This is a genomic window from Bacteroidota bacterium, assembly GCA_018816945.1.
In the GTDB taxonomy this organism is placed as follows: Bacteria; Bacteroidota; Bacteroidia; order Bacteroidales.
Window position 1 is genome coordinate 57,672 of the sequence record JAHIVC010000027.1, and the last position, 57,671, is coordinate 115,342.

Genomic DNA, 57,671 nt, shown 5'->3' on the forward strand with positions numbered 1-57,671 from the left:
TAACTTTAAACGAAATCCGAAATTCGCAAGAATGTATGAAATTGGTCTTTTGTCAACTCTAATATCATTGGCTGTCCAAAATGTAAATTCAGCATTTGCATGATTATAGGATGAATGCACAATCAAGCTCCACCCCTCCCTTATTTCATATTCTAAATCGAGTGAGATTTGATATACGAATGTATAATCTATGGCTGAAGTAATTTCGAAATATTCCGGTCCAAATAAAAAATACTTTGGTTTATTCAACTGGTAAGGAGTTTGAATATTCATCATGCCGGCATTTACACCTCCTTGTAGTTTAATTTTTTGGAGAATGGCTTTTTCATAAAAAACTCCACCCATCGCAGTAAGCGGAAGATATGGATCGGAACGAATGCTAATATCTGAAAGAAAAGGATCTGAAGCTACTTTGACCCATCCCAAACTCGCGACATCAACAGGATGAATTGATCCTCCAACCGAAATTCTCAAACCAAAAGGTGGCCTTGCCAACCAATTAATATTTAAAAGTACATTCCCTCCGGGTTTTGTAAAACTTCCTTCATTCAATATTTGCCCACTATATTTATCGATTGGCAGTGATAAGCCACTACTCACATCAATGGAAAATTTATTATTCTGACTAAATGCAGAGAAGCTAAATAGTAAAAAGAAGTATAATAAATAGTTTTTCATAGTTATAATCTAAAAAGGAATGGTATAAGGATAAAGGTTAACGACCACAATAGCCAACAGGATACCCATGATACCTATGAATAAGAAAAGATATCCGAGTGCTTTTTTCTTTTTCACGAACATGATAATTCCGATGATAAAAAATAAAATTGAAAAGATAAAAAGCTGGAGTATCATCATTTGCTTTTTTTGACAAAACTAATAAAAATTGATCGTATAAAATAACAGAACAAGTGGTAAAACAAAAAGAGGAATCTTTCCTTATCGGGATAAATTCCTCTTTTGTTATAAGCTATAAAAGTTTATTTCACTCTTTCCAAAAATTCAACTTCAAATAATAATGGTGCAAATGGTTGAATCATAGGAGGTCTTCCTGCTGGTCCGTATGCCAATTTTGATGGAACCAACCAAATTGCTTTGCCGCCAACGCGCATTAATTTAATAGCCTCATGCCATCCTTGTATGATTCCCGGTTTATCAACAGTAAATTCCAGAGGTTCATTTCTTGTAACGGACGAATCAATCGTATCATTATTGAGTGTGGTCAGGGTATAGTTTACTTTAACTTTATCACCACTTATTGGGATTTCTCCCGATCCTGCTAAAGTTTCAATAAAATATAAACCACTCTCAGTAGGACTCACGATATATTTTTTATCACTTAAATATTTTTGAATTGCTGCTTGTTCATCATCTGACAACTTCTTATTTTGAGCTTCATCTTTAGCAGCTTTCTCTTTTTGGAACACAGCCTTGTCTTTAATGTCAACGACCTCAATATCATAAACAAGTGGTGTGTATGGGCCTAATTGATCACCGGCTCCTTCTGCACCAAAAGCTAAACTTGAAGGAACAATGAAGGTTGCTTTTTCACCTACTCTCATTTGTCCAATGCCTTTATTAAAGCCTTTTGTGTCAAATTGGGTTCCATATTCAAAATCAATTAATTCACCTTTGGTATAGGTTGTGAATAAGGTATCTCCACTTGTAAACTTTAGAGTATAATTAATAAGTATAATTAAACCATTTGCTACTTTTTTGCCGGTTCCTTTTTTGGTTTGAATGAAGTATAAACCTTCTTCATCAGGTTGGATAGTAATATAATTCGCTTTTATATACTCTTCAATTAATCCGGGCTCTTTATTACGAATTGCTTCCATTTCAGCTTCCTTTTCCATATCTGCTTCTTCTCTGGTCTGAAATTTTTTCATTTTTATATTGAAGTAGATATAACTTGAACTATCAACATATGAAGGTAAACTAGGGGCTCCAGCGGTAATATAGAAAAATGAATCTGCTTTTATCGCAAATTCAGCACTATCGCCGATCGCCATCATGGCTATACACTCATAAACATCTCCGGCATATTGTGGCTCCTGCAAAATGAGTTGAAATGCCTGTGGGTTTTCATTACTGTTAAAAAGCATACTATCGCCTACTTTGTATGACATTCCCAGTGTGACAACATCTCCGGCTTTAGGAGATAAGGAACCGATTTTTTCGAAAAACTTATAATATATGCCGGAACTTGTTTTTTTATAGCCTTTAAACTGTGAGTTACAGGATACAGCTAAAAAAGCTATCATAAGTGAAAGGACGAGTACTAATTTTTTTTGTATCATTTGTTTATAATTGATTGTAAGAATTAAATGTATTTTGAACTCATTCTGAACGTGCGAAGATAATAAAATTAATATTTGTTGCCTAAGACTGGATGAACTGTTTTAAACAAATAATTAAAGTATTTCATCTTTATGATTTTCAAATAGTTTGATCATCCTTTCTATGGTTTTATCCATTGATTCATACGAATTTCCTCCTGCGGCTTTCTGATGCCCGCCCCCTTCAAAGTATTTTCGTGCAAATTCATTAACCGAAAAATCATTTTTTGAACGAAATGAAATACGAATTAACTTATCGCGTTCAGTCAATAATATTGCCACATTAACTTTATCTATCGAAAGTGCATAATTAACAATCCCTTCAGTATCGCCTACCTGATGATTAAACTTATTTAAATCTTTCTTATACAAATAGATATAGGCGATACCTAAATCAGCACGTACAACAAGTCGTTCATTCAAACAAAAACCAAGCAAATTAAGCCTATCTTCTGAAAATGTGTCATAAACTAACCTATGAATGCGCTCACCATCGACTCCTGCTTCGATTAAAGCCCCCGTAATATGATATGTCTTAGGTCGGTTACAAGAATAGCTAAAACTTCCTGTATCAGTCATTATCCCAACATATATCGCTTCAGCAATATTCATATTAATTAATCCTGTATCACCGGCTTGCGCGATGAGATCATATATTAATTCGGAGGTTGATGATGTTTCTATCGTTGAGTAAATCAACTCAAAATTTGTATCAGGTTCTAAATGATGATCAATCAGGATTTTTGTTCCGTTGAATTGTTCCAGAACACTTTTCATATCGCCTGTTCGGTATAATGCATTATAATCCAATGAGAAGATAGTTTCAGCTTCATCGATTAATTTTTGTGCTTTTTTTGCATCATCCTGATAGATAATTATCTCATCACTATTTGTCAACCAGTTTAAAAATGCGGGAAAAGCATTGGGAATGATAACACTGACATTATGTTCTTTTAATTTCAGGTACTCATATAATGCTAATGAGGATCCAATGGCGTCTCCGTCAGGATTTTTATGGCTTGTAATTACAATTTTTCCTGTTGTGCCGGCTAAATGGCCGATTATTTTATCTAAATCGTTGTATGTCAAGATAAATTATTAAAAAAGGTAAAGGTTTACTTTAGAATTTGTGTAAAAATACTACAAAATATTATATTATTTTCTGAAATAAATTATTCCTATTTTTGCTCTTACATATTAATGTTTACAGTATCATGAGAGGAAATAGAACTTTTACGATGATTAAGCCCACAGCGGTAAAAAAAGGTCATATCGGCTCGATTTTGGCCATAATTAATGATGCAGGTTTCAAAATCATTTCAATGAAATTTTTAAAGCTTTCGAAGGATCAGGCTCAACAATTTTATGCCATTCATAAAGAGAAACCATTTTATGCCGATTTGTGTACTTTTATGTCATCCGGCCCCATTGTAGCTGCCATCATAGAAAAGGATGATGCTGTAAATGCGTACAGAGAATTAATTGGTGCCACCAATCCTGCAAATGCCAAAGAAGGAACCATCAGAAAGCTATTTGCTACCTCTCTACAGGAAAATGCCGTTCATGGCTCTGACAGTGATGAAAATGCTGTAATAGAAGGGAATTTCTTCTTTTCTGATATTGAAAAGTTTTAATTATTCCTCAGGCAGGAATTCTTTAAAAGTATTATCTGAATAGAATATCACGATCTTACTGGCTTGTTTATTTGAATTAGAAGGAATTCTATTAGTAATAGGCTGTTTTCCAATTGTTTTTGCTTTATTTTCTGTCGGCTCCAACAATATTTTTTCAGAATCATTCTTTTCTTCTTTAATTATCGGAACAACTTCTTTTTGCTTTTCATGACCACTAAATAGATTGGTGTCATTTTCTTCAATAAGCATTTTACCTTTACCCATTATTAACCAATCTGCGTTAATATCAGGATATACTTTTAATAATTTTTGGATAAAATCCAGGCTTGGTTTATTTCTGCCTGACAGCACATGTGAAATACTGGATTTCTGAACTCCGATTTCTTCAGCAAATTTTGATGAATTAATTTTATAAAATCTAAGTATTTTATTGATCCGATCAGTCATGAGACAGGTGAATTTATTATACAAATGTAACAATAATTACTATAACATATGTAATTTTTAAATATTACATATGTTATCATATTTATCAAGCGCTTATCACATTCATAATTTACACTTAACAAACTATTATACAATCAATTAATCCTTTGTTAAAAATTAAAACAAAATTTGATGTTATAATAAAGTGTTACTTTAGATTTAATGTTTAAATCGTTGTTATTTAGACTATATAAATTTATATTATTGATAATTAATTGTAATATTGTGAAAATTCACAAATATTGACTAACTGGTTAATTCAATTAAAAACTTTACAAATGTAATATGTGTATTAGCTAATTGATAATTAGCATTATAATACCGTTAATTGACATGTGTCACAAATGTAAACTAATTATTATGGTTTCTTTAGATACAGCCCGATTATTGAAAGGAAATCATTTATCCCGATACGCTGCGCTATCGGGATTCGTTCATCTTACAGATTTCAATGCAATTCGTTTTTGAAATCTGAGTTTCACGAATAAAAAAAGCGCCATTACATATGACGCTTAGCTTTACCTTTTTATATTCCGCCTAGCTGGGGCATTTCGATATACTTCAACAAGTTCAGTTCAAGCTTTTCACTTCATGAAAAACTCAATGCCCTACTTAAGATGCACCCTGAGTGTTCTGCGAAGCAGAATATAATGAAGGGTACAATTAATAATCTTATAAATCGAAGCATGGACAACCAGCCTGCATGGCTGTCTGACAGGCCTGCTAGCGCTAGCAGGGAAACTGATGACTCTCTCTGAAAATATTTTCTATTTATATACCTTCATATATAATCTTCAAAAACTGCCCCAATTTACTAGGTTCAAGCCAACGGGTCACAATTACAATATCGTTTTTCTCGTCAATAATAATATTATTTCCGCCAAAACCGGAGGCATAATAAATATTGGCCGGCACCCCTTCCATACTCCGTGGGCCCTGGTTTAACCACCACATGTAACCATAACTTCCATAAGCTTTTGAAGGCTGCTGAACGGCTTTTACCCATGCTTTGGAAATGAGTTGTTTGCCCTGCCAATTGCCTTCCCTCAAAAAGAGTAAGCCAAATTTGGCATGATCGAGGGTATTGATAAAAAGTCCGCCGCCGGTATGGCCTCCCCCACTTACCGATTGCACCTTGATCCCATCCACGTTTACCCATGAAGTTTCGTAACCGAACCATCGCCAGGTTGAGGAAGCACCTATCGGATCCATGATTCGCTCTTTTAATACTTGTGGTAAAGGTTTACGCCAAACTTGCAACAATGCATAAGCGGTTGCATTCACGCGGACATCGTTGTATTTATAAACCGTTCCGGGTTCGTTTAATTTTCTGTATCTCCAATCATCAATTCCTCCTTCACGTGGTGGGCGATCGGCCCAATCATGCTGGCCAAACAAAGTACCCGACCAATCGGAAGACTGTGTCAACAAATAATCCCAGGTGATCTTCGAGTTATGTTCACCCTGAAAAGTTTCATCCCATACATAATCAATCACTTTATCGTTTACATTTTGGATTAAACCATCGCCGATAGCCAAACCTGCAACGGTTGAAAGGTAGCTTTTGGTTACACTAAAAGTCATGTCAACCCTATCCACATCGCCCCATTGAGCAATGATGTAGCCATTTTTTATGATAATTCCGGCAGGACCTCCTCGGTGTTTAGTTGGGCCAACGATGTTGATAAAAGGCTCGTTTTTAAATGATTCGTAAATGGCAATTCGCAAATCCACATTTCCGGAATATTCGTTGGCCTTAGCGAATGAAACTGCCTCATCAAGTTTTGCAGGGTTGATTCCAACTTCCTTTGGGCTCTTGGTTTCCCAGGTTTTGTTCTTTTCAGGATAATAAAGTTTTTGTGCGTTGAGAGTTGAAAAGATGAATAAGAATACTCCTGTCAGGATGAAGGACTGGAACCTTAGTTTTTTGATTAACATTTGCATGATGAAGTTGAATTTGAGGTTTATGAATAAGTAAGTAAATATAAATTGAATTCAACTAATAAAAAAGCAGATTGACGGGTTATCGACAAGGATCAAAATTAATCCCACCAATAATTTAACTTCCCGATAAAGAGAAAAAATAATTGTTTTATTATTTATTAAATAATTGAAAAAAATATAATTTCGTAAAAAAAATACAATATGCCATTTATCAATTTCAACAATATAAAAAGAGTTAAGGTATGGGACGGTATCACAGGAACTGTAGCTCATTCGGACTCAATGACCTTTGCCCGCTTAAGAATTAAAAAAGGGACCGTTTTGCAACCCCATTCGCATCCGCATGAGCAATGGACCCATTTATTGGAAGGCAGATTGTCGTTCACAATTGGTGATGAAACTCAGATTTTGGAACATGGAATGGCTGCTCATATTCCTTCAAATGTTCCTCATAAAATTGAGGCACTGACCGAGTGTTTTGTCATTGATTGTTTTACACCGGTTCGGGAAGAGTTTAAAAAGTTGGAGGTGATAGGTTAAAATGATTTGAGGTGTAGAACGTCATTCATTTCAAAAAAACCTTTTTTGTTTTGCATAAATTCGGCTGCTAAAACGGCACCCAATACAAATCCTTCCCTGCTTTTCGCCGAATGTGATAACTCTAGCGTGTCAAATGAAGATTCATATTTTATTTCATGAATTCCGGGGACTTCTCCCCTTCTGATTGCATTAATTCCAAGAATATCATTTGTAGAATGATCGGCGAGATTCCAACTATTCAAGCGATCGATATTATTGATAATGCCTTGTGCGAGCGTAATGGCTGTCCCACTGGGGCTGTCCAGTTTTTTGGTATGATGGATCTCCTCAATAGCAACACTGTAAGCCGGAAAAGTGTTCATGATTTTTGCCAACATTTTATTCAAAGCAAATAATACATTTACACCCACACTAAAATTAGATGCATACAAAAATCCCTTATTCTCACTGATACTGATTTGTTTCAGTTTAGCCAATTTATCGGTCCAGCCGGTTGTTCCGCTTATTACAGGAATATTTGCATTAAAACAATGCAGAATATTTGCGTATGCAGAAGTCGGATTCGTGAATTCAATGGCAACATCAACCTGCTCAGTATTCAGGTCGTGAATTTCTTCAAAATTATCCTGATCGATGATAAATTTAATTTGATGCCCACGATCCACTAAAACCCGCTCAATTTCGTGACCCATGCGGCCATATCCAATAATTGCAATATTCATTTCAAGTTTTTATGGGTGCATATTAATTTCCATGGGAACGTCTTCCAGGTGTGTACTGCAGTAGTCTGCAATTCCTTGTTCCGTGAGATCGGAAGAATAATAGGATTTTACCTTGTTTCGTAAATTATAGTATGACGTCATCACCTCACCATAAGCACCTGCCGATCTCAAAACGATTAAATCGCCCCTTTTAGTTTCAGGCAAATCGATTCCGCTTCCAAAGCTATCTGTCGATTCGCAAAGCGGACCTACTATATCGTAGGTTGCAGGTTCCGAATTTGAAGAAATGTTTTGGATTTTGTGATAAGCCTGATACAATGCAGGACGAATAAGTTCAGTAAATCCGGCATCTACAACCGCAAACTTTTTAGTGCCGCCATTTTTAACATACAATACTTTCGTAATTAAATTACCACATTGGCCAACGATTGATCTGCCCGGCTCCAAATGAACTTCCTGACCTGAACGCACTATCAAATTTTGTTCAATGGTTTGGATGAGTTTTTCAAAATCTGGGATGGGATTTTTATCAGGATTTTGATAATCAATACCTAAACCGCCCCCTAAATTGATGTGGTCAAAAATAAATCCTTTTGAATTAAACCAGTCCTGAATTTCATTTACCCTCAAACATAATTTTTTGAAAACATTTATATCCGTAATTTGAGAACCAATATGAAAGTGTAATCCGGTTATTTCAATTGCTTTAAAATCAAAAATAGAAGCTATTAATTCATCAAGCTCTTCCTGACTGAATCCAAATTTATTGGTTTGCATTCCGGTAGTGATGTAATGATGTGTTTTCGCTTCAACATTAGGATTGATGCGAATTGCAATATTAGCCACCTTATCCCGCTCTAGTGCAATTTCGTTGATTATTCTGACTTCCTGTAAGGATTCACAATTAAAAACTCCGATATTGTGATCCAGTGCCAAACAAATTTCCTCATCTGATTTTCCAACTCCTGCAAATACAATTTTTTGAGGATCAAAACCCAAGCGGATTGCTTGCAGTATCTCATTTCCGCTTACACAGTCGGCTCCAAAACCATGTTTCCTAATCATTTGTAATATAGGCTCGTTTACATTTGCTTTTAAGGCGTAGTGTATTTGATAGTTATTATGAAAAACAAGGCTTTTTAAGCGTAAGATCGTTTGTTCCAACTGATCTAAATCGTAAAAATAAAACGGTGTGGGTGTATCCTGAAATTTTTTGATTAATTCGTTGTTAAACATAAACGGCTGTTTTAAAAAGTGATTCACTTAAATAATTTAAAGCTTCTGATTTGTTATTGGTATCTATTAATAAGGTGATATTACTGTTGCTTGCGCCAAATGAAATCATTCGAATGGGGATATTTTTCAGTCCGGTTCCAACCAAACCAATCATTCCCTTTGTGTCCGCATGAAAGTTCCCGACAACACAAATGATGCTCTGATTCATTGTTACGGTCACTTCTCCCAATTTTTTTAATTTACTAACTATCTCATTTAAATACTGATCGTTATCAATGGTCATCGAAACGGCTACTTCAGAAGTGGTGACCATATCGATGGGTGTTTTGTAATCTTCAAATATCTCAAAAACCCGTCGTAAAAAACCATAAGCCATCAACATGCGAGCTGATTTTATTTTTATGGCAATAATTCCATCTTTTGCAGCTACTGCCTTTGCACCCCCTTCAATTTGATCATTTCCTATTCTTGTTCCAATGGCATCAGGAGCCATCGTATTTTTTATGAAGATGGGAATTTGATGCTGACGAACAGGCAAAATACAAGTTGGATGAAGAATCTTAGCGCCAAAATAGGCCAATTCTTCTGCTTCGCTGTATGAAAGTTGTTCGATAGATTGCGTTGATTCAACATACCTTGGATCATTATTATGCATACCATCAATGTCGGTCCAGATTTGAACATCTTCTGCATCAATGGCTGCACCAATAATTGTTGCAGAATAATCGCTGCCTCCCCTGCCCAGGTTGTCAATTTTGCCCTGAACATTTTTACACACATAGCCCTGGGTTATAAAAAATCGGGTATCCGGATATTGATCCAGTATTTCGATCAAATTTTCAGCAATATAATATTGATCAGGCTCGGCATTTCTGTCGGTTCTCATAAATTGTAAGGCTGAAATATTTTCAACCTTCAAACCCATCATATCTAAATAGGTAGTAAAAATGTGAGTGGTAACAAACTCACCCTGAACCAATAATTCCTTTTCGATTTCTAAAGAATAGTCTTGTTTTGCCAATTGAATGATATGATTAAAAAAATCTTCGATCCATTCATCCAAAAAATTAGCACAATTAAAATCAGCAAGCAGTTCATTTGACTCAAAAAGATATTTTGATTTCAACACCTGAATTAATCCCGTTGCAATGTAAGTTTCTTCTCTTTTCATAAATTCAGCCACCTTAACAAGTGCATTGGTTGTTCCCGACATGGCTGATAAAACAATGATGGCTTTTTGGTTTTTCTGAATAATATCTGCAACTTCCCGCAAACGCTGTGCTGATCCAACCGAGGTGCCTCCAAATTTACATACTCTCATCTCAATACTTTTGCTAATTAGTTTGTGGAGTTAATACTTCAGCATTTATCAATGCAAGTCGTTGTAGTTCTGCAGTATATATTCTTAAGCTTTCTTCTGAAGATAAAGGAGCCAAAGGCAACCTAAACCTGTTTTGGATCATTCCCATCAAATACAGCGCAGTTTTGGCTGGTATTGGATTCGATTCAATAAAGTTCAGGTTCATTAAATTTAAATATCGGTATTGGAGTTCCCTTGCCCGTTCAATATCGTTATTTAAGCAAGCATGCATTAATTCGCTGAATTTTCTTGGAAATACATTTGCAGCAACCGAAATACATCCTTCTGCTCCTAATGCGATCATTGGCATGGCAAGGGCATCATCTCCTGAATAAGCCATAAAGCCCTTGGGTCGTTGATTGATAATATCCATAACCTGTCCGATATTTCCCGATGCTTCCTTAATTGCCACAATATTTGGAAAATCATTCGCCAACCTCAGTACCAAATTTGGTGAAAGATTACTTCCGGTTCTGCCCGGAACATTGTAAAGAATGATTGGGAGATCAACATTTTCAGCAATATACTTGTAATGTTCATACATCCCCCGTTGATTTGGCTTGTTGTAATAGGGTGTAACGATCAATAAAGCATCCACCCCTTTTAGGGTTGCGACTTTTGAATTATGCAAGGTATGAGCTGTTGAGTTAGAACCGGTTCCGGCAATTACGGGAATTTGATGATTAACCCTTCTGACCACGAAGTCAATAATTTCAGCATATTCAAGCTCACTCATTGTACTGGCTTCGCCTGTTGTGCCGCAAACAACTATGCCATCTGTATTATTTTCCAGATGAAAGGTAATTAAGGTGTCTAGTGCTAAATAATCAATATCATCTGTTTCTGTGAAAGGAGTTACTAATGCAACTATTGAGCCTCTAAGATTTGAAATTCTGTTCATTTTATTTGTTTTTAATGAAACGGCAAAAATACCGGATGACGCTTTCCTAAATAAATATTTAATAAATATGTTCAAATATTTTTATATTTGTTTAATATTTAACAATATGTTATAAATAAGTATTATGTTAACAATATCTCAATTGGTTGATCGGATACTGGCCCAAAGACCTTTTTTAGAAGAAGTTATGTCAGAAGGTTTGGTAAACTTATCAGCAATGGCACGACAAATACAACCAGAAATTGAAACCGCACTTGGACGAAAAGTAAAAGAAGGTGCCATTCTGATGGCTTTAAAAAGATATTCCTCTCATTTGGATATTTCCCTAAATGTGAAACTTAAGAACTCTTTACAGCAAATGGGTGAAATTACAGTCCGTTCCAAGCTTTCCGATTATACCTATAAAAACTCCGATCGAATTGTTGAAAAACAAAAATCCTTATTGCTGATCATCGAGGATAAACGCGAATGCTTTTATACCTTTTCGCAAGGAATTTATGAAACAACCATGGTTATCAGCAGTTCGATGAGCAGTGAACTTGAAAATCTTTTCAAAACAGAACGTCTGGTTTCAAAAATAACTGACTTGTCGTCAGTTACTTTACGACTTCCTGAAAACAACACCAAAATGACCGGCCTGTATTATTTCATCCTTAAGAGAATAGCCTGGGAAAAAATAAATATCATTGAGTTAATATCAACCACCAACGAATTTACCATTGTAGTTGACGAACATGATGCTGCTTTAACTTTCAATGTATTAAAACAACTTAGCCAATAAATTTCTTCTTCAAAAGATACTCCATGATTTGAACTGCGTTGGTGGCTGCTCCTTTTCTGAGATTATCAGAAACGATCCATAGATTCAAAGATTTTGGCTGCGAAAAATCCCTTCGAATTCGTCCCACAAAAACTTCATCCTTTTCATGCGCGTTTATTGGCATTGGATAAACACTGCTTTTAGTATCATCCAAAACAATGATTCCCTCCTCTTTTTCAAGTAATGGCCTGATGTCGGCTAATTCATATTCATGTTCAAACTCGACATTGACTGATTCGGAATGACCGCCAACTAATGGAACCCGAACGGCTGTTGCTGTAACCTGAATACTATTATCACCTAAAATTTTCTTAGTTTCATTTACCAGTTTAAGTTCTTCCTTGGTATAATCCCCTTCACTAAAATCATCGCATTGCGGGATGCAGTTTTTATCGATTATGTGAGGATATTTTTTCGGTCCGTCAATTCCATTACGTTCATTTTCGAGCTGGTTTACAGCCAAAATGCCCGACCCTGTGATGCTTTGATAGGTGGAAACAACAACTCTTTTGATTTTGTATTTTTTATGTAAAGGTGCTAAAGCCAAAACCATCTGTATGGTTGAGCAATTTGGATTTGCAATTATTTTATCATTGATGGTTAATTCAGCGGCATTAATCTCAGGAACCACCAGTTTTTTATCCGGATGCATTCTCCATGCAGAAGAATTATCAATTACAAAAGTTCCATTGGCTGCGAAAGCCTCTGCCCACTTAAGGGAAGTTTCACCACCGGCAGAAAACAAGGCAACATCCGGTTTCTGATCAACAGCGTTCTGCATGGAAACTATGGTCCAGTCTTTTCCTTTGAAATTTATTTTTTTACCAACTGATTTTTCTGAAGCAACCGGAATTAACTCGGTAAATTGAATATTACGTTCATTGATTACTTCCAAAATTTTTCTACCGACGAGCCCAGTGGCTCCAACTACAGCTATTTTCATTTATTTCTTATTTTTTTGATTTGCAAAACTAAATTATTTTGAAATTAATTTTTATGTTCATTGTTTAAATTTATTTCCTCTTATTTGATGCACATCATAAGGTGTTTCCTGATAAAGGTAATAGTTGAGCCAATTTGAGAATAAAAGGCTCCCATGGCTTCTCCAATTTACAATGGGCTTTTTTGTCGGGTCATCATCCGGAAAATAGTTTTCAGGGACAGTTATATTCATTCCTTTTTTGAGATCCCTCTCGTATTCTGTTTGCAATGTCAAAAGATCGTACTCAGAATGACCTGTAACAAAAATTCTGCTTTTATTTTTAGCAGCTACGATATAAATTCCAGCTTTTTCGGAATCTGAAACTATTTCCAACTCATTCACCTTATCAATATCGGCTCTTTTAATCTCTGTATTACGCGAATGAGGTACCGAAAAAACATCGTCAAATCCTCTGATGATGGGATATTCACGATTACAAACCTGATGCTTATAAACCCCAAATAATTTTTCATCGAGTCGGTGTTTCGGAATTCCATAATGATGATACAGGCCGGCTTGAGCGGCCCAGCAAATATAAAGTACAGAAGTCACATTTTCAGATGCCCAATCCATAATCCCCTTCATTTCGTCCCAATACAACACCTCTTTAAAATCCATTTGTTCAACAGGTGCTCCGCTCATGATCATGCCGTCGTATTTATCATTTTTGATCTCATCAAAAGTTTTATAAAACTGATTAAGATGATCGGCTGAAGTATTTTTCGAATTATAAGTACTGGTTTTGATCAAATCTATTTCTACTTGAAGAGGTGTATTTGAGAGCAAGCGAAGAATATGTAGTTCTGTCTCAATTTTGAGTGGCATCAAATTTAAAACTGCCACTCTCAGCGGTCGAATATCCTGCGCCAGTGCTCTTTCTTCCGGCATTACAAAGATATTTTCGCTGATCAAAATATCTTTAGCCGGTAATAAATCAGGAATTTTTATAGGCATGGCTTATTCTCTTTTCGAGGTTTTGAAAAAGGCTTGCTCAAAATCACGAATAATATCATCGATATGCTCGATGCCAACACTGACCCGTAAAAGGGTTGGCAAAACTCCAGCAGCCAATTGTTCCTTCCCGCTCAACTGTTGATGGGTAGTAGCAGCCGGTTGAATAATAAGTGTTTTGGCATCACCAACATTTGCCAGGTGGCTTACCAATTCTAATTTCTCAACAAATTTGCTCGCCTTTTCTTTGCTCCCTTTAATTGTAAAGGAGAGTACTCCTCCAAATCCATTCTTAAGATATTTTTTAGCCAAAGTATGTCCCGGGCTTTTTTCCAATCCCGGATATAAAACAGTATCGACCCAATCCTGATTATCCAGCCACTGTGCAAGTTTTAAGGTATTGCTGCAATGACGTTCCATTCTTAATGAAAGCGTTTCCAATCCTTGCAAGAGTAAAAATGAATTAAACGGGCTGATTGAACTACCCAAGTCCCTCAGACCTTCAATTCTGGCTCGAACAATAAAAGACAGTTCCTTTAATGCTTCCCAATAAACCAGGCCATGGTATCCTTCTGATGGTTCTGTAAATTGAGGAAATTTACCATTGCCCCAATCAAAATTTCCACCGTCAACAATTACACCTGCAATGCTGGTACCATGTCCTCCAATCCATTTTGTGGCTGATTCGACAACGATATTTGCTCCATATTTTATTGGACTGCAAATATATCCACCCGCTCCGAATGTATTATCAACTATTAAAGGAATGCCATGTTTTTTACCCAATGCTGCCAATTTTTCAAAATCGGGAATGGTAAAGCCCGGATTGCTGATGGTCTCAAAATAAAGGGCTTTAGTATTTTTATCTATTAGTTTTTCAAAATCTTCCGCATTTTCGGAAGCCGCAAAACGGCTTTCAATTCCATACTGCTTGAAAGTAACTTTAAACTGATTGAAGGACCCTCCATACAAATATGGTGAAGTCACAAAATTATCTCCAACTCTCAAGATATTTGAAAGCGCAATAAACTGAGCAGCATGACCTGAGCTAACTGCCAAAGCTCCAACCCCACCCTCAAGAGCTGCAATTCTTTTTTCAAAAACGTCAGTGGTTGGGTTCATAATCCGGGTATAAATATTTCCTTCTTCTTTTAACTCAAAAAGATTAGCAGCATGTTCCGAATCTTTAAATAGATATGAAGTTGTTTGGTACAAAGGTACCGCACGACTTAGTGTTGTAGCATCAACTACCTGCCCGGCGTGTACTTGTAATGTATCAAAATGTAGATTTATAGTTTTCATTCTTAATTTGTTTTAGTGAAAAATGTGTCATGAATTTTTGTGATGGCGGTTTTTTCGTGGTTTTTATCTATTACCAGATAGCAAACAACGTCTGACCCGCCCAACGTACTCATTAAAACGTTGATGTTTTCGTCAGCCAGCGATTTAAAAATTTTATAACCAATTCCAGGATGCTCCAAAATACCCTGACCAACAACTGCAACAACGGCAATGTCTTTGACCGGGATAACTTCATTTACTTCATCCAGGGCCAATGCATTAATTATTTTATCTGATTTTTTTAAGTCTTTAGCAGATAATAAAAAGTTGATGGCAATTTGGGATGTGATTACTGATTTAATATTAATATCGGCATCATTTAAGCTTGTTGTGATTGTTGCCAGAATACCAGGTTTATAGCCAAGTCCCGGGCCTTTCAGTTTAAGCACGGAAAATTCCCTGCTTGAAGTAATACTCTTTACAATTCCGCTTACTTCTGAATCAGAAGCATTTATATGAGTCAAGGGTTCCAGGCTTCCGTTTAGTGCACCAATATCGAACAAGCGAATTGGAATATTGGTATTTATGAGAGGTTCGATCGTTCTGGGATGCAATATATTAGCCCCAAAATAAGCCAATTCAGCCGCTTCCGAATAAGACAAATGACCAATGCGTACCGGATTATTTACCACCTTTGGATCTGCCGACATGAACCCATTCACATCTTTCCAAACGTCTAAAGATTTGGCATGAACCAATCGTGCAATTGAAGCTGCTGAATAGTCAGTTCCGCCGCGTCCCAATAAATTTACTTTTCCTTGCGATGAGATTCCATAAAACCCGGGCACTACATAAACTTGATCCTGACTAAAAACCTGCTCCAGATCAGTTGTACAATTTGCAAAATCGATGCTGGCATCTCCATATCTGTCATTCGTTCTTAATCCTATTTGTGCAGGAAGAACCTCATTACTGACAATTCCGTTATTATTGAAAATCGCATTGATTATTGATGAACTAAGGCGCTCGCCATAGCTTAAAATCTTGTCGGATAAAAAATCGGGAGTTTCACCAATATAAGCTACCCCGTAAAGATATTTTTCCAGTTCATCAATCAAGGTTTCGATTTCTGTTTTAGCTTCCTTTAACGAATTTTTATCAGAGATATAATGCTCCAGTATTTGAAATTTATAAGCCCTTATTTTAGCTATTTGCGATTTTACATTCTCTTGCTTGTTCAGAACATCTTCCAATATCCCGATAAGCGAATCAGTAATTCCAAAAAATGCCGAAACAACAATAATTACAGGCTTTTCGTATTGATCAATAATTTTGATGATCTTTGATAAACTGTTAATATCCGTCAAGTTTGATCCGCCAATTTTTATAACAATTTTTTGCGTCATTAAGATAAATTTTAAATATTTTTATATGGATTGTTGGGCACTTGCTGAGCAGGGCATGATGAAGATAATCTCAAATCTGGTACTAAACAGACTTGATCCGGGCCATGCACATAGACATTTCGGACCTGGTAAAATGATTACCTAAAAATGTTGAATGTAAAAGATTAAATGTTGTCATTACTTTCGTGTTTGTTTATCATTTCCCACAACTTTGCGGGTTAGGTTTTAGCACCTTTTCCAATACTTAGAAGGTTGCTAGAGGTTCGTTGAGCCTAATCTCTCCCCTCTTCTCTATAACTAAACACCTATTTTTTCGGACAGGAGTTTTAAATAGTGATTGCAAAATTATAATTAAAATTTAAAAAACAAATAAAAAAAATAAAAAAATTGAAATCAGATTTCGGAAAATTATCTTCCTAATCCCAAATACCTGTAATGCCAAGGCTCAGAGATGTATCCTGACTTTTCAGTGTTATTTTCAGTATAAGATTGATAAAACCCAAACTTTTTTGCATTTTCTATCATCCATTTACCTTCTTTAGTGGAAGCAAATCCCTCCTCTGAATTTAACTCGGGTACAAATGAACCAACATCAATGGTCGTCCCCAATTGATGTTCACTATGTCCGGGCTTAGCAACGATATTTTGATTTATGCCATTCTTTGCTATAGCATTTAGGTACATTAATCTTTGCTTATCAAACGATCGGTAAGCGTATAAAATCTTGAGGGAGTAACCGGCTTTTCGGGCTTCAGCAAACATTTTATCGACAGCCTTTGCCGCATCCTTTCTTAAATAATTTGGACGGTCGCCTGAATGATAGTTCCAGTTTTGGTTAATTTTTATCAAATCATCAGGCTTATAATCTTTTGATAATGGAGTATCAATATCTACGTTTTCATTTCCAATTGTGAGATTCTTTTTTTTAGATCCATTTTTTACTTTTTTGAGAAGAAGTTGAACAGGAAGATAATATTCAGTATTATCAATCTTGAATTTAATTACTTCACCTTGAGTAGTCTCAATTAGCTTACCGTCAATCTCCTTTGGGTAAACCAGCTTAACTGACATATCTTTTTTTATCAACTCATTGGTAAAATAAGGACTAATATTATCCGGCAAAATAATCCAAGTATTTTTAAACAGATTTTGGGGAAGTATGAAATTTATTACCAAAAGAATCAGAATAAATATTACTATCTCTAAAAATCTTAGTTTCTTCTTATTCTTTGATTTCACAAATTTTATAATTTGAATTCGCGAAAATAGATAAAATAAGTCTCCAACCCATATTTTGACAATATTAATCAAACAATTCCTCGTGGCTTGCCGCGAGGTTTTCTAATACTCTCCCCTGAATATCAGGGGACCTGCATCGCCGTCAGGCAGGGATGTCAGTCAAAAGACTGACAGAGGGGTGAACTAGTGAATTAAAACAAATCATGGAAAATGCTTCAGCCATATCACAATTTGTATTAAAAAATTTTCATCCGATATTCATCACAAATATTTAATATTAAAAAAGAATAATTTGTATTTGTTTTTTTAAAATCTTGTTTTATTTTGCAGCATGATTATTTTAAAATAAATTATGACATTCCGCAAAAAAATTGCAAACATAGAAAACCTTCCGGACAACGTACTGGAAGCACTTCAGGAGAAATACCCTGAGGGATGGGAGGGCCAGACAACAAAAATAACCAATGCAAAAGGTGAGTATTTTCGTGCAATTACGCTAGATTTTGAAGATATTTCTTATTTAATTAAGGTGCCTATTGAAATTGATTCGGTTAATTACTGGGAAAAAGACGACGATTTAGATGAAATTGTTGAAAAAATAGCTGACAAAAGCATTGAAAAGGAATTGGAGGAAGAGGTATCTGATGAAGACGAAGATGTGGATGAAAAAAAAGATGATGACGATGACGACGATGTGGACGATGATGATGAGGACGAGGACGGAGAAGACGAAAATTAATCTATAATATAATCAAGCAACCCGAACATTTCCAGGTAGATAAGGGTTAAAATCATTTATTAAGCATTAAGCTAAAGCTTTTTATTAGCACATCAATGAAGACATAAGCTAATTTACGTGGCTTTGTTTCTGTGGTAGCTTTTTCACTGACGATATTCTTATCTTTTGCCATTTCTGTTAATAATAATGATTCATTCCCAATGCTGGAGGAAGATGATTTTATTAAAACATTTATCGTATCCGAAAGGTTATCGTACCATTTCATTAAGCAACTGGTATCTTTTGCGATACGCTGAGAATCCTTAACCCTTTTCACAAATTGACTCTTGTGCTCAATTTCACTGATGCTTTCACCGGCTTGATTATTTATAGGATAAAATGAGGCGCAAATAAAAATGAGCGTAATTTTTAAAATGGTCCTAATATTAATCGTTTTCATGTCTTGCAGTTTTTGATTCAAAGATAGTTCAATCAATACTGAGCCACGGTTAACATTAAGTTAATAAATGTTATTAAGTGTTAATTGTTGGGATGGAATTTTATGGTAATGTTAAAGTACTTAGCTAAGATGATCAGTTATTAGCTTTCAGCCTATTTAACCTTATGATTTCAAAAACATTTTTTAAAAGTATTACAATAACGATAAGATTTATCAGAATTAAAGTGGCATTTAAAATATCAGCAATACTCCAGATGGTTTCTACTTGCATAAAACCCAATAGTATAACCAAGCTAAACATCCATCTAAATATTTTTTTAAAATTACTACCCCAAATAAATGCGAAACACTGTTCTCCGTAAAAACACCAGGCAATTAATGTTGAATATCCAAATAAGAATGACGAAAGGAGAATTAGCAATCCTCCATATTCTCCGAATTGGGTATTGAATGCCAAAGTAGTTAATGCAGTTGAAGTAAGTCCGCTCGTCCATACACCAGTAACTAATATGGCCATTATTGTTGCAGATGAAATGATGGTATCAATAAAAACGCCAAACATACTCACCAGGCTCTGATGATAAATATTATCGACCCTCGCTGCACTGTGCATCATGGGTGAACTCCCGGTTCCGGCTTCATTTGAATAAAATCCTCTAGCAATTCCATAGCGAATCACCATCATCACTGTAGCACCGGCAAATCCACCGCTTGCACTACTGGCTGTGAATGCATTATTAAGCATAAGGGTAAGTACTTCCTTTATAAGACCAATCCTAGCGAATATAATAATTAAGATTAAACTGATATAAATAAGAATCATTAGTGGGGTTATTTTTTCAAGTACACGTGCAATTGTTTTTAATCCACCAATTACAACCATCCAAGTGAGAAATGCCAATATCATACAAAAAGGAAATTGTACCGGTATCCAGCTGGGAATCCAGGAAACATCTACAATTGAAACCGCCGCCAGAGAGATAGAGTTTGATTGCACCAGAGAGGTTCCAAATAGGGTTTTAAGGCCCATAGCTAAGGAAAAAGCAACTGCCAACCACTTTATTTTTAACACTTTTTGAATATAGTACATCGGACCTCCGCTATAGGTCCCATCTTTATCCTTTATTCTGTATTTCAGTGCTAGCAATGTTTCAATAAAAACGATGATCATTCCAATAAAGGCACCTACCCACATCCACAATAAAGCTCCCGGTCCACCCATAAATACAGCCGTTGCAGCACCAGCTATATTTCCGTTTCCAACCATTCCCCCAAGTGCACCAAACAAAGATTGAAGGGGTGAAATATTTCCTTTTCCTACACCAGTTCTGGTTTTGTAGGTAAGTTTGGCTGCTTTAAAAAAAGTCCTAAATTGAAGTCCTTTGAGACGTATCGTAAAATAAATTCCAACCGAAAATAAAACGATAATCATGGGATATGACCACAGCCAACTCGCAGCCTGCTGTATTAATTCAGCTCCTTTATCAAACATCATAAAATAATGTTAAGTATATACCATTATGGAAGCTATCGTTGTAGAGAAACCTAAAATCCGTGGATAAAAAATAGAGATTGGCATTTCTATAAAATATTTTACCCACCAAATGTAAAAAATCCTGTGAATCAATCACAGGATTTTAGTATAATAAGAAAAAATCAACTATTAATTTAAGATGAGTGGCTCATCAACCTTTTCTTTAAGGAGCGCCAAATCGATGAGTTCAATCATTTCATTAACATAATGAAAATTAAGTCCTTTGATATATTTCTCATTTATCTCCAATATATCTTTTTTATTATCTGCTGATAGAATGATGTCTTTAATTTTAGCACGCTTTGCAGCTAATATTTTTTCTTTTATTCCACCAACGGGAAGGACCTTGCCACGTAAGGTAATTTCACCGGTCATCGCGATATTATACCGCACTTTACGTTGAGTAAACGCAGAAGCTATCGCAGTAAACATTGTTACACCTGCTGAAGGGCCATCTTTTGGAGTTGCACCCTCAGGAACATGAATATGCAAATTCCATTTACTAAAAAGTTCCGGATCAATTCCAATTATACTCGAATGCGCTTTTAAATATTCATATGCCAGGGTTGCTGATTCTTTCATAACATCCCCGAGATTCCCTGTCATTGTGAGCAATCCTTTTCCTTTGCTCAAACTTGCTTCGATAAAAAGGATTTCACCTCCTACGCTTGTCCAGGCCAAACCCGTAACTACACCGGCAACATTATTTTTAATATGTTTATCTCTTTGAAATATCGGTCGGCCCAATACTGTAGCTAAATCGGATTCGCTTAATTTTCTGTCAAATTCCTTATTCATCACAATAAATTTGGCCTTGTTACGAATAATTTTTGCAATATTCTTTTCTAGTGAGCGTACCCCTGATTCACGGGTATAATCATCAATAATTTTTTCAACCACATTTTTGCCGAAAGAAAGCTGGCTTTTTTTCAACCCATGTTCAGCAAGCTGTTTTGGGATAAGGTGACGCCTTGCAATTTCTATTTTCTCTTCGATCAAATAACCACTTAAATCAATAATTTCCATACGATCCCTTAATGCAGAATGTATCGTCGATAAGGTGTTAGCTGTAGCGATAAACATGATTCTTGAAAGATCAAAATCAAGTTCTAAGTAATTATCGTAAAAGGAATTGTTTTGTTCAGGGTCAAGTATTTCAAGCAATGCAGATTGTGGATCACCTTGATTGGAATTCCCGCCAACTTTATCAATCTCATCCAATACAAAAACGGGATTCGACGACTTTGCTTTTTTTAAGTTTTGGATTATACGACCAGGCATAGCACCAATGTAAGTTTTTCGGTGACCACGCAATTCGGCTTCATCCCTAAGCCCACCAAGCGACATGCGGATGTATTTTCGATCAAGCGCACGTGCTACTGATTTACCCAATGAGGTCTTTCCAACACCTGGAGGGCCAACTAAGCAAAGAATGGGTGATTTCATATCATTCCTTAATTTGATCACTGCAAGGTGCTCAATAATGCGTTCCTTTATTTTTTCCAATCCGAAGTGATCTTCATCAAGGATTTTTTGTGCGCGATCCAAATCAAAATTATCCTGGGTATATTCATTCCATGGCAACTCCACTAAAACTTCAAGATAATTAAGTTGAATCGAATATTCAGCAGCTTGAGGGTTCATTCGCTGCAGCTTATTTAATTCTTTGTCAAATGCTTCCGAAGTTTCTTTCGACCACAATTTGCCTTTTGATTTATCTCTAAGTTCTTTTATTTCCTGCTCATTCGGATTCCCTCCCAGCTCATCCTGAATAGTCTTCAACTGCTGATTTAGCAAATAATCACGCTGTTGTTTATCTAAATCTATTTTTACCTTTTTCTGAATCTGATTTTTAAGTTCCAACACCTGTAATTCATCGGTTAAGGCTTTTAAAACTTTATTTGCCCGATCGTACAAATCGCTTACTTCAAGCAAAGTTTGCTTTTCTACTACATCAATATTCAAATTTGACGACACAAAATTTACCAGAAATACCGGGCTTTCAATGTTTTTAATGGCAAAACTTGCTTCAGTCGGAATATTAGGGGATTGCTTAATTATTTGAATTGAAAGATCTTTTAAGGATGATATTAAAGCATTGAAATTATCATCAGATTTAACCAACTCTCCTGAACCAAATTGGGTCACTTTAGCAATAATATAAGGTTCGTTTTGAACGAGAGCCTGAAGCGTAAATCTTTTTTTCCCCTGAATAATGGCAGTTGTACTTCCATCCGGCATTTGAAGAATCTTAATAATCTGGGCAACAGTTCCGATCGCGTTTAAATCTTTGAATTCAGGATCTTCAATATCAACATCTTTCTGGGCAACAACACCGATTATTGCTTTCTTTTTATAAGAATCCTTTATTAATTTGATGGACTTATCCCTTCCAACAGTAATCGGAATTACAACACCGGGAAACAATACGGTATTACGTAAAGGTAAAATAGGAAGCTCCTCAGGCACTTCCTCCGCATTCATCAATTCCTCATCTTCTGAGGATAATAAAGGGATAAATTCAGTGTCTGAATCGATGATATCTGTAAAATTCAATAAATCCATAAAAATAAAAATTTTTAGGCCATTCTGTCAGCATAATTTGTCAGTGCTCTGAAATGACTTAAAAATTACACCATTAATCCAGTATAAAACAGCTACTTAAATATACTAGTCCTCTTTTTATTATAGGTTACCTGTAATGTCAATTAATGTGCCAAACTCCTAGTTAAATCTGATGATCCTTTTGTTTTAGTTCAAATATGTGTGAAAATAAACCACGATCAATTTCGGTAAACGTCATCTCTCTTCTCGAATAAACTTGTTCAGCAGTGAGGATGGCTCTATCTAGTTTGTGATCGATCATTTTAGATGGGCTTCCCCAGGAAAATGAAGCAATAAAATTCCGTTGGTAACCAGATCCAAAAACGTTTGAGGCTATGCCAACAACCGTACCTGTATTAAACATGGTATTTATTCCTGTTTTTGAATGATCGCCCATAATCAGTCCACAAAACTGAAGCTTTGTATCCACAAAAGTACGTTTCCCGTAACTCCATAATCTAACGTCGTCATAAGTATTCTTTAAATTGGAATTATTGGTATCAGCACCAATATTGCACCATTCACCAATTACAGCATTTCCTAAAAAACCTTCATGTCCCTTATTTGAATATGCAAACATTACAACATTATTGAGCTCCCCTCCTACTTTGCAATATGGACCAATGGTGGTGGGACCATAAATCTTCGCTCCCATTTTCACTTGCGAATGTTTCCCCAAATAAAAAGGTCCCCGAATCATCGCACCTTCCATGATTTCAGCACCTTCATCAATGTAAATTGGCCCATTCGTTGCGTTTAAAATCGCATAATTGATAGTTGCGCTTGGATGTATATAAATATTTTCCCCTGATCCAATGTAGGTACAATTCCTGATCTCATTTGTGTGTTTTCCTAATTTTAAAAGATGAAAATCCTGAATTAAGGCTTCCCCGTTTCTTACAAAAATATCCCATGAATTTTCAAGAACAATTAAAGGATCAGTGAAATCAACTCTCTGATAATCATCTAAATCTTTGAATAAAGTATGTTCTTTCACTGTTTCAGACATAAAAGCAATGACCTCCCCATTATAGACAATGGCTTCTTTCAATTTTAGGGTGCTTATTTTTTCAAGCAACTTTTTTGAAGGGCAAACAGATCCATTTATCAAGATATTTTCATGTCCGATAACAAGAGGGAATTTCTTACTGAGATAATCTTCTGTTAAACTTGAAGTTTTTGCATCCAAATACTTCTCCCATTTCTCACGAATAGTGAGTATTCCAATTCTAATATCCGCCGTTGGCCTTAGAAAAGTCAAAGGAAGCAAGTTTATTCTTTTGCTCGTATCATATAAGATATAGTTCATGGCAAGGATAAATGTTTAAACAAAACTAACAATTTATTTTAATCTCAGATGAACAAAAAAAAAGCCCTTAAAAGATTAAGGGCCTTTTCGAAAAACGGTACAGTATTATTTACTCTTTTCGTAATGTGATTTGTATTTGGTTTTGAACTTATCAACCCTACCAGCCGTATCTATAAGCTGCATTTTACCAGTATAGAAAGGATGTGAAGTGTTTGAAATTTCTAATTTTACCAATGGATATTCTTTACCATCTTCCCATGCAATGGTATCTTTTGTATTAACTGTTGATTTTGTCAAGAATGCGTACTCATTGGACATATCTTTAAATACAACAAATCTATAATCTTTTGGGTGAATGTCTTTTTTCATCTTTAAATTCTTTGATTTTTCGGTCGGCAAAACTACATCTTATTCTTTAAAAAACAAAGCTAAAGCAAGTTTTTTTTATTCGTGAAACTCAGATTTCAAAAACGAAGTGCATTGAAATCTGTAAGATGAACGCTTGCCTGCCGAAATGCAGTACAGGCAGGAATCCCGATAGCGCAGCGTATCGGGATAAATGATTTTAATTCTCCGATGCTTGCATCGTCAATAAAAAGAATTTCCAAATAGATACCTTATCAGCTTGCTGCGAGGTAGTTCATTTTATTAATGGTAAAGTCAATAAGAATTCCATTGTATCAATTCCATCCGCATAATCCCATAAATTTGGCTGCTGACTTTGACCCGGTAATAAACTTTTTTTCACGCTAGTGTCTTCAGATATAATACATTGAATAGATTCACTCTGCAAATCCAATGAGTCATTCAATTCTTCAATATCCTTATAATATTCGTAATGTAAAACAGAAATCGGTGATGGAATAGAAGATTCCTCTCGGAGCAACACAAATCCATTATCAAAATGTTTGATGCGATTAACCAGTAAAATAGACTTATTATAATCGTAGTTATTGCGGTATTTATGATGGTTTTTCATCCATTCAAACTGCCCCATCGACCCGAGCAGATGATCAAACTTATATCCTTCGGGTACATATAGTTTCGATACATTTCGGCAACCTAATCCGAAATACCTTAAAATATCCTCTGAAAGTAAATCCAATCTTTTCTCTTCTCCGGTTAATACTGCAACACCATTTCTATTCTTCCGAATGATGTTTGGGTATTTAGCAAAATAATATTCGAAGTAGCGAGCACTGTTGTTACTTCCCGTGGCTATAACTGCCTCAAAATTGGTCAACCTCTCTTCGGTAAATTTGATCCTGTCGATAAACTGAGGTTCTAATAGAATTAATATTTCAGCGATAGCAGGAAGTAAATATTTATCGGAAGACGACAATTTGCCAATAAAGTCATTTCCGGAAGAAAGCACACAAATAAAATCATGAAACCCTACAATTGGTATGTTTCCGGCTAATACCACCCCTATTTTAAATCCATGATCAGAACCAATCCGAGTTTCATACTGATCAAGCCATTTCTTTAAATTTTCTTCTGTCAAAATTTTCGCCCATTGAGCAAGTGCATAGTCAATATTTTCTTCCGTAAACCACGCATTTGATTGAAATGCTTTGGTACACTCTTGTTTGAATTTGATATAATTTGCCAACTTTACTGCATCAATTGATTGATAATCATCATTAAGATAATAATTTAGGAATTGACCAAACTTTGCAAAGGTGGTTTGAGTTTTTGAGAAATCCATTTTTCTTTTAGTTTACAGGAACTTGAGATCAAAATTACAACTAATATTTATATCGATTCTTGACTATTATTAAGTCTAAATATTATATCTTTGTTTACTAATTAGTGTTAATTTAATCACAATATCATAACCATTTTAAAATCAACAGAATGAAAAAACATAACTTTTATGCTGGGCCTTCAATTCTCCCTCAATTTACTATTGAAAATACGATTAAGGCCATTGAAAATTTTTCGGATATGGGATTATCCCTTTTGGAGATCTCACATAGAAGTAAACAATTTATTGCAGTAGTAGATGAAGCAACTGCGCTTTTCAAAGAATTATTAAACATACCTGAAGGTTATTCTGTCATATTCCTTGGTGGTGGTGCCAGCACTCAATTTGCAATGGTCCCATTCAATTTATTGAATAAAAAAGCCGCCTATCTAAATACAGGAGTTTGGGCAAAGAAAGCACTAAAAGAGGCAAAACTCTTTGGCGAAGTTGAAGTTGTGGCTTCATCTGAAGATAAAAATTACTCTTACATCCCAAAAGGATATAAAATTCCTAAAGATGCTGATTACTTTCATATTACGACAAACAACACTATTTACGGAACCGAAATAAAAGAAGATATCTCTTCTGATATTCCATTGATTGCCGACATGTCATCTGACATTTTCAGCCGTCCAATGGATGTTTCAAAATATGCAATGATTTATGGTGGTGCTCAAAAAAATCTTGCGCCTTCCGGAGTTACTTTTGTTATTATTAAAAACGACATTTTAGGAAAAGTTAATCGAATGATTCCAACCATGTTTAAATATGAAACCCATATCGAAAACGAATCAATGTTTAACACTCCTCCGGTTGTGCCTATCTATGCAGCTTTACAAACACTTAAATGGTTAAAGGCTAATGGTGGCTTAACTAAAATGAAAGAGGTTAATGAGAAGAAAGCAGCTGTTTTATATGATGAGATCGACCGTAACCCATTATTCAAAGGTACTGCAAACAAAGAAGACAGATCACTTATGAATATTTGTTTTGTAATGAACGAAGGTTATGAAAAACACGAAGAAGCTTTCTCTACCTATGCAACTGCTCAAGGAATGGTAGGTCTAAAAGGTCATCGTTCAGTAGGTGGTTTCAGAGCTTCAACTTATAATGCACTGCCGATAGAAAGTGTTCAGGCATTGGTTAAAGTAATGCAAGATTTTGAAAAGAGCATCTCTTAAATAAATAATATTAAATAACAATCGATAGTCAGGGTTGTTTATAACGATCCTGACTATTACATATAAATGAAAAAATGAAAAAAGTATTAATAGCTACGGATAAGCCTTTTGCAAAAATCGCTGTAACACAGATAAAAGAAGTTTTTGATCAAGCTAACTACGAAACAATTATGCTTGAAAAGTACACAGATCAATCTGATTTTGTTAATGCAGTTAAAGATATTGATGCAGTCATCATAAGAAGTGATTTGGCAACAAAGGAAGTACTTGATGCAGCAAAAAATTTGAAAGTTATTGTTAGGGCCGGTGCGGGATTCGACAATATAGATTTGAAAGCTGCAACAGCAAATAATATCGTTGCGATGAATACACCCGGTCAGAACTCAAATGCAGTTGCCGAATTAGCAATAGGCATGATGGTTTTTATGGCAAGGGCGAAATTCAACGGTTCTTCCGGTACTGAATTAAAAGAAAAAACACTTGGAATCCATGCTTATGGAAACGTAGGTAAATATGTTGCTGCCATCGCCAAAGGTTTCGGAATGAAAGTTTATGCATTTGATCCTTATGTTGCAAAAGAAGCTATCGAAGCAGACGGTATAAAAGCTATTGCTACTGTTGAAGAATTATATCAAAAATGTCAATACATTTCATTGCACATTCCGGCTAATGAAAAAACCCGTGAAAGCATAAATTTCGAGCTTTTATCAAAAATGCCAAAAGGTGCAACCCTTGTTAATACTGCCCGAAAAGAAGTAATTAATGAAGCTGATCTTAAAAAAATATTTGAACTAAGAGAAGATTTCAAGTACTTATCGGATGTTGCCCCCAATTGTGCGGAAGAGCTTATGGCCTCATTTGAAAGCAGATGTTATTTCACCCCTAAAAAAATGGGAGCTCAAACTTCTGAAGCTAATATCAATGCAGGTATTGCAGCAGCAAAACAAATTGTAAACTTTTTAGAAAAGGGCGACAAAACATTCAAAGTGAATTAGTTCACCCGAAAACACGATCATAATTTTGAATTTATTTGGTCGTTAAAATAAAAATAAAAATTTCTGTAATGGAGAATATTAACGACAAACAATTTACATTTTTCAGGTTCGAAGATTTGCGTGTATACCATAAATCGATGGATTATGCTTTGTGGGTGAAACAAGTAAGCAATTCATTTTCCAATCTAGCAAATATTGACTTAGCCAATAAGTTTAATACCGCGGCATTATCAATTGCAATAAACATAGCCGAAGGATCTGCCAGAAATAAAAGCCAGTTTGTTTATTATTTAAAAATGGCTAAAAGTGTTCTGCGCGAGTGCCTTGTATATGGCTCTCTTGCATGTAGTTTGGAACTTATTACAGAAGAGGAGGAAATGCATTCAAGAAACCAACTCATGGAAATGACCAAAATGATCGGTGCACTCATTTCTTCACTTCAACGAAGTGCAGTAAAGGTTGAAGATGAATCTGAATCGGATTATGATTTTGATGCAAATTCCTATTAACAGTATTATTTCAATTAAAAAATAAAATGGCGATTTTAAAAGCATTTAAAGGAATCAGGCCTGTTGCTGATAAAGCTCAGGCAATTGCTTCTCGTCCCTATGATGTGCTTAACAGGGAAGAAGCCAGAATTGAAGCAGGTAATAATAAATATTCATATTTACATGTGATAAAACCCGAAATTGACCTTCCGGATGATATCGATTTACATAGTGAAGCTGTTTATAATAAAGGAAAAGAGAATTTCTTTAAGCTAATGGAAGAAAAGGTTCTTGTACAGGATGATAAGGAATACCTTTACATCTATGCTCAAACCATGAACGGAAAAACCCAGTACGGATTGGTAGGTGCTGCAGGAGTTGACGACTATATGAATAATGTCATAAAAAAACATGAATTAACACGTCCGGATAAAGAAGAAGACAGAATGAATCATGTTCGCACAAGTGGCATGAACTATGAACCTGTATTTTTTTCTTATCCTGCCGTAAAAGAGATTGATGATATTGTTGCTGAAGTAGTTAAGAATAAAGCCGTATACGATTTTACCAGTGATGACGGATTTGGTCATCATTTTTGGGTCATACGTGATCAAAACCAAATTGATCTGATTCTTAAAGCGTTTACCAAGCTTCCGGCCACTTATGTAGCGGATGGGCATCATAGGACCGCTGCAGCTGCACTTGTTGGCAATGAGCGTAAAAGAAACAATGCTAATCACACCGGCACCGAAGAATATAATTATTTCCTGGCTGTCCACTTCCCTGATAATCAATTGACGATTATTGATTATAACCGTGTTGTGAAAGATTTGAATGGCTTAAGTGCAGATGAGTTTATTGAAAAACTTAAAGGTGCGTTCAAAATTGAAGCGAAAGGAACAGAAATTTATAAACCGAAATCATTGCATAATTTTTCCATGTATTTAAAAGGTCAATGGTATTCGTTAACTGCTAAAGAAGGAACTTATGACGATAATGATCCAATCGGTGTTCTGGACGTTACCATTCTGACCAATCAGGTACTCGCTCCTTATTTAGATATCACAGATTTGCGCAGATCTCAACGTATTGATTTCGTTGGTGGGATCAGAGGACTTAGTGAATTGAAAAGAAGAGTTGATAATGGAGAAATGGAAGTCGCTTTTGCCTTGTATCCGGTTTCAATGCAACAATTGATCAATATTGCTGATTCAGGAAATATCATGCCACCAAAAACAACCTGGTTTGAACCCAAATTAAGAAGCGGTTTAATTATCCATGCACTCGACTAAATAAAAAATTGAGTAACCAAATATTAAAGCAACGTTAGCGTTGCTTTTTTTTGCAAAAATAATGGCTCCAGCTTGGATATGAGCCTGGAGTTTTAACTGGAGCCAAAATGCACGTGTGAACTTTTTGGTAGGATACAGTCTGTCTAACAAAATTTATAATTGAAAGCACTGTTACTAGTAGTTAATTCCGTTTTTCGGAAAAAGTCACCCTAAAAAATCAATTATTTTTAATTTATTTTGAATATTTTTTTTAATGCATTGATACTCTATCAATTAATTTTTTTAAATTTGAATAAAAAAATATGGAAAATACCAGCATAATTTATGAATTTTTAAAAAAAACAAACACTCCACTCAAAGGAGGTGAAATTTCAGAACTAACATCTCTTGATAAAAAAGTAGTTGATCAAGCTTTAAAATCTTTGTTGAAGGAAGGGAAAATTCATTCCCCAAAAAGATGTTATTACAGCGCGAAGTAGAAAAATAAAAGCCAGCATTATTTTTACTTGAAAGAGCTTTTATTATTATTAACATATTGTTTAAATGATGTGTGCAAAATAATATATTATATGGTTGTAGATTTCGATTAAATTATAATTTTGTAGAAAACACCTTCAATGAGTATTAAAAACGAAATTCAAAAATTCAAAAATATACTCCCCAAAAATGTTAATTTAATTGCTGTTTCTAAAACGAAGCCTAATGAAGATATTTTAGAAGCATACGGAGCAGGGCAATTACATTTTGGAGAAAACAAAGCTCAGGAAATGAGCGAAAAATACGCCCCCCTACCTCATGACATAAAATGGCATTTCATTGGTCACCTTCAAACTAATAAAGTTAAGTACATAATCCCTTTTGCTCATCTGATTCATTCGATCGACAGTATAAAACTTTTAGGTGAGGTTAATAAGCACGCATACAAAAATCAGCTAATTGTTGATTGTTTATTGCAATTTCACATTGCCACTGAAGAAACAAAATTCGGTCTTGACCTCAAAGAGGCACAATCCATTTTAGCTTGTGATTATTTTAAAACCCTATTGAATATTAGAATTGTAGGGATTATGGGAATGGCCACTTTAACTGATGACAAAGAAATGATCAGAAAGGAATTCAGGTATCTTAAGAATTGTTTTGATGAATTAAAAGAGGAATTTTATCCAAATACCACTTCGTTCAAAGAAATTTCAATGGGTATGACGGATGACTACCAGATTGCAATCGAAGAAGGAAGCACGATGGTTAGGATTGGAAGTGCAATTTTCGGAGCACGCAATTATTAATCAATTGGTAGCTCCCTTACCCCTTCCGATGGTTTAAATAAATAAAAAAGTGGTGTTCTACCGGTTTTAAATTTATATTCTTTAGTCACTTTTTTGTAAAAATCATCCAGACAATCTTTATCGACCAGACTGATGGTGCATCCTCCAAATCCGGCACCGGTCATTCGACTGCCAATGACACCCTCAACTTCTAAGGAGGCATTAACCAAACTATCCAGTTCCAAACCTGTAACCTCATAATTATCTCGTAAGGAAACATGCGATGCGTTTAACAAATTCCCGAACATGTTAAGATCATTATTTTTTAAAGCCTTTAATGATTCTTCAACCCGATAGTTTTCACTGACGATGTGATAAGCCCTGCGTTTGATCACCGGATTTGAGAAAAGATGCTCAATTTCTCTAAAGTCCTTTAAACTCAACTCGCTCAAATTGTTAATTTCTTTCGATCTCCTAACAATCTGCACGGCCTGATTACATTCGCTCACTCGTTCATTATATTTTGAATCGGCAAGTCCCCGTTCCTTATTTGTATTAGAAACTATCAATTGAAGATTGTTCAATTCTAATGGCGCATAGTTAAATTCTAAGGTGGCACAATCTAAGGCAATAGCATTGTTTTCTTTTCCAAATCCAACAGCAAACATATCCATGATTCCACAATTCACCCCAATAAATTCATTTTCCGATTTTTTGCATAATTTCACTAATTCCATTCGATCATATTCGGCACTAAAAATCTCATTTAGAGCAAAAGCGGTTACCATTTCAATAGATGCCGATGAAGAAAGTCCTGCTGCGGGCGGAATATTACCTGAATATAAAACGTCAAAACCCTTGATCTCAACCCCATTTTTTACAAACTCATTTACAATTCCAAGGGGATAATTAACCCAAACACCATCTTTTATCTTTTTTAGATTGTCAACTTGAACACTTGCATTAAATTCATAATTGGTTGACGCAAAATTGATTTTATCGGATGAGTTTGCACGTATTACCATATAAGTACCGGCATCAATGGCCATTGGAAAAACTTTACCTCCATTATAATCTGTGTGTTCACCGATTAAATTTACCCTGCCGGGAGCAAAAAAAACTTTTGGAAGATATTTATCTTTTTCAAAATAATTATCGAATTGAGTTATTAGCTTTGATGGATCCATCATTCAATTTAATTAAACTCAAAAATATCAAATTATCATCAAAAATGGCCTTAATTAAATACGGATTCAATAAAAGTACATCAACAAAAATGTTCAGTGATTCATCATTGTAAAATTTTTGAAGGACTTGACTTATCAATATGTATCATATAATTATAATAAGACACACTAAATGGCGAAGTATAATAACTTGGAATCCAAGAAGAAGAAAACATGGAACCAATACTCACAAAATTACTTCCCCGGTTAAAATATTTATTCCATTGATCATTTGCGTTGAGCCTATCCATTTCAACAAAAAAAGTTTTGTGTGTCCTGGAAAAAACATCATTCAATGAATTATATGGTGGGGATTTTAATTCAAAGCTCATTAGTCCAGCATTGTATGAGCTGGAAGTAAACCATCCATTTGTAAAGCTAAAACCCAGATTAGCATAATCATTCGCTAAGAGACCGATTTCATTACCCATCGTTCCACCATTCCCATTTGTATAATTAGCATTTCTTGCGACATGCATATTGTGTGCCCATACTACCGATTTTGCATGATTGAAATAGTTTCTTATCCATATGGTGTTCTCGGCCATGTAAAGATCTCGATAATCTAGAAATTTAAAAGTTTTATTATAATGATAAAGCATAACTTGTTTCATAACTGTTATTATTCTTGCATAAAGGTTAAACTCATGCAAACTACTCTCTGCTATTAATAAATCCTTATAATCATTAAAATTAACTTCTAGTTTTTCAATACTAGAGATTAAGGACAAATAAACAGCTTCAGATTGATTGGAATAGGATGTAGTTTTAAGTGAGTTCAGTGTAATAATGCTCTTGTCATATAATGCCTTATTGGTTTGATTTAAGTAGTCAATTACCAATTGCGAATTTTTATTATTTATTTGACAATCGTTCCCCATATAGATCATACGATCTTCTTCTGGTCTTCCTTTGTTATAATTACTCATCCACTCTAATAAAGTTTGTACTTCTTCAGTGTACCAAGTCCAAAAATGCATATGTTCAGTCATTAATCCTTTAATATCGGTAGTCCGACCTTCCCATATAGCATTATTTATCAGTAAAGATTCACCAAAATCTGCTTCCATTACAAAAACTTTAAACCCATGGTTTTCGACCAGATATTTGAATATCCGATGTTTGGCTTTAAAAAACTCAGAAGTTCCATGTGTAGCTTCGCCCAATCCAACTATACCTTTGTTGTGAAATACATCTAAACATCTTAATTGTTCATCGGTCCATTCAGACGGATTCTCAGGTAAGTGTACTAAAATATCAGATAAGGCTAAATTAAGCTTTTCAACATCGCTTAACCCATCAATATCTATTCCTGTGTTATTGCCTTTGGTCCAAACGGGAGTTTTATAATTGCATGAAATTGAGAATAAAACAAAAATAACCATTACTAATTTTATGCTAGATTTTAACATAATACTAATTTGATTTTTTTAAAAAATTATAATCTAATGGCCTCATATTTAGATTGTGTAAATATAAACAATAATAAATAAATATTAATTATGTATTGTAATAATTATAGAGGTTTCTAACCAATATTTTTATTGGCAATTTTTTTCTTCTTTCATTAAATATTAGTCATAAATGATGGCATTATTTACTTGGCTAAAAGCCTTTATATTTAGAAATTTATTTTTCTTTTGAAAAAAGATAGACTTGGAATTAAACATTAATCTTTCATTAGTAAACGAAATTGTTATTAGAAAGAATTTTATTACTTTTGCAAACGAAAAATTCATAAATGGATTTTTTAAAATTGGACCCGTAGCATAACTGGATACCTGCCTGCCGCAGGCAGGGTGCCCTTGACGAGGAAAAATAAAAATGTATTACATTTATGTAATAAGGAGTACAATTGATTCCAGACTGTATAAAGGAATCACAAATGATCTGGACAGACGGATCAAAGAACATGATACTGGAAAAAACAGATCGACCAAAGCTTACAGACCTTGGGAACTGGTTTATTTTGAAAAAGTGAACTCAAAAGCTGAAGCCAGAAATCGAGAAAAGTTTTTCAAATCTGGTATTGGAAGAGATTTTTTAAAAAGAAAATTGGACCCGTAGCATAACTGGATAGTGCCCTTGACTACGAATCAAGAGGTTGGAGGTTCGAATCCCCCCGGGTTCACGAAAAGACTGTTAGTATTAACTAACGGTCTTTTTTTTATGCACTGTTACATCCTGTATTTAGATTAACTTCTGACTATTTTATTCACAACAAATTTTTCTTTATATTTATCCAACCATCAAATCAATTCTCTAAAATGAAAAAATACCTTCTCTTTACCGCATTTGTATTTATAACATCCTTAAATTCATGTAACTATCTTAATATGAATAAAGAATCGAAATCGGATACTTTTATTCTTGAAGAAGCAACCATTGCAGATATCCACAAGGCTTTTAGAAATGGCAGCTTAACTACCGAAAAACTGGTCAATTTATATATTGCACGAATTCAAAAATACGATCAAACAACAGGTTTGAATTCCATCATTTTAATCAATCCAAAGGCCATTGAAATTGCCAGAGCATTGGATAAAGAATTCCAGGAAACCGGTAAATTAAGACCATTGCACGGAATCCCTATGATTGTAAAAGACAATTACAATACCCAAGGCTTACAAACAACTGCAGGATCATTGACTTTAAAAGGATTCGAACCCAAAGAAGATGCATTTCAAATTAAGGCCGTAAAATCTGCGGGAGCCATTGTTTTAGCAAAATCGAATATGGCCGAATGGGCATTCAGTCCCATGGTGACAATCAGTTCAATTGCCGGAGAAACTTTAAACCCTTATAATTTAAAACATGTTCCTGCGGGTTCGAGTGGTGGAACTGCCGCCTCAGTTGCCGCTAATTTTGGTGCCGTAGGTTTCGGTACCGATACCGGAAATTCTATCCGGGGCCCGGGATCTCATAATTCACTTGTTGGCTTCCGTTCAACTTTGGGTTTGACAAGTCGGGAAGGAATAGCTCCACTATATTTAAGAAATGATGTTGGAGGCCCTTTAGCCCGAACCGTTACTGATGCTACCCGAATTTTAGAAGTTATAGCAGGCTATGACCCCAATGATCCAATCACCAAACATTCACAGGGAAAAATTCCCGAGAACTACCAGCAGTTTTTGGTTCCTGATGGATTAAAGGGAGCACGAATTGGAATTTTGAGAGAGTTAAGCGAAAAAGATCCCAATCCTGAAATTAAAGCTCTTTTTGAACAGGCTATTGAAGATTTGAAGAGATTAGGTGCAGAAATCATTGATCCGGTTGAAATTCCGGGTTTTGATACACTTCGCCGAAATCAATGGTGTTCAATGTTTAAGGAGGACGTCAACAACTATCTTGCCTCATTGGGCGACAATGTTCCTGTTAAAAATTTAGAGGAAATTATTGCCTCCGGAAAATATGCTCCTTATATCGAGGGGAATTTATTATATCATCAAGATGCCGACCCTGATGATGCCGGACATGAATGTTCCGATCCTTATTCCGATTCGCGAAGAATTGCATTCAGAAAAGCAATCGAGGATGTAATGGATGCAAATCAATTAGGAGCAATGATTTATCCGACATGGAACAATCCGCCTGCCTTGGTTGGCGATTTTGAAGGATATAAAGGTGATAACAGCCAAATCATTGCTCCACATACAGGACAACCTGCTTTTACCATTCCGATGGGATTTTCGAGCGGAAACCTGCCTGCAGGATTGCAATTTTTAGGTCGAATGTACGACGAACCCACGCTCATAAAATATTGTTTTGCCTATGAGCAAGGAACCATGCATCGAAAAGCACCTGAATTATTTCCAGCAATACTGGAGTAATAAAGGTTTTTGGCATTCAAAAACCTTTGAATTTTCTTTTTTAATCAATACTATTGAAAAAACTGATTCACCCATGTTCTAATGGCCTGAATACCAAGGTAATTTATTCCTAATTTAGACACTTTAAAATTTCTTAAGAACTGCAATTTAAAACAAGAATTTTGCTAATTTCACCTTTAAATCCTATCATCGTAAATATGAAAAAATCAGTTCTCATTTTAGTCGGTTTAGTGCTTCTATTCGCTTCATGTAATAGTTCAAAAAAAAACCTGATACATGGTAATTATGACGAGATCATAGATCGTTCAGTTAAAAAGTTGATCAAAAGTCCGGATAGCAATAAAGATGCTATCCTTCTGGATAAGTCTTTTAAATTGGCAAATGACAGGGACCTGGAAGCAATTAAGTTTTTGAAACAAGAAGCTAAAGCCGACAATTGGGATAAAATACTCATGCATTACGATATGCTTAAACGTCGCCAAAACCAAATTAAGCCAATATCACCCTTTATGCTTAATGGCCAATTAACGCAATATCAATATTTTGATTACGATGGGGAAATTATTAGAGCCAAAACAAACGCAGCTGCCTATTTTTATGCTAATGGAAAGCGTCTGGTTGAATCACCAGATAAAATGCTTATTCGGCAGGCATTTTCTGAATTTCTCAGAGTGAAAAATTATGCCGGTTCTGCATATCCTGATATCGATGATTTACTTCAGGAAGCCAAATTCAATGGAATCAGCAGGGTAATGGTGCAAATTAAAAACATGAGTCAATATAATTTTCAACCCGAATTTATTGAGCGCATCACAAGTGGAAATATTAGTCAACTAAATTCCGATTGGGTTCAATTCTTTTTTGATGATTCGGATGAACAAATTGATTTCGATTACCTGACTATTGTTAATTTACTGAATATTCAGGTTTCACCCGACGACACAAAAACCACAGATCGCATCCATAAAAAAAATGTTGAGGATGGATTTGACTATATTTTGGATGCAAAAGGAAATGTTAAAAAAGATACCCTGGGTAACGATATTAAAATAAAAAAAATCAAAGAAATACAATGCGCAGTTGTAGAAACTGCTCAAGTAAAGGAAGCGCGACTGGACGGTGAAATTGAGCTTTATGAATTGTATCCTGTAAATCGTCTGGTTCGGAAAGAACCTATCGGTGCACAGAATATTTTCAGACATTTATCTTACAGGGCAATTGGTGATGTCAATGCTTTGGATTCAGAAACTCAGCGAAAAATCAATGCTAAACCTGTGCCTTTTCCACGAGATGAAGAATTGATTTATGATAATGCTATTAAAGTGCAGGAAGCTATTTATCAGGTATTGCGTTCTAATCAAAACTATTTCAGATAGCAGTTTTGAATTGCAGAAACATTCCTTTTATAGCGGTCAACCAAGATGTTTTATTCCATCTTTAACTAAAGGTTTACTTTAAATTTTTCTAGTATTTGATAAACAATAGGGCAATATCCGGCATTTACTAAATGCAGGTTTAGGTTTTTCATGAACTGCAACTGATCGGTATGCGGATATTCACGACAGGCTTTTGGCCTGACTTTATAAATAGCACATTTATTATCTGCACCAAGAAAAACACAAGGTACTTTTTTCATCACCTGATCCCCATCTTCATCGGTAGTTAAATATTCATGCGTAAATCGGGCAGTTTTTATTCCAAGGAATTTTGAAATCCTTCCGACATCCGTTTCGTTCACAATGGGAGGAATGGTGGTGCAGCAATTGGCACAAGCCAAACAATCTATTTTTTTGATTGTATCTGCGTGAAAATCATGTGCAAGCCGGTTGATATCCCCGGCCTTCAGTTTTGAAATTTTAACAATCAGCTTTTTGTTCAGTTCCGATTTGTGATCTTTTCCTGCCTGCCACTCCCCTATCAGCTTGTCCATTTTTATTGTATTGATTGATTCGCCAAAAATATAAAAAATGCGATAAGCTTCATTGTTCGGTGTGTAAAGAAAATTTGTCAATCATAATCTTGGCACGAATGCTTAACTTTGCAAAAATAAATTTTCAGAAAGATGAAAAATGGGAACCTTGGCGTAAATGTTAATTCGGAAATCGGGAAACTTGAGGCAGTGATCATCCACAGCATGGGCAGTGAGGTTGAAAATATGACACCCGAAAATGCTGAACGTGCTTTGTACAGCGATATATTAAACCTTTCGGTTGCACAGGATGAATATTCCGATTTCAGAGGGGTACTGCGAAAAAATGCAGAAGTATACGAGGTTAAGGATTTATTAAAAGAAGTGCTGGAAGATGAAACGGTTAAAAATGAATTGCTTGCCAAAGTGTGCAGTTCGTGTAAACATTCAAATATCGTTGAAGATATTTATGGCCAAAGCCCTTCACAGCTTGCAAAAATATTAATTGAGGGTGTGGTACTGAACCGCGATAACCTTACCCGTTTTCTGAGCAACCAACGATTTGCAGTGCGCCCCCTGCATAATTTTTTCTTTACCCGCGATTCGTCCATTGCCATTCAAAATGAAATACTGGTCGGTCATATGGCCAGTCCGGTTCGCGAACGTGAGGCGCAAATCATGGAAACCATTTTTAAAAACTCTAAAATATTTAACACTAAAATTTTCGAAATTGAGAATAAACTCAACACCAACGACATTAAGATTGAAGGCGGCGATGTACTTGTTGGAGATAAAGATTTACTGGTAATTGGCATCAGTGCCCGAACTTCAACACAGGGCATCGACAAGATTATAAAGAATTTCAAACTCCGAAAAATCGATAAACACATCATTGTTCAGGAATTGCCTGCCGATCGCGAATCATTTATTCACCTCGATATGGTTTTTACCTTTTTAAATTATGACGAATGCATGGTTTATGAGCCAGTAATTATGCAACCCAATCGTTTCCGGACCATCCATATTCAAATTGAAAACGGGAAAGTAAAAATCAAGGAAGAAAAGAATATACTCGAATGCCTGAAAAAAATTGGCCGCGACATGAAGCCCATTTATTGTGGCGGAACTGCCGATCTGTGGACCCAGGAACGGGAGCAATGGCACAGCGGTGCTAACTTTTTCGCATTGGCCCCGGGTAAAGTAATCGGCTATAGCCGTAATGTTTATACCATCGAAGATATGAACAAAAACGGTTATGAAGTGATACCTGCTGCCGACATTATAAACAACAGGGCCAATATCGATGATTATAAAAAATGTGTGATTACCATCGAAGGTTCCGAACTTTCACGCGGGGGTGGCGGTGCCCGTTGCATGACCATGCCGGTTCGACGAAAGGACTTATAAGTTAGAAGTGATGAGTGATGAGTTTTTGATGTAGCGTAATCCAAGCCACTTCACTTTTAACCTTTCATCTCTTAACTTATCATTTATAACTCATAATTTATAACTAATTAAAAAAAATCGATATCGATTTTTTTTAATATATTTATTCTTTGAAAATCTTTCCACTTCGGTGATGGCTTTTGTTGATCATAGATTTTCGCTGCCCAAACATTGAAATTTTGATCGGTTTGAATGAATCGATAAAAAATATAAGTATATTAAAATTTATTAATTATTACGTTTAATATCAGTAATAAACAACAAGGTTTATCAGCAGAGACAAATTGTTTTAAAAAAATCATGCTTTAACAGAAACCTATAAAATATAACAAATATTTCGATGATATTCCTTAATTTTATATAACATTTAAGCGTATACAAAATAAGCTACCAGAAAGACTTGCAGTAATTTAATAGTATTATTGATATGAAAATCTGGGAAATAATTATATATGTTCTCTTATTTGGAACTTTGATATACTTTACAGTATTAAGAGTGATTTGGGAAAATAAAAACAAATTTAATATGCCTTTATTTACAGATAAGCAAAGGCATGAACTATTAGATAAATTAGGGCCTGAAAGTGTATCGAGTGCATTAGAAATATTAAAAAGAGATTATAATTATGGATGGAATAATTTATTAAAAGCATCAGCCATACTTGGTGATGCAACCGGACTCGATGAAGATGAAGCGGTTAACCAATTAATAAGTAACCTTTCTGTAAAAGAGCCAAATCTAGTAACAATATCCGCAATCTCGCTTGGCAAGTTGAGAAATGCCAGGGCACTTCCTTTTCTTTTAAAACTTATTGACAGCCAACCTAGTCAAAGTGAGATTGAAAGCGAAAAATCATTGCGTTTTCAAAAGACACAGCGGGAAGCTTATGCAAAAAGGCTTGGTGCTAATCTAATGAATCATCCAAACATACCTTCAGCTTATGAACAACACGAGAAAATCCGAGAGGCGGTAATGTGGGCTATACAAGAAATTAATAGTGACGAGCTTGCCAAAGCTGAAAGATATGAAAGAATAAGATCAGGTAAAAACCTCGATGTATCTGATGCATTTGAGGTATTCAAACATCCTGACTTATTTAAGGATGAGATACATATGGTTTCATCCATGGCTTTAACTGAAGCAAGGGGAACGGATATTCCAAGAGCTATTCAACAATTAATTTCAAATCTGGATCATAAAAACATGATGCTTGTTGATATATCAGTTATTGCACTAGGCAGGATTGCTGACAGTTCTGTAATTCCACGGTTAAAAAAACTATTGGCAGACAGATCTTGGGAGGATAGCTCCCTGGAAGAATATATCAATGCATCTATAAATGAAATACAACTCAGAAAATAAATCACCTCGATAATATAAGCCTCACTGGCCTTATAAGTTTGGATCATATCCAAGCCGGCAACCTAAAAAGGCGAAAAATCCCCACCATGTTTTTTTAGCGTAAATATTGCAAAGCATGCAGCAAAAAATGCAATTATAATTTTCAACTCCCATAGATTACATTTATATTTAGGGTACAAAAATCTTAATCTGGTATTTTAAAAGGTAGCTTCATTTATTGTTTAAGCAGCAAACTTATTTTAAAACTAGGCTTTTGAGAGACCCAAAACCTAAAAACAAACAAAAATTGTATCTTTGTAAGAAAAAATGATACTTCTTCTATCTTATCTTTTCCTCGCTTTATTCGTTTCATTTCTATGTTCTATAATGGAATCCGTGCTTCTTTCTACACCGAATTCATTTCTGATTGTTAAAGAAGATAACGGTAACTCCTGGGCAAAAGCCTTTTTAGAACTCAAAAACAACATCGACAAACCGCTATCGGCCATACTTTCGTTGAACACGGTTGCCCATACGGTTGGAGCAGCCGGTGTAGGTGCCCAAGCCATCGTACTATTTGGAGATCAATACTTCGGGTTAGTATCCGCCATACTTACCATTCTGATCTTGGTCCTTACCGAAATCATTCCCAAAACAATTGGTACCAGGTATTGGAGAAGCTTGGCAAAACTTGCTTCCATTGTTATCAAAATTATGATTGTGATAACTTATCCTCTTGTTGTTATTTCAGCTATAATTACTAAATCCATTTCCAAGAATCAGCAGGAACAAACAACGAGTCGGGAGGAAATCGCTGCACTTGCAAGCATTGGAACAGACGAAGGGGTTTTTACGGAAAAAGAGCATAAGATAATCCAGAATCTACTCAAATTGAAAAATTTGAAGGTAACAGAAATAATGACACCAAGGGTTGTTGTTGCTGTCGCCGACGAGAATCTCTCACTTGCCGCCTTTTTAAAGAATAAGGACTACCTGAAATTTTCACGTATACCCATTTACTCCGAAGATGACGAGAACATAACGGGTTATGTTTTCAGACAAACGGTTTTTGAAAAACTAGCCGAGGACCAACACGAACTAAAACTTAGGGACATCAAGAGAGACATCGTTATTGTTCCCGGTTCCATCGTCCTTTTTACCCTATGGGAGAAACTGCTTGAAAAAAAAGAGCATATCGCATTAATAGTAGATGAATATGGTGGTTTAGACGGTATAGTAACTATGGAAGACATCATTGAAACATTACTGGGATTAGAAATTATTGACGAAAAGGACACTGTAACGGACATGCAAAAGTTTGCACGCGAGAGATGGAAAGCTCGTCAGACCAAATATGATATGTTGGACCAATTAAAGAACCAGGATAAATAAAAAATCGTTTTTCAGCCATAAGCCGAAATAAAGTTAGCGAGACCTGCCTGCCAAAGGCAAGTACTATATGGCTCTGCCACGGGGATAGTCAACTTTAAGGATTTTTTTATTGAATTTGAAAAAACTTTATATTTAATAAAAAACTGATATCCGATACTCGGTTTAAATATTAAAAAACGTTCTGTTTAATAGATAAAATAATGAAATTAGAGGACCTTGGATATAATAACATATTTGAAAAATCCAGAATAGACAATAATCTGAAAGGCTTTGATGTTGGAAGAGTTGTTGAAGAACATAAAGAACGGTATAAAGTAAGGACTACGACCGGCGAATTTGAAGCAGAGATTATCGGGAATATGCGTTTTACTGCAAAAAGCCGTGAAGATTTTCCGGCAGTAGGCGATTGGGTTGCACTAACAACCTATGATGCTGATTTTGCAATAATCCATAAAATACTACCCAGATACTCCATCATCAAAAGGCAAGCTGTTGCTCATTTCGGAAAGGTTCAGATCATCGCTGCAAACATTGATTATGCCTTAATAATACAAGCCGTAGATAGGGATTTTAGCATCAATAGACTTGAAAGATACCTAACTATTTGTAATTCATCAAAGGTTAGCCCCATTATTGTCCTCAGTAAAATTGATTTAATAAGTGAGCATCAAACTTCTGAAATATTGGAGATTATAAAAACAAGGATTAAAAACATTCCGATTATTGCCATAAGTAACGAGTCGCTAGATGGATACGATGAATTAAAAACAATGATCGAAAAAGAAAAAACTTATTGTATGCTTGGTTCCTCAGGCGTTGGAAAATCGACCCTGTTAAATAATCTTTCAGGTACGACCATTATGCGAACTGATTCCATAAGCCGGAGCACAAATAAAGGAAGACATGTTACAAGTCACAGAGAACTGATTATGCTGGAAAATGGCGGTATATTAATCGACAACCCGGGGATGAGAGAAGTTGGTATTGCCGATTCAGCCGATGGGTTAGAAATTACATTCGACACGATCATCGGTCTTTCTAAAAATTGTAAATTCAAAGATTGTACGCACACCAATGAGATCGGTTGTTCTGTTCTTGAAGCACTTGAAAAAAGAGAAATAGATGAAGCTTCCTATGATAATTACCTGAAAATGGAAAAAGAGAAAGCACATTTTGAATCAAGCGTTGCAGAACGAAGAAAGAAAGATAAAGAATTTGGGAAATTTTTGAAGAATTACAAAAAGGATATAAAAAAAAAGTACTGAACATCTAAATGGGTATCGTAAATAAAAAACTACAGTGATGATAATAGACGGACATTCGCATGCTTGCGGAAGATTTTTAACCGCTGATAGTATTATCAAAACGCTTGACTCCAATGGGGTGGATAAAGTGATACTAACATCCGGAGAATTAAACAGCAAAGCTGAATATTCACTTCCCAACATTGCAGATCTTTTCCCACATCGTAATGTTGTTAAGTTAACCAATTACCTGACCAAATTTGTGATGAAACTAAGCGGGAAAGTCAAGGATATCCCAATGGGGAATAAACATGTATATGATTTGACTCAAAAATCAAATGGCCGGGTAATTCAATTTATTTGGATCACCACCCAGATAAATAATCCTTCTGATTATCTTGACAAAAAAAGAATAGAATGGGATTTTAAAGGGGTGAAACTGCATCAATGCTGGGAGAAATCTTCAGTTGATTCTGATTTTTTCAGAGAGGTTGCCCAGTGGGCAGAAAAAAATAGCCTGCCCCTATTTATTCATTTATCTAATGATTCGGAGGTAGCTAAAATAATAGGATACAAAAAAAATCATCCGGAACTGAAATTAATCGTTGCGCATTTATTTGGGCTAGCTGTATTTATCAACAAAAATTTCAAAGATAAGAATCTGTACTTCGACACCTCCCCATTTCAGTTAATATCTAAAAAACGCCTCATCGATGCCATTCATTTTGCCGGAGCCGACAATATTATATTTGGCACAGATACTCCGTATGGGGAAAAGATAGTATCAGGCAAAGCATAAATAGGATTAAAAGTCTCGAAATTTCGAAGCATGATAAAGATTTGATACTTGGGGGAAACCTGCAAAAATTATTAAAAATTCACTTCTAAAAAGGTTATAAATAGGAAAGTTATCAAAAAATAAAAATAACATAAGTGCAGCAGGAATTTAGACTTCCTTATCCATCATCTTAAGTTTTCCGAAGCTCCAGAAAACCAGAGAAAGAACCACTCCGATAATCGCGGCAAAGGCCATTCCTTTTAGCTGAACACTTCCTATATTAATGCTTGCACCGCTAACGCCTACCACAAAAGTAACCGCTCCCAAAACCATATTGCTGTTTTTGCTGAAATCAACCTTCTGCTCAACAAAAATACGAAAACCCTGCACTGCTATGACCCCATACAACAACATGGTAATGCCACCCATCACCGCATTGGGAATCGCTGAAATTGCTGCCGATACTTTCCCGATCAACGAAAAAGCAATGGCCAGCAACGCTGCTCCACCAATAATCCAAACCGAATACACGCGGGTAATTGCCATCACGCCGATATTCTCGCCATAAGTGGTATTGGGAGGTGATCCGGCAAATCCGGATAAAACATTGCTAATACCGTCACCCAGCAAAGAGCGATGAAGACCGGGATTTTTCATTAAATCGCTTTCGGTAATTTTACCGGTTACAATCAGATGACTGATATGTTCGGCAAGCACCACAATACATGCCGGGGCGATAATAATGATCGCGTTAAGGTCAAAAACCGGTGCCTGAAAATCGGGCAATGCTAACCAGCCGGCATTTGCTATCATAACTGTATCGACCATTCCCAGGGTCCAGGCCAGCAAATAACCGACCACCACCGCAAAAAGGATAGGGATTACCTGCATAAAACCTTTAAACAAAACCGAACCGATGATCCCTACAATTAAGGTAAACATGGAGACGATAACCACCTGTGTATCCATGACGAACGGTTGAACCGTCTGTCCTACCGCATTTGGCCATGGGGCCAACCCTGACATTTGCGCAGCTACAAGGGCGAGTTCGAGTCCGATAATGGCAACCACTGCACCCATCACAGCAGGGGGCATAACGATGTCAATCCACCTGATTCCATAATATTTAACTACAAAAGAAATAGCAATAAAAAATAAACCAAAAAAGATAAACCCTGACTGAGCATGTGCAAAACCTCCATATGCACTGATTACAAGCATGGCAGGTGCAATAAATGCAAAACTGGAGCCCAGATAAGCAGGAATACCTCCTTTGGTTACCCAGATATAAATCAGGGTTCCAATTCCGTTCATGAATAATGCAATGGCCGGATCGACCCCCAATAAAATAGGAACCAAAATTGTGGCCCCAAACATTGCCGTCAGATGCTGGAAACTTAGCGGCAAGCTCTCTAAAAGTGGCAATTTTTCATGAATGCCAATAATCCGTCTGGCCATATGAAGTCCTCCTATTATTTAATTGATGCTTTAATAATCGGCTATTTTTGGTTAATGAATTTATAACACATGAATATAATAAATGTTTTCAAGATTGAAATCCTTAAGAATGAATAAGTTTTGATCAGTTTTCAACATTTTAATAAAATAATTATACCGAGTATCAACACAAATGTGCTTGGCTTGCAACAAATTAATTTTCGATAAAAAACATCGGATAACTGTTACATTTTGAAAAATTTGAAGTATTTGTATTTAAAAGTTAGTTTCTAAAATTGAAATTATGCTCCTTAATTATTTAAAAGATTCACTCCGATTAATTAAAAAACACAGTGGATTTGCCGCACTCAATCTTTTGGGTCTCAGCATCGGGTTGGTAAGCTGTTTGCTGATTATTTTATATGTTAACTTCGAACTTAAATTCGATAAATTTCATGAAAAAGGAAGTGACATTTACCGGGTAGTCATGCAACAGCCGGGTAACCAGGTGATGGGCAGCACCTCCGATTGGTGGATTGTTTCTCCCGCCATTTTAAAACCTACCTGGGAAACTGAATTCCCTGAAATTGATCATATTACACGAACTATTAACCAATCCTGTATTTTTAAACTCAGCGATCAGTTTGTGGAAGAAAGGATACTGATTGTTGATCCCGAATTCTTTGATATTTTTTCTTTCCCTTTAAAATCAGGTATTAAAACTGAAGTTCTTAAAGAGCTTTATTCCATGGTCATTTCTCAAAAGATGGCAGAAAAGTACTTCGGCAAAGAGGACCCTATCGGAAAAATCATGGTTAAGAATGATGGCAAACAATTTTTCATTACGGGTGTACTGGAAAAAATACCGAATAATTCGCATCTCCAATTTGATTTCCTTGCCTCTTTTAATACTTTAGAATCGATGAGTGGGAAAAGCTTATTGAACAGCAACTGGCTCAATAACAGCTATACCACCTATCTTACATTACAAAAAAATACCAATCTTGAGCAATTTGATACCAAACTTCGAAAGTATGACGTTGCCGGATTTAACGGTAAAGAATGGTCATTTCACCTTCAGCCACTTTTTGATATTCATTTTAATCGCCAAATTAGGGGTACCGGTGACATGGGAACAATCTATATTTTCATATCGATCGGTGTTTTCATCATGTTTATAGCATGCTTCAATTATATGAACCTTTATATTGCCCATTACCGGACCCATACTAAATACATTTCCATCAAAAAAGTTGTAGGAGCTTCACGAATGCAACTGGTTCAGCAGTTTTTGAGCGAATCTTTATTGATGGTTTTGTTTTCTTATGTGATTTCAAGTTTTACCGTGTGGTTGATTTTGCCCTATTTTAATGACTTTTTAGGACAAGAACTTGAGTTCAGTTCAATCTGGAATTATCAGATTTTGCTGATCAGTCTGGGAGTGATTATACTGATGGCAATTATATCAGGAATCTATCCTGCAATCCTCTTATCGAAAATACAGCTTGCAAAAGCCATTAAAGGGGGTATTGAGAAATTTTCGAAAGGAGGTCTGCTCATAAAGAAAGCAGTGGTAGTTATACAGTTCTCTGTTTCAATATTATTGATTGTATTTACCTTCAGCGTTTTCAAACAATTAGAATATACCGGAAATAAAAGTCTTGGCTATCAAAAAGAACATATAATTTATATGTATGCTGGCCCTATTAGGAATAAAATAAACACATTTAAACATGAATTGTTGAAGGATGCAAACATCGCGAAAGTATCCGCATCATCAGGGATTCCTTCACAATTAGGGTGGTCAAATATCCCGGTATGGGAAGGTCAGGCTGAAGGTGAAAATCCCTTTTTCTATAGATTAGAAGTTGATTACGATTTTTTAGAATTGTATGAGATTGAATTGCAGGATGGCAGGAATTTTTCAAAAGACATTCTCACCGACAATGGCAACGCCTACATTCTTAATCGCGCAGCTGTTGAAAGAGTCGGATTTAAAGAGCCTTTAGGTTCAAAGTTTGGTTTTAATAAAAAACTGGGCACTGTTATCGGAGTTACTAAGGATTTCCATTTTGAATCTCTTCATAAACCCATTACACCCTTAGGAATTGGAGTTGCTGAAAACGGTAACTTTAACTATCTTTCTATTAAGTTAAACAACGAGGACTTTAAAAACACCCTTATTCATATTGAAAAGGTATGGAAGGAAATTGCGCCAAATAATCCCCTGAAATATTACTTTTTTGATGAGCGATTGGAACAACTTTATGCCAAAGATCAGCAACTTTCAAAGAGCCTGAAATATTTTTCAATCATGGCACTTTTTATTTCTTGCCTTGGGATTTATGGACTGATGTCATTTTCATTAAAAGAAAGGACGAAAGAGATCGGGATTAGAAATGTATTGGGTGCCTCGTTTATGAACCAGGTAAATCTTTTGACAAGGGAAATCCTTATTATCTTGCTATTTGCTACGATTGTCGGAGGTACTATCGGGTGGGTTTTTTCAAGTAATTGGCTCAATAATTTCGCCTATCGATCCGAGATGGGATTTGATATCATTATTTATTCAGCGTTGATTACCCTAATCATGACTCTGGTACCTATTAGCTTTAAATTGTTGAAGTCGATAACCGCTAATCCTGTTCAATCCTTAAGAACTGAATAGTAGACCTTATTAATTTTATGGTTATTCTGTTGAGTTTAAAATTGTTCAATGTGAAAAGTTAAATTATAGCTCCTTTCAGTGTATTTTGGACAAACACACCAATATTTATAATAATATAAGAGTCTATTAAAAGTGGTCAATAATGATCAAGAGAACATTTATTTCCGTCCATCACTAATACATTAAAACTCTTAGAAAATACCGGATAACTTATTAATCCAGATCAAAAAAAACTATTTGACACTAAATTTTTTAACTACTGGTTCTTTATCAAATCCAAGAATGGTCATAATAACTTCATAATCACCTATTGGCCAATCATTATCAGGTTTTGGTAAACTTGACTGAAAACTTAATGTTCCGGTAATCGAACCCGAATTTAAAACAACAGCATCAATTTTTACTTTTTGTTCATCGTAATAGTACCATGCGAATTCGACATCGGTATTATCGGGCGCATTTTTCAAACTGCAGCTAATAAAAATTTCGGGGGTAGTAGTGTTAAATATCGGATTATCAGCCTCACATTGATTATCAACAATACTTGTACACATTTTAACGTCATCAATATTTGCTGTTGTAAAACTGCATGATGCAATTAACATTAGCAAAAATGAAATAAACAAACTTGCAGAAACTTTTTTCATGTTAGAAAATTTAATGATCAATGATTTATTTATAATGAAATGTTAAATAAGATTCGTAATCAGATTAAAATGTCCTGTGCAAATTCTTTGTGCCATCATTCGAATCCCTGCTAATATTGAGTATTTTAATCACGTTTTCGAAAATCAATCATGAGATACCAACCTGAAATTAAAAAAAATGCAAATAAATGTACAATATTTTAAGATGAATAAAAATCTCTTCTTGGGAAATAACACAATTTAAACAGAATACAAATAGAAGATCAAATGGATGAAAACTTGCTAAATTTCGCTCATCAGTATCTTAAGAATCATTAGTAGAACAGATATTCAATCTTGAACTTAAGAGTCAATAATCTATAAGCAAATAATTCAATTGCCAAAGCGAAATTCATTTTAATACCTCAATTAAACTATACATTTTTCCTTACCTTTAACCATCAAAATCTATAGATATTATGAGAAAAGCAATTTTATTAATCCTGGGCATTATATTATTCGATGGAATTATAGCACAAGAACACGAACAAAAATATTTCCCCGAAACTGATCCCCTTGTTTTGGAAAAGCTGGAACAATGGCAGGATTTTAAATTCGGGCTCTTGATGCATTGGGGTGCTTATTCTCAGTGGGGAATCGTTGAATCATGGTCGATTTGCCCCGAAGATTACGATTGGTGCCAACGAAAAAAAGAAGGAACTCCTGACACTTATTTTGAATATGTTAAAGCTTACGAAAACCTAAAAACCACTTTCAACCCAACGAAATTCGATCCTGAAAAATGGGCAAAAGCGGCAAAAAATGCGGGTATGAAATATCTGGTATTTACCACCAAACACCATGATGGATTTTGCATGTTCGATTCAAAATATACAGATTATAAAATCACAGACAAAGAAACTCCTTTCAGCAGCAATCCAAGATCAAATGTTACCAAAGAAATTTTTGAAGCCTTTAGGAATGAAGGCTTGTGGGCAGGGGCTTACTTTTCAAAGCCCGACTGGCATAACGATGATTATTGGTGGCCCTACTTTCCGCCCAAAGACCGGAATGTAAATTACAATCCCGAAGTTTATCCCGAAAAATGGCAAAAGTTTGTAAATTTTACCCACAATCAAATCATAGAAATTTTAACGGATTACGGCAAAGTTGATATTTTATGGCTTGATGGAGGCTGGGTTGCCAAAGAACCGAAAGAAGAAATCGAGCGATTTTATAAGGAAAAATTGGCTAATATCGGCAATGGCTTTATGAATGGCACCATTGTAAATCAGGATATTAAAATGGATGAGCTGGTAGTTAAAGCACGACAAAAACAACCCGGACTTATCGTGGTTGACCGTGCTGTGGAAGGGAAAAACCAAAACTACCTGACACCTGAAAACAGAGTACCGGAAAAAGAATTGCCTTATCCATGGGAATCATGCATTATTGCCGGTGGCGGTTGGTCGTATACCCCAAATGCAACTTATATGAGCGGGCATGATGCCATTCAAATGTTGGTCGATATTGTTTGTAAAGGAGGGAACCTGTTGTTTAACATCGCACCAAGCCCTGAAGGAACCTGGGACGAAGACGCTTATAAATTACTAGCAGAAATGGGTGATTGGATCAAAATTAATGGAGAAGCCATTTATGGTACCAGGGCCATTGCTCCTTTCAAAGAATCGAACATTTGTTTTACGAACAAGAAAAATTCGAATACGGTTTATGCCATTTATTTAGCTGAGAAGAGCGAAAATAAAATACCTCAGTTTATTAACATTAATTCTTTTGTTCCTGATGAGAACAGTACCGTGACATTATTGGGTAGCCGTCAAAAATTAAAATGGAAAAAAAATGGCAACGGAATTAAAATTGAGATTCCCAGGAAATTACAAAATCAACCTCCAAGTAATTACGCCTGGAGTTTTAAGATTGAAAACGTAGGAAAAACGGAGAAATCAAACATCACTTTATAAGGTGCTTCAAGTTGTTAAAATAATCTATCAACCAGAAGTCTTATTGAGGACTCAGAATGAAGTATGGCTCAATTGAGATCCATGAGTTTTTAGCTTAATCTAAAAAGTTTGGGTCTGAGGCGCTTACTTATAATATAAATAGTGAAAATAGCATGACGTTTCATAAGGATTAGTAAGACACTTCGATATTCAATTTTTAGCTACTTGGATTAGCTTCCTTGGAAAGATCTAATCCTAGAGTTCGAATGGTTTCTGGTCTTGAAATTGGATGTAACTCTTCAATTTCTAAATAAACATATTTATTATATTTTTTTGGGTATGGGTAATCTGGCGATTTAAGCCAATAAATAAGATATATGCCGTAACTAGTGCCAATTCGTTGCATATAATTTGGCAGCTGTTTTGTGAAACCATTTATTAAATCATCTGATTCTGCCTTTTTAGCTTCAATTGCTATTCTTCCTATTTTATCACCAACTGGAGCAACTATATAAAAATCCATACTTCCCAAGCCTGCTATGGACTCACAAGTAACATCAAAATTTTTCATCACCCCATATACACTAAGAAAAGAAGCAACAAATCTTGAAATATCAGGTTCGTCAACAGGTTTCACCTGATTGCTACTCGATTTTTTCCATAATAATCTTTCCGTACCATGACGTCGAATATCCAGATTACAACAATGAATTGAATCAATCACTGTACCAAAGAAAATATCCATATTCTCATACCGAGAGTTGTTGAGTAGATTTTCCGTGCGGAGAATATTTACTATTTCGGAAGGTAGAATAGTGATTGGAGTTCTAACTGCTCTCATATGGGTGTTCATGTTATTAAGTGCATCAGGAGACACAATACCACAACCAATTGAATCTATATCCCACTGAAGCGCTACCTGACATGAGCCATCACCCAAATATTCTTCACTATGTTGATAATGCCCATTACGCATAATAAAAATCATACCATCACGAATTTTTGCTTCAAAAACAAACTTATGATAGGTAAACGAAAAAAGCTTCAAATTTGATTTTAAAAATCCATTGTGTGCTTTAAAATCAATTGTTCCTGCAGGTTGACAAAAGTCCGAAAATGATATTTGAGATTTGAGCATTGATGAGAGCTCTAATCTTACTGGACCTAACTCTCTTATTTCATACGTCATAATTGCTTGAGATATTACAAATCATTTCATTGGCAATATTTAAACTACATCAAATATACATTATAATATTTATTAGAAAAAATCCTCAAATGCTAGAATTTTATGTAATACAAGTTAGTTCGTTAAAATTCTAATTCAATAGTAGATTTATTGCAATATATTTACTATAAATTTGAGTACTAAAAATAATCAGCATGTTTCAGAAATTATTCATTTGTTTGTTATTCTGCCCTACCCTATTGCAAGCTCAGGATTCAATAGCCCCGGTTTCCAATTTGCAATCCAATAAAATGGAATGGTTTAAAGATGCCAGGTTGGGTATATTTATTCATTGGGGGATTTATGCAGTAAATGGGATAAGCGAGTCCTGGTCGTTTTACAACGGATATATTTCCTACGAAGATTATATGAAGCAAACCTGCGGTTTCACGGCAAAAAATTATGATCCGGAATACTGGGCAAAGCTGATCAAAGATAGTGGGGCGAAATATTCGGTCATCACCACCAAACACCATGATGGCTTTGCCCTCTGGAATTCAAAATTCGGGGAGTTGAATGCTGTAAAAAATTCCGCCGCCCGAAAAGATGTTTTATCTCCGTTTATCAAAGCTTTAAAAAAGGAAAACTTAAAAGTTGGCCTGTATTATTCGCTGCCCGATTGGTCGCATGCTGATTACGACATTCATACTAAAAAGGAAAACAGGTATAAAATTGCGGATGATCCAAAACGTTGGGAACGTTTTCTGAATTTTTATCAAAGCCAATTAAAAGAGTTAAAAAGTGCTTACAATCCTGATCTATGGTGGTTCGATGGCGACTGGGAACACAATGCCGAAGAATGGGGAATAAACAAAACCCGCTCCATCCTATTCGAGGGTTCACGGGATGTTATTTTAAATTCCCGCCTATGTGGAAACGGTGATTATGAAACTCCTGAAAATGGCCCCCCGGTACTTCGGCCAAAAGCAAAATATTGGGAACTATGCCTTACCATGAACGATAACTGGGGCCATTACCCAAATGACAAAAACTACAAATCTTCACAGCAAATCATCGATATTTTTGTGGATTGTATCAGCAAAGGAGGAAATCTTTTATTAAACATTGGTCCAAGAGCAGATGGAAGTATTCCTGCGGAACAGGAAAATATTTTAAAAGAGCTCGGAAAATGGACCGGCAAACATCAGGAAGCAATTTATCAAACTGAAGGTGGAATTCCGCATGAATATTTTTACGGCCCCACTGCATTGTCGAAAGACAGTACTGTTTTATACTTGTATGTAAGGGACAAACCAAACGAAGGACAAATTGCCCTAAAAGGAATCATAAATAAAATAAACCGGATTTATGTGGTCGGGAACGGAACCGTTTTAGATCACAAAATATTTAGTAAAGTTTATTGGAGCGCTTATCCGGGCATCGCTTACATCAATGTTCCGGAGGATGTTTTGGATGAATATTATACCGTTCTGGCAGTAATTCTGGATGGAAAAATTAAATTGTATGAGGAATATCCCTCGGCAATTGAAAGTAATTAAAAGATATTGTTGTTAAATAAAAAAAACGACTGCCCCTGTTATTTTTTGACTACTAAGTTTTTAAAACATTCAGCTAATTTCTTCAATTGCCTTTGTTACCACCTGATGTTCTTTCGCCTTCCATCATTTTTCCTATCAATTTGCTACACTGTTTGTGTCTGCCGTGCAATAGGGTAGGCAAGCTCTTTGACAAAGTTTTGATTTCAGCGTTGGCTTCCTTCGACAAGTTCAGGACAAGTGTGGGGCTTTGGTCCCGATAATTATCGGGATGCTTGCAATTAAATTTGATACTATTAATAGCTACTTGTCCAAGTTCATTGCCTAAAACACTACTAAAAACATTAGCATGGACAATATGACTAAGTCCTTGTCCAAGTTCATTAACTAATACACCACCAAAAGTATCTACTTGGACATTATGTCCAAGTAGTTGTCCAAGTACAATAGTTTATACAATAACATACTTATAATTAGGAGAATTAGTATCTGCACCATTATCACTTATAAGACCAAGTTCTTTCATTTTTGCCAAATAACGTTGAGCGGTTTTATATCCAATATTAAAATGAGATGAAAATTCTCTCGTACTAACTTCCCCTGTAATTCTAATGAATTCATAGCCTTTAAGTTCCTTGTCTGTTAGATTCTTTAACTTTTCATCCATACCCCTAGTTGTAGAAAGTGATCTAGGAAAAGTAACAATAAGATATGGCTCTGTATAGGTGATGACAGGCAATGGAAGGTTATATTTTTCTCTCATAGTTCTATATGTATCCATTCCCACTCCTGTTTCCTCCATATACCTCATAATATTAAAAATGTAAGCTAGTTCAGGGTTACGAGTTTGAGAAATAGCTGTGAAGTTTTGTAGATCTTTGAGAGTATTTGGTGAAATGGGTTTGCCTGGACTTCTAACCTCAATTTTCTCAGGGGTTATATAAAGCTCAACTTTGGCGCTTCTAATTGAATAATCGCGATGAATTATTGCATTAATAATTACTTCACGAATAACATCAGGAGGGAAATGTGATGCCTTTTCTCTTGTAAAGTCAGATCGATTAATGCTTTCAGGAATAACCTTCTTTGCCCATTCTTTTACTTTGTCAGGAACAAGGATTAATGCATCATCGAAACTTACTGTATCTGGTTCCTCTCCTCCTCCGTAATCAACTTTGACCTTAACCGAAGCTTGTGGATATTTATCTCTCGGATTACTTCCAAATAACAATATGCAATCACCAGTTGGTATGATTTCATTAGTTTTTTCATCTACCACCAATAGATCTTTGCTAATTAAATCTTTCCTAAGATCGTCTGAATTAAAACTATATTTCTTCTTTGTTTTGGATATGTATAATTCAAGTGCTTCTTGTGATAAAGATTCAATGTTGGCATTTTTCACTGGCTTTTGTAATGGCCCTGTTACAATTGCTTTTGCATTTTCTTCTTTCCAACTTTCTTGTTCAACCCAATCATTAAAATTTTTATTAAAATCAAGTATTTCTCGATGAAGGTCCTTATCAAAAGGCAAAACTTTTGCTTTAAATTCAACCTCTAACAGTTTTTTACCACCTCTTGCTTTTGAATTCAATTCCTGAACACCATACCACACTTTCTTTATACGGGCGTTACCAATTCTTTCAGCACAACAAAGTTTTGGAAATTTTCTTGCTTTGGGACCACAAGGTTCCAATGTGGCAAATAACCAACAATCTGAAAGATCTTTTGCCCGAAATTTTTTATCTATTAGAGTATATTCTGCATGATCGCCTTCACGAAACTCACCTCTACAGGCTGTTTCATAAGTACCATCAGGAAATACTAGTACAGCGCCTACTCTGGGACTTGGAGTGTCTTTGTTGATCTCGTCTTTTGAATCTTTCATCACTCTGATCGCTTCCTGCATATAAAAGCGAGGCTCTTTCCTTTTATCTTCTATGACTCTTTCTTTTGCCATAATTTGGTTTGTAATTATTCATCTTCCGCTAAAAGCATCAATTCTAATTCACTCGTGAACTTATCCTCCAAGAGTTTCCCATTTCGTAAATGATCAAAAAATACAACATACGAACTTGGACTTAGAAAATGATAATGATATGACTCTTTAATTTTCTTGGCTTTTATTTCTTTATTCAAATTTTCAAAATGAAGTTTGGCGTATTTATTCTTGGCTTTATTTTCATCACTTGCATCATTGTCAGCTTTTATTTCAACAACAATAAAATGAGACTGATTTTTGTGTTTTAATTTTATAAAAAAATCGGGGTTAAAGCTTTGTATTTTCGAATGTTTGCCACCAACGCTGGTTATTGAATACTCTATTGAATAAAATGCCATATCACGAGATTTAATCCATGAATCGATAATTTGAGCATTTTCATTTTTGCATAAATGTTCAATGAACTTTCTTTCGGGTTCTCCTTTTGTAAAAACTATATCTAAAGGGGTTTTAATAATGAATGAGTTAATTTCTTTTGATGAACTTTTCGGGAAACTTTCATCTTCAATTACAGCGTTTAAAATTTCTCTGTTTTCAACTTCAAGCTCTGTTGAGTAATTGGAAGAATAAAATACAGTAGAATTGTGCCTTAAATTGCCAACTGCAATACTTTCTTTCTCAATGGTTTTAGTTGATATAATAAATGGCTCCTTAGCCTTCCTTTCATACACCGTTGTTTTGCCTGACTTACGGAGCAGAGTATTAAAACTGCTCAGAATTTTCTGCATATTTTTTTCAATAAGGCGATCTCCTTTGATACCTACCCTATCCGTTGAATTTCGAATGATATGTCGTATTTCATCTTTAGGTGGAAGTTTTTCTTTTGAATAATTACCCGTAGGCAATTTTAAGATTTTCCCTTCCCATTCTCTTAATTTCAATTCATCATGAATTTTGTTTACAATCCACTCAATCGTATATGTATTGTAAAGAATTAGAGTGTTCTTTGAACTAATACCACCAGACAAATCAGTATATTCGGTATCTTTTTCTGTTTCTTCAACTTGTGATTGTAATTCAATAAAACCTTTTGTGTAATCAAATTCTTTATGTTCTTTGTTTGATTCTTTTTCGATTGCCTCTTTTTCGTAATTTATTTGATGCATATCAAAATGGAATTTAGCTCTATCTCCTTCTTTTATCGAAGAAGATATAAGTTTCATCTCAATTTCTAGTATTTCATCAACTAAACCCTTAATGCTTCTGGACCATGCATCGTGATTAAATACCCTAACTTTAGGTTGTGGAGTTTGATATTCGGCTGGTATTCTTAATCCTCTTCCTAAGACCTGTGCTATCAGCAACTTTGAATTAAAAGCACGGTCTTCCATCGGAACAATCTGAAAAACATTTTTAACATCCCAACCTTCTGTAAGCATTGAGACAGAAACAATCCACTCAACTTCATTTTCTTTATTGTCTACCTCTTTTAGTTTTCTGGCATTTGCTTTATGCTCATTTGCAGAAGTAACAATTAGAACTTTGTCTTCGCAAGTCTCGACAGGTATAGATTCTTTTTCACAGAGTTTTTCAATTAACCAAGAACGCAATTGTTTTGCCTTTAATATGTCTTTTGTAACCAGAATCGTTAATGGTTTAACTTTTCTATATGTATTTTTATTTTGTTGATGGTTATCGTATATTTCCTGAAA

Annotated in this window: 50 protein-coding genes, 1 tRNA gene and 1 riboswitch (2 of these 52 cut by a window edge); of the genes, 22 read left to right on the plus strand and 29 right to left on the minus strand. The window is 35.3% G+C overall.

Annotated elements, in window-relative coordinates:
* From KKG99_05325 to KKG99_05340, 4 genes are all read right to left on the minus strand, one after another.
* Nucleotides 1-678 carry the 5' portion of a hypothetical protein gene (locus KKG99_05325; protein MBU1012406.1) on the minus strand. 3 nt of this gene lie to the left of the window's left edge, so only the first 678 of its 681 coding nucleotides appear in the window; the start codon lies at nt 676-678; its stop codon lies off the left edge, out of view.
* 9 nt (nt 679-687) lie between these two features.
* A complete protein-coding gene (locus KKG99_05330) occupies nt 688-858 on the minus strand; it encodes a hypothetical protein (GenBank protein MBU1012407.1) in 171 nt (56 codons plus the stop codon).
* Between the two features lie 122 nt (nt 859-980).
* Nucleotides 981-2,300: an FKBP-type peptidyl-prolyl cis-trans isomerase gene (locus tag KKG99_05335; protein MBU1012408.1), complete on the minus strand. Its 1,320-nt coding sequence runs from the start codon at nt 2,298-2,300 to the stop codon at nt 981-983.
* A 114-nt stretch (nt 2,301-2,414) separates the two neighbouring features.
* On the minus strand, nt 2,415-3,428 hold the full coding sequence (locus KKG99_05340; GenBank protein ID MBU1012409.1) for a DHH family phosphoesterase: 1,014 nt from the start codon (nt 3,426-3,428) through the stop codon (nt 2,415-2,417).
* 125 nt (nt 3,429-3,553) lie between these two features.
* Between KKG99_05340 and KKG99_05345 the strand changes: the two genes are divergently transcribed.
* Nucleotides 3,554-3,973 carry a nucleoside-diphosphate kinase gene (locus KKG99_05345; GenBank protein MBU1012410.1) on the plus strand — a complete coding sequence of 140 codons (420 nt, stop codon included), beginning with the start codon at nt 3,554-3,556 and terminating at the stop codon, nt 3,971-3,973.
* On the opposite strand, the gene KKG99_05350 is transcribed toward KKG99_05345, so the two are convergent.
* Nucleotides 3,974-4,420: a helix-turn-helix domain-containing protein gene (locus KKG99_05350; protein MBU1012411.1), complete on the minus strand. Its 447-nt coding sequence runs from the start codon at nt 4,418-4,420 to the stop codon at nt 3,974-3,976.
* A gap of 810 nt (nt 4,421-5,230) precedes the next feature.
* Nucleotides 5,231-6,397 (minus strand): beta-lactamase family protein, encoded by a 1,167-nt coding sequence (locus KKG99_05355; GenBank protein ID MBU1012412.1) that lies wholly within the window; start codon nt 6,395-6,397, stop codon nt 5,231-5,233.
* 207 nt (nt 6,398-6,604) lie between these two features.
* On the opposite strand from KKG99_05355, the gene KKG99_05360 reads away from it, so the two are divergent.
* A complete protein-coding gene (locus tag KKG99_05360; protein MBU1012413.1) occupies nt 6,605-6,943 on the plus strand; it encodes a cupin domain-containing protein in 339 nt (112 codons plus the stop codon).
* Here the strand turns inward: KKG99_05360 and dapB are convergent.
* The 4 genes from dapB to dapA are packed head-to-tail and all read right to left on the minus strand — an operon-like array spanning nt 6,940 to nt 11,162.
* Entirely contained in the window at nt 6,940-7,665 is a 726-nt protein-coding gene (gene dapB, locus KKG99_05365; protein MBU1012414.1) for a 4-hydroxy-tetrahydrodipicolinate reductase, read from the minus strand. The two genes, KKG99_05360 and dapB, sit on opposite strands and share 4 nt — an antisense overlap.
* A 9-nt stretch (nt 7,666-7,674) precedes the next feature.
* Nucleotides 7,675-8,901, minus strand: a complete 1,227-nt coding sequence (lysA, locus tag KKG99_05370) for a diaminopimelate decarboxylase (GenBank protein ID MBU1012415.1) — start codon at nt 8,899-8,901, stop codon at nt 7,675-7,677.
* A complete protein-coding gene (locus KKG99_05375) occupies nt 8,894-10,222 on the minus strand; it encodes an aspartate kinase (GenBank protein ID MBU1012416.1) in 1,329 nt (442 codons plus the stop codon). Before KKG99_05375 ends, lysA begins: the two co-directional genes overlap by 8 nt.
* 13 nt (nt 10,223-10,235) lie before the next feature.
* Nucleotides 10,236-11,162 carry a 4-hydroxy-tetrahydrodipicolinate synthase gene (dapA, locus tag KKG99_05380; protein MBU1012417.1) on the minus strand — a complete coding sequence of 309 codons (927 nt, stop codon included), beginning with the start codon at nt 11,160-11,162 and terminating at the stop codon, nt 10,236-10,238.
* 124 nt (nt 11,163-11,286) lie between these two features.
* On the opposite strand from dapA, the gene KKG99_05385 reads away from it, so the two are divergent.
* On the plus strand, nt 11,287-11,943 hold the full coding sequence (locus tag KKG99_05385) for an aspartate kinase (GenBank protein MBU1012418.1): 657 nt from the start codon (nt 11,287-11,289) through the stop codon (nt 11,941-11,943).
* Here KKG99_05385 and KKG99_05390 read toward each other — a convergent pair.
* The 5 genes from KKG99_05390 to KKG99_05410 all read right to left on the minus strand — a co-directional run bounded on the left by KKG99_05390 (nt 11,933) and on the right by KKG99_05410 (nt 17,841).
* Nucleotides 11,933-12,925, minus strand: a complete 993-nt coding sequence (locus KKG99_05390; protein MBU1012419.1) for an aspartate-semialdehyde dehydrogenase — start codon at nt 12,923-12,925, stop codon at nt 11,933-11,935. The two genes, KKG99_05385 and KKG99_05390, sit on opposite strands and share 11 nt — an antisense overlap.
* A 57-nt stretch (nt 12,926-12,982) precedes the next feature.
* Nucleotides 12,983-13,918, minus strand: a complete 936-nt coding sequence (gene metA / locus KKG99_05395) for a homoserine O-succinyltransferase (GenBank protein MBU1012420.1) — start codon at nt 13,916-13,918, stop codon at nt 12,983-12,985.
* A 3-nt stretch (nt 13,919-13,921) separates the two neighbouring features.
* Nucleotides 13,922-15,217, minus strand: coding sequence for an O-acetylhomoserine aminocarboxypropyltransferase/cysteine synthase (locus tag KKG99_05400; protein ID MBU1012421.1), 1,296 nt, complete (start codon nt 15,215-15,217; stop codon nt 13,922-13,924).
* 2 nt (nt 15,218-15,219) lie between these two features.
* Nucleotides 15,220-16,602 carry an aspartate kinase gene (locus KKG99_05405; protein ID MBU1012422.1) on the minus strand — a complete coding sequence of 461 codons (1,383 nt, stop codon included), beginning with the start codon at nt 16,600-16,602 and terminating at the stop codon, nt 15,220-15,222.
* A gap of 190 nt (nt 16,603-16,792) precedes the next feature.
* A riboswitch (SAM riboswitch) is annotated at nt 16,793-16,902 on the minus strand.
* A gap of 108 nt (nt 16,903-17,010) precedes the next feature.
* Nucleotides 17,011-17,841, minus strand: coding sequence for a M15 family metallopeptidase (locus tag KKG99_05410; protein MBU1012423.1), 831 nt, complete (start codon nt 17,839-17,841; stop codon nt 17,011-17,013).
* Nucleotides 17,842-18,193: 352 nt separating this feature from the next.
* Between KKG99_05410 and KKG99_05415 the strand changes: the two genes are divergently transcribed.
* A complete protein-coding gene (locus KKG99_05415; protein ID MBU1012424.1) occupies nt 18,194-18,580 on the plus strand; it encodes a hypothetical protein in 387 nt (128 codons plus the stop codon).
* Between the two features lie 52 nt (nt 18,581-18,632).
* On the opposite strand, the gene KKG99_05420 is transcribed toward KKG99_05415, so the two are convergent.
* From KKG99_05420 to KKG99_05445, 6 genes are all read right to left on the minus strand, one after another.
* Entirely contained in the window at nt 18,633-19,019 is a 387-nt protein-coding gene (locus KKG99_05420) for a hypothetical protein (protein MBU1012425.1), read from the minus strand.
* 133 nt (nt 19,020-19,152) lie between these two features.
* A complete protein-coding gene (locus KKG99_05425) occupies nt 19,153-20,514 on the minus strand; it encodes an amino acid carrier protein (protein MBU1012426.1) in 1,362 nt (453 codons plus the stop codon).
* A gap of 168 nt (nt 20,515-20,682) precedes the next feature.
* Complete coding sequence (lon, locus tag KKG99_05430; protein ID MBU1012427.1) at nt 20,683-23,118, minus strand: endopeptidase La; 2,436 nt, start codon at nt 23,116-23,118, stop codon at nt 20,683-20,685.
* A 163-nt stretch (nt 23,119-23,281) separates the two neighbouring features.
* Nucleotides 23,282-24,466, minus strand: coding sequence for a GlmU family protein (locus tag KKG99_05435; GenBank protein MBU1012428.1), 1,185 nt, complete (start codon nt 24,464-24,466; stop codon nt 23,282-23,284).
* Nucleotides 24,467-24,571: 105 nt separating this feature from the next.
* Entirely contained in the window at nt 24,572-24,835 is a 264-nt protein-coding gene (locus tag KKG99_05440) for a type B 50S ribosomal protein L31 (protein ID MBU1012429.1), read from the minus strand.
* 271 nt (nt 24,836-25,106) lie between these two features.
* On the minus strand, nt 25,107-26,174 hold the full coding sequence (locus KKG99_05445) for an acyl-CoA reductase (protein ID MBU1012430.1): 1,068 nt from the start codon (nt 26,172-26,174) through the stop codon (nt 25,107-25,109).
* Nucleotides 26,175-26,323: 149 nt separating this feature from the next.
* Here KKG99_05445 and serC point away from each other — a divergent pair, with 149 nt between their 5' ends.
* The 6 genes from serC to KKG99_05475 all read left to right on the plus strand — a co-directional run bounded on the left by serC (nt 26,324) and on the right by KKG99_05475 (nt 31,455).
* Nucleotides 26,324-27,394 carry a 3-phosphoserine/phosphohydroxythreonine transaminase gene (serC, locus tag KKG99_05450; GenBank protein ID MBU1012431.1) on the plus strand — a complete coding sequence of 357 codons (1,071 nt, stop codon included), beginning with the start codon at nt 26,324-26,326 and terminating at the stop codon, nt 27,392-27,394.
* Nucleotides 27,395-27,468: 74 nt separating this feature from the next.
* Nucleotides 27,469-28,389 carry a 3-phosphoglycerate dehydrogenase gene (locus tag KKG99_05455; protein ID MBU1012432.1) on the plus strand — a complete coding sequence of 307 codons (921 nt, stop codon included), beginning with the start codon at nt 27,469-27,471 and terminating at the stop codon, nt 28,387-28,389.
* A 68-nt stretch (nt 28,390-28,457) separates the two neighbouring features.
* Nucleotides 28,458-28,898: a four helix bundle protein gene (locus KKG99_05460; protein MBU1012433.1), complete on the plus strand. Its 441-nt coding sequence runs from the start codon at nt 28,458-28,460 to the stop codon at nt 28,896-28,898.
* 26 nt (nt 28,899-28,924) lie between these two features.
* On the plus strand, nt 28,925-30,169 hold the full coding sequence (locus KKG99_05465) for a DUF1015 family protein (protein ID MBU1012434.1): 1,245 nt from the start codon (nt 28,925-28,927) through the stop codon (nt 30,167-30,169).
* 302 nt (nt 30,170-30,471) lie between these two features.
* Nucleotides 30,472-30,648 (plus strand): MarR family transcriptional regulator, encoded by a 177-nt coding sequence (locus KKG99_05470; GenBank protein MBU1012435.1) that lies wholly within the window; start codon nt 30,472-30,474, stop codon nt 30,646-30,648.
* 138 nt (nt 30,649-30,786) lie between these two features.
* Nucleotides 30,787-31,455, plus strand: coding sequence for a YggS family pyridoxal phosphate-dependent enzyme (locus KKG99_05475; protein MBU1012436.1), 669 nt, complete (start codon nt 30,787-30,789; stop codon nt 31,453-31,455).
* Here the strand turns inward: KKG99_05475 and KKG99_05480 are convergent.
* Nucleotides 31,452-32,624: a galactokinase gene (locus KKG99_05480; GenBank protein MBU1012437.1), complete on the minus strand. Its 1,173-nt coding sequence runs from the start codon at nt 32,622-32,624 to the stop codon at nt 31,452-31,454. The two genes, KKG99_05475 and KKG99_05480, sit on opposite strands and share 4 nt — an antisense overlap.
* A 101-nt stretch (nt 32,625-32,725) precedes the next feature.
* Nucleotides 32,726-34,072, minus strand: coding sequence for an erythromycin esterase family protein (locus KKG99_05485; protein MBU1012438.1), 1,347 nt, complete (start codon nt 34,070-34,072; stop codon nt 32,726-32,728).
* A 412-nt stretch (nt 34,073-34,484) separates the two neighbouring features.
* Between KKG99_05485 and KKG99_05490 the strand changes: the two genes are divergently transcribed.
* From KKG99_05490 to KKG99_05505, 4 genes are all read left to right on the plus strand, one after another.
* Nucleotides 34,485-34,727 carry a GIY-YIG nuclease family protein gene (locus KKG99_05490; protein MBU1012439.1) on the plus strand — a complete coding sequence of 81 codons (243 nt, stop codon included), beginning with the start codon at nt 34,485-34,487 and terminating at the stop codon, nt 34,725-34,727.
* A tRNA-Arg gene (locus KKG99_05495) sits at nt 34,718-34,791 on the plus strand. The genes KKG99_05490 and KKG99_05495 overlap by 10 nt, the downstream gene beginning before the upstream one ends.
* A gap of 136 nt (nt 34,792-34,927) precedes the next feature.
* Nucleotides 34,928-36,490, plus strand: a complete 1,563-nt coding sequence (locus tag KKG99_05500; GenBank protein MBU1012440.1) for an amidase — start codon at nt 34,928-34,930, stop codon at nt 36,488-36,490.
* Nucleotides 36,491-36,687: 197 nt separating this feature from the next.
* The gene (locus tag KKG99_05505; protein ID MBU1012441.1) at nt 36,688-37,866 is read left to right on the plus strand and encodes a hypothetical protein; all 1,179 of its coding nucleotides are present in this window, start codon (nt 36,688-36,690) and stop codon (nt 37,864-37,866) included.
* A 65-nt stretch (nt 37,867-37,931) separates the two neighbouring features.
* Here KKG99_05505 and KKG99_05510 read toward each other — a convergent pair whose 3' ends face one another.
* Complete coding sequence (locus KKG99_05510; protein MBU1012442.1) at nt 37,932-38,420, minus strand: YkgJ family cysteine cluster protein; 489 nt, start codon at nt 38,418-38,420, stop codon at nt 37,932-37,934.
* A gap of 132 nt (nt 38,421-38,552) precedes the next feature.
* On the opposite strand from KKG99_05510, the gene KKG99_05515 reads away from it, so the two are divergent.
* The 5 genes from KKG99_05515 to KKG99_05535 all read left to right on the plus strand — a co-directional run bounded on the left by KKG99_05515 (nt 38,553) and on the right by KKG99_05535 (nt 44,622).
* The gene (locus KKG99_05515; protein MBU1012443.1) at nt 38,553-39,806 is read left to right on the plus strand and encodes an arginine deiminase; all 1,254 of its coding nucleotides are present in this window, start codon (nt 38,553-38,555) and stop codon (nt 39,804-39,806) included.
* A 466-nt stretch (nt 39,807-40,272) separates the two neighbouring features.
* Complete coding sequence (locus KKG99_05520) at nt 40,273-41,208, plus strand: hypothetical protein (GenBank protein MBU1012444.1); 936 nt, start codon at nt 40,273-40,275, stop codon at nt 41,206-41,208.
* Between the two features lie 306 nt (nt 41,209-41,514).
* Nucleotides 41,515-42,579, plus strand: coding sequence for a hemolysin family protein (locus KKG99_05525; protein MBU1012445.1), 1,065 nt, complete (start codon nt 41,515-41,517; stop codon nt 42,577-42,579).
* A gap of 200 nt (nt 42,580-42,779) precedes the next feature.
* Nucleotides 42,780-43,844, plus strand: coding sequence for a ribosome small subunit-dependent GTPase A (rsgA, locus tag KKG99_05530; GenBank protein ID MBU1012446.1), 1,065 nt, complete (start codon nt 42,780-42,782; stop codon nt 43,842-43,844).
* Between the two features lie 37 nt (nt 43,845-43,881).
* Entirely contained in the window at nt 43,882-44,622 is a 741-nt protein-coding gene (locus KKG99_05535) for an amidohydrolase family protein (GenBank protein ID MBU1012447.1), read from the plus strand.
* Between the two features lie 147 nt (nt 44,623-44,769).
* Here the strand turns inward: KKG99_05535 and uraA are convergent, their stop codons facing one another.
* Nucleotides 44,770-46,059 carry a uracil permease gene (gene uraA / locus KKG99_05540; GenBank protein MBU1012448.1) on the minus strand — a complete coding sequence of 430 codons (1,290 nt, stop codon included), beginning with the start codon at nt 46,057-46,059 and terminating at the stop codon, nt 44,770-44,772.
* A gap of 283 nt (nt 46,060-46,342) precedes the next feature.
* On the opposite strand from uraA, the gene KKG99_05545 reads away from it, so the two are divergent.
* On the plus strand, nt 46,343-48,706 hold the full coding sequence (locus tag KKG99_05545) for an ABC transporter permease (GenBank protein MBU1012449.1): 2,364 nt from the start codon (nt 46,343-46,345) through the stop codon (nt 48,704-48,706).
* A 233-nt stretch (nt 48,707-48,939) separates the two neighbouring features.
* Here KKG99_05545 and KKG99_05550 read toward each other — a convergent pair whose 3' ends face one another.
* The gene (locus KKG99_05550; protein MBU1012450.1) at nt 48,940-49,353 is read right to left on the minus strand and encodes a hypothetical protein; all 414 of its coding nucleotides are present in this window, start codon (nt 49,351-49,353) and stop codon (nt 48,940-48,942) included.
* Nucleotides 49,354-49,811: 458 nt separating this feature from the next.
* Here KKG99_05550 and KKG99_05555 point away from each other — a divergent pair, with 458 nt between their 5' ends.
* A complete protein-coding gene (locus KKG99_05555) occupies nt 49,812-51,314 on the plus strand; it encodes an alpha-L-fucosidase (GenBank protein ID MBU1012451.1) in 1,503 nt (500 codons plus the stop codon).
* Between the two features lie 196 nt (nt 51,315-51,510).
* Here KKG99_05555 and KKG99_05560 read toward each other — a convergent pair whose 3' ends face one another.
* On the minus strand, nt 51,511-52,482 hold the full coding sequence (locus KKG99_05560; protein MBU1012452.1) for a hypothetical protein: 972 nt from the start codon (nt 52,480-52,482) through the stop codon (nt 51,511-51,513).
* A 194-nt stretch (nt 52,483-52,676) separates the two neighbouring features.
* On the opposite strand from KKG99_05560, the gene KKG99_05565 reads away from it, so the two are divergent.
* Nucleotides 52,677-54,020 carry an alpha-L-fucosidase gene (locus KKG99_05565; protein ID MBU1012453.1) on the plus strand — a complete coding sequence of 448 codons (1,344 nt, stop codon included), beginning with the start codon at nt 52,677-52,679 and terminating at the stop codon, nt 54,018-54,020.
* A 448-nt stretch (nt 54,021-54,468) separates the two neighbouring features.
* Here the strand turns inward: KKG99_05565 and KKG99_05570 are convergent, their stop codons facing one another.
* Together KKG99_05570 and KKG99_05575 are read right to left on the minus strand one after the other, a co-directional pair.
* The gene (locus KKG99_05570; GenBank protein ID MBU1012454.1) at nt 54,469-55,977 is read right to left on the minus strand and encodes a hypothetical protein; all 1,509 of its coding nucleotides are present in this window, start codon (nt 55,975-55,977) and stop codon (nt 54,469-54,471) included.
* Between the two features lie 14 nt (nt 55,978-55,991).
* Nucleotides 55,992-57,671: the 3' portion of a DEAD/DEAH box helicase family protein gene (locus tag KKG99_05575; GenBank protein MBU1012455.1), read on the minus strand. 906 nt of this gene lie beyond the right edge of the window; 1,680 of the gene's 2,586 nt are visible here — the last part of the coding sequence; its start codon lies beyond the right edge, outside the window; the stop codon is at nt 55,992-55,994.

Bases quoted from the DNA above. Each gene is read 5' to 3' on its own strand.
- KKG99_05470 (MBU1012435.1), top strand. From the start codon at position 30,472: ATGGAAAATACCAGCATAATTTATGAATTTTTAAAAAAAACAAACACT.
- KKG99_05520 (MBU1012444.1), top strand. From the start codon at position 40,273: ATGAAAATCTGGGAAATAATTATATATGTTCTCTTATTTGGAACTTTG.
- KKG99_05330 (MBU1012407.1), bottom strand. From the start codon at position 858: ATGATGATACTCCAGCTTTTTATCTTTTCAATTTTATTTTTTATCATC.
- KKG99_05500 (MBU1012440.1), top strand. From the start codon at position 34,928: ATGAAAAAATACCTTCTCTTTACCGCATTTGTATTTATAACATCCTTA.
- dapA (MBU1012417.1), bottom strand. From the start codon at position 11,162: ATGAACAGAATTTCAAATCTTAGAGGCTCAATAGTTGCATTAGTAACT.
- KKG99_05425 (MBU1012426.1), bottom strand. From the start codon at position 20,514: ATGATGTTTGATAAAGGAGCTGAATTAATACAGCAGGCTGCGAGTTGG.
- KKG99_05445 (MBU1012430.1), bottom strand. From the start codon at position 26,174: ATGGATTTCTCAAAAACTCAAACCACCTTTGCAAAGTTTGGTCAATTC.
- rsgA (MBU1012446.1), top strand. From the start codon at position 42,780: ATGAAATTAGAGGACCTTGGATATAATAACATATTTGAAAAATCCAGA.
- dapB (MBU1012414.1), bottom strand. From the start codon at position 7,665: ATGAATATTGCAATTATTGGATATGGCCGCATGGGTCACGAAATTGAG.
- KKG99_05405 (MBU1012422.1), bottom strand. From the start codon at position 16,602: ATGACGCAAAAAATTGTTATAAAAATTGGCGGATCAAACTTGACGGAT.
- KKG99_05560 (MBU1012452.1), bottom strand. From the start codon at position 52,482: ATGACGTATGAAATAAGAGAGTTAGGTCCAGTAAGATTAGAGCTCTCA.
- KKG99_05435 (MBU1012428.1), bottom strand. From the start codon at position 24,466: ATGAACTATATCTTATATGATACGAGCAAAAGAATAAACTTGCTTCCT.
- KKG99_05555 (MBU1012451.1), top strand. From the start codon at position 49,812: ATGAGAAAAGCAATTTTATTAATCCTGGGCATTATATTATTCGATGGA.
- uraA (MBU1012448.1), bottom strand. From the start codon at position 46,059: ATGGCCAGACGGATTATTGGCATTCATGAAAAATTGCCACTTTTAGAG.
- KKG99_05390 (MBU1012419.1), bottom strand. From the start codon at position 12,925: ATGAAAATAGCTGTAGTTGGAGCCACTGGGCTCGTCGGTAGAAAAATT.
- KKG99_05465 (MBU1012434.1), top strand. From the start codon at position 28,925: ATGGCGATTTTAAAAGCATTTAAAGGAATCAGGCCTGTTGCTGATAAA.
- KKG99_05505 (MBU1012441.1), top strand. From the start codon at position 36,688: ATGAAAAAATCAGTTCTCATTTTAGTCGGTTTAGTGCTTCTATTCGCT.
- KKG99_05455 (MBU1012432.1), top strand. From the start codon at position 27,469: ATGAAAAAAGTATTAATAGCTACGGATAAGCCTTTTGCAAAAATCGCT.
- KKG99_05475 (MBU1012436.1), top strand. From the start codon at position 30,787: ATGAGTATTAAAAACGAAATTCAAAAATTCAAAAATATACTCCCCAAA.
- KKG99_05335 (MBU1012408.1), bottom strand. From the start codon at position 2,300: ATGATACAAAAAAAATTAGTACTCGTCCTTTCACTTATGATAGCTTTT.
- KKG99_05550 (MBU1012450.1), bottom strand. From the start codon at position 49,353: ATGAAAAAAGTTTCTGCAAGTTTGTTTATTTCATTTTTGCTAATGTTA.
- KKG99_05385 (MBU1012418.1), top strand. From the start codon at position 11,287: ATGTTAACAATATCTCAATTGGTTGATCGGATACTGGCCCAAAGACCT.
- KKG99_05480 (MBU1012437.1), bottom strand. From the start codon at position 32,624: ATGATGGATCCATCAAAGCTAATAACTCAATTCGATAATTATTTTGAA.
- KKG99_05545 (MBU1012449.1), top strand. From the start codon at position 46,343: ATGCTCCTTAATTATTTAAAAGATTCACTCCGATTAATTAAAAAACAC.
- KKG99_05490 (MBU1012439.1), top strand. From the start codon at position 34,485: ATGTATTACATTTATGTAATAAGGAGTACAATTGATTCCAGACTGTAT.
- KKG99_05400 (MBU1012421.1), bottom strand. From the start codon at position 15,217: ATGAAAACTATAAATCTACATTTTGATACATTACAAGTACACGCCGGG.
- KKG99_05570 (MBU1012454.1), bottom strand. From the start codon at position 55,977: ATGGCAAAAGAAAGAGTCATAGAAGATAAAAGGAAAGAGCCTCGCTTT.
- KKG99_05535 (MBU1012447.1), top strand. From the start codon at position 43,882: ATGATAATAGACGGACATTCGCATGCTTGCGGAAGATTTTTAACCGCT.
- KKG99_05460 (MBU1012433.1), top strand. From the start codon at position 28,458: ATGGAGAATATTAACGACAAACAATTTACATTTTTCAGGTTCGAAGAT.
- KKG99_05415 (MBU1012424.1), top strand. From the start codon at position 18,194: ATGACATTCCGCAAAAAAATTGCAAACATAGAAAACCTTCCGGACAAC.
- KKG99_05350 (MBU1012411.1), bottom strand. From the start codon at position 4,420: ATGACTGATCGGATCAATAAAATACTTAGATTTTATAAAATTAATTCA.
- lysA (MBU1012415.1), bottom strand. From the start codon at position 8,901: ATGTTTAACAACGAATTAATCAAAAAATTTCAGGATACACCCACACCG.
- KKG99_05345 (MBU1012410.1), top strand. From the start codon at position 3,554: ATGAGAGGAAATAGAACTTTTACGATGATTAAGCCCACAGCGGTAAAA.
- KKG99_05355 (MBU1012412.1), bottom strand. From the start codon at position 6,397: ATGTTAATCAAAAAACTAAGGTTCCAGTCCTTCATCCTGACAGGAGTA.
- KKG99_05485 (MBU1012438.1), bottom strand. From the start codon at position 34,072: ATGTTAAAATCTAGCATAAAATTAGTAATGGTTATTTTTGTTTTATTC.
- metA (MBU1012420.1), bottom strand. From the start codon at position 13,918: ATGCCTATAAAAATTCCTGATTTATTACCGGCTAAAGATATTTTGATC.
- KKG99_05510 (MBU1012442.1), bottom strand. From the start codon at position 38,420: ATGGACAAGCTGATAGGGGAGTGGCAGGCAGGAAAAGATCACAAATCG.
- KKG99_05515 (MBU1012443.1), top strand. From the start codon at position 38,553: ATGAAAAATGGGAACCTTGGCGTAAATGTTAATTCGGAAATCGGGAAA.
- KKG99_05420 (MBU1012425.1), bottom strand. From the start codon at position 19,019: ATGAAAACGATTAATATTAGGACCATTTTAAAAATTACGCTCATTTTT.
- lon (MBU1012427.1), bottom strand. From the start codon at position 23,118: ATGGATTTATTGAATTTTACAGATATCATCGATTCAGACACTGAATTT.
- KKG99_05375 (MBU1012416.1), bottom strand. From the start codon at position 10,222: ATGAGAGTATGTAAATTTGGAGGCACCTCGGTTGGATCAGCACAGCGT.
- KKG99_05440 (MBU1012429.1), bottom strand. From the start codon at position 24,835: ATGAAAAAAGACATTCACCCAAAAGATTATAGATTTGTTGTATTTAAA.
- serC (MBU1012431.1), top strand. From the start codon at position 26,324: ATGAAAAAACATAACTTTTATGCTGGGCCTTCAATTCTCCCTCAATTT.
- KKG99_05360 (MBU1012413.1), top strand. From the start codon at position 6,605: ATGCCATTTATCAATTTCAACAATATAAAAAGAGTTAAGGTATGGGAC.
- KKG99_05525 (MBU1012445.1), top strand. From the start codon at position 41,515: ATGATACTTCTTCTATCTTATCTTTTCCTCGCTTTATTCGTTTCATTT.
- KKG99_05565 (MBU1012453.1), top strand. From the start codon at position 52,677: ATGTTTCAGAAATTATTCATTTGTTTGTTATTCTGCCCTACCCTATTG.